Annotated in this window: 60 protein-coding genes (2 of these 60 running past the window's edge); 30 read left to right on the top strand and 30 right to left on the bottom strand. The window is 69.6% G+C overall.

The window, feature by feature from the left end; all coding sequences use genetic code 11:
- Positions 1-503, top strand: the 3' portion of a protein-coding gene (locus tag AB8M46_RS27410) for a PadR family transcriptional regulator (protein WP_394362110.1). 55 nt of this gene lie to the left of the window's left edge; 503 of the gene's 558 nt are visible here — the last part of the coding sequence; the start codon falls outside the window, past its left edge; it ends in the stop codon at positions 501-503.
- 48 nt (positions 504-551) lie between these two features.
- Here the strand turns inward: AB8M46_RS27410 and AB8M46_RS27405 are convergent, their stop codons facing one another.
- From AB8M46_RS27405 to AB8M46_RS27395, 3 genes are all read right to left on the bottom strand, one after another.
- Entirely contained in the window at positions 552-1,700 is a 1,149-nt protein-coding gene (locus AB8M46_RS27405) for a family 43 glycosylhydrolase (RefSeq protein WP_394362109.1), read from the bottom strand.
- On the bottom strand, positions 1,697-2,500 hold the full coding sequence (locus AB8M46_RS27400; protein WP_394362108.1) for an endonuclease/exonuclease/phosphatase family protein: 804 nt from the start codon (positions 2,498-2,500) through the stop codon (positions 1,697-1,699). The genes AB8M46_RS27405 and AB8M46_RS27400 overlap by 4 nt, the downstream gene beginning before the upstream one ends.
- A 104-nt stretch (positions 2,501-2,604) precedes the next feature.
- Complete coding sequence (locus tag AB8M46_RS27395) at positions 2,605-2,958, bottom strand: VOC family protein (RefSeq protein ID WP_125736944.1); 354 nt, start codon at positions 2,956-2,958, stop codon at positions 2,605-2,607.
- Positions 2,959-3,052: 94 nt separating this feature from the next.
- Between AB8M46_RS27395 and AB8M46_RS27390 the strand changes: the two genes are divergently transcribed.
- From AB8M46_RS27390 to AB8M46_RS27380, 3 genes are read left to right on the top strand one after another with little or no spacing between them, the layout of a single operon-like run.
- Positions 3,053-3,448, top strand: coding sequence for a hypothetical protein (locus AB8M46_RS27390; protein ID WP_394362107.1), 396 nt, complete (start codon positions 3,053-3,055; stop codon positions 3,446-3,448).
- Positions 3,449-3,505: 57 nt separating this feature from the next.
- A complete protein-coding gene (locus tag AB8M46_RS27385; RefSeq protein ID WP_394362106.1) occupies positions 3,506-4,174 on the top strand; it encodes a DsbA family protein in 669 nt (222 codons plus the stop codon).
- Positions 4,171-4,737 carry a vitamin K epoxide reductase family protein gene (locus AB8M46_RS27380; protein ID WP_360084582.1) on the top strand — a complete coding sequence of 189 codons (567 nt, stop codon included), beginning with the start codon at positions 4,171-4,173 and terminating at the stop codon, positions 4,735-4,737. The genes AB8M46_RS27385 and AB8M46_RS27380 overlap by 4 nt, the downstream gene beginning before the upstream one ends.
- Here AB8M46_RS27380 and AB8M46_RS27375 read toward each other — a convergent pair.
- The 3 genes from AB8M46_RS27375 to AB8M46_RS27365 are packed head-to-tail and all read right to left on the bottom strand — an operon-like array spanning position 4,716 to position 7,345.
- Positions 4,716-5,948, bottom strand: a complete 1,233-nt coding sequence (locus AB8M46_RS27375; RefSeq protein WP_394362154.1) for an MDR family MFS transporter — start codon at positions 5,946-5,948, stop codon at positions 4,716-4,718. The two genes, AB8M46_RS27380 and AB8M46_RS27375, sit on opposite strands and share 22 nt — an antisense overlap.
- Positions 5,945-6,994, bottom strand: coding sequence for a PLP-dependent cysteine synthase family protein (locus AB8M46_RS27370; protein WP_394362105.1), 1,050 nt, complete (start codon positions 6,992-6,994; stop codon positions 5,945-5,947). Before AB8M46_RS27370 ends, AB8M46_RS27375 begins: the two co-directional genes overlap by 4 nt.
- Positions 6,995-7,048: 54 nt before the next feature.
- On the bottom strand, positions 7,049-7,345 hold the full coding sequence (locus AB8M46_RS27365) for a hypothetical protein (RefSeq protein WP_394362104.1): 297 nt from the start codon (positions 7,343-7,345) through the stop codon (positions 7,049-7,051).
- A 165-nt stretch (positions 7,346-7,510) separates the two neighbouring features.
- Here AB8M46_RS27365 and AB8M46_RS27360 point away from each other — a divergent pair, with 165 nt between their 5' ends.
- The 4 genes from AB8M46_RS27360 (at position 7,511) to AB8M46_RS27345 (ending at position 11,263) form a co-directional block, all read left to right on the top strand.
- Positions 7,511-8,557 carry an NlpC/P60 family protein gene (locus tag AB8M46_RS27360; RefSeq protein WP_394362103.1) on the top strand — a complete coding sequence of 349 codons (1,047 nt, stop codon included), beginning with the start codon at positions 7,511-7,513 and terminating at the stop codon, positions 8,555-8,557.
- Positions 8,558-8,594: 37 nt separating this feature from the next.
- Complete coding sequence (locus tag AB8M46_RS27355; protein WP_034306262.1) at positions 8,595-8,957, top strand: BlaI/MecI/CopY family transcriptional regulator; 363 nt, start codon at positions 8,595-8,597, stop codon at positions 8,955-8,957.
- Complete coding sequence (locus tag AB8M46_RS27350; protein ID WP_394362102.1) at positions 8,954-9,859, top strand: M56 family metallopeptidase; 906 nt, start codon at positions 8,954-8,956, stop codon at positions 9,857-9,859. Before AB8M46_RS27355 ends, AB8M46_RS27350 begins: the two co-directional genes overlap by 4 nt.
- A 309-nt stretch (positions 9,860-10,168) precedes the next feature.
- Positions 10,169-11,263, top strand: a complete 1,095-nt coding sequence (locus AB8M46_RS27345) for a S1 family peptidase (protein ID WP_394362101.1) — start codon at positions 10,169-10,171, stop codon at positions 11,261-11,263.
- On the opposite strand, the gene AB8M46_RS27340 is transcribed toward AB8M46_RS27345, so the two are convergent.
- The 5 genes from AB8M46_RS27340 to AB8M46_RS27320 all read right to left on the bottom strand — a co-directional run bounded on the left by AB8M46_RS27340 (position 11,236) and on the right by AB8M46_RS27320 (position 14,767).
- Positions 11,236-11,664: a hypothetical protein gene (locus AB8M46_RS27340; protein WP_394362100.1), complete on the bottom strand. Its 429-nt coding sequence runs from the start codon at positions 11,662-11,664 to the stop codon at positions 11,236-11,238. The genes AB8M46_RS27345 and AB8M46_RS27340 overlap by 28 nt on opposite strands.
- 426 nt (positions 11,665-12,090) lie before the next feature.
- Positions 12,091-13,203 carry a VanZ family protein gene (locus tag AB8M46_RS27335; protein ID WP_378427588.1) on the bottom strand — a complete coding sequence of 371 codons (1,113 nt, stop codon included), beginning with the start codon at positions 13,201-13,203 and terminating at the stop codon, positions 12,091-12,093.
- Positions 13,196-13,558, bottom strand: a complete 363-nt coding sequence (locus AB8M46_RS27330; protein ID WP_394362099.1) for a hypothetical protein — start codon at positions 13,556-13,558, stop codon at positions 13,196-13,198. Before AB8M46_RS27330 ends, AB8M46_RS27335 begins: the two co-directional genes overlap by 8 nt.
- 38 nt (positions 13,559-13,596) lie before the next feature.
- Positions 13,597-13,761, bottom strand: coding sequence for a hypothetical protein (locus AB8M46_RS27325; RefSeq protein ID WP_394362098.1), 165 nt, complete (start codon positions 13,759-13,761; stop codon positions 13,597-13,599).
- 79 nt (positions 13,762-13,840) lie between these two features.
- Complete coding sequence (locus tag AB8M46_RS27320; protein WP_037337104.1) at positions 13,841-14,767, bottom strand: MurR/RpiR family transcriptional regulator; 927 nt, start codon at positions 14,765-14,767, stop codon at positions 13,841-13,843.
- A 144-nt stretch (positions 14,768-14,911) separates the two neighbouring features.
- On the opposite strand from AB8M46_RS27320, the gene AB8M46_RS27315 reads away from it, so the two are divergent.
- From AB8M46_RS27315 to AB8M46_RS27305, 3 genes are read left to right on the top strand one after another with little or no spacing between them, the layout of a single operon-like run.
- Entirely contained in the window at positions 14,912-16,303 is a 1,392-nt protein-coding gene (locus AB8M46_RS27315) for an MFS transporter (RefSeq protein ID WP_378427582.1), read from the top strand.
- Entirely contained in the window at positions 16,300-16,740 is a 441-nt protein-coding gene (locus AB8M46_RS27310; protein WP_394362097.1) for a GAF domain-containing protein, read from the top strand. Before AB8M46_RS27315 ends, AB8M46_RS27310 begins: the two co-directional genes overlap by 4 nt.
- Positions 16,737-17,951 (top strand): amidohydrolase family protein, encoded by a 1,215-nt coding sequence (locus AB8M46_RS27305; RefSeq protein ID WP_394362096.1) that lies wholly within the window; start codon positions 16,737-16,739, stop codon positions 17,949-17,951. Before AB8M46_RS27310 ends, AB8M46_RS27305 begins: the two co-directional genes overlap by 4 nt.
- 81 nt (positions 17,952-18,032) lie before the next feature.
- Here the strand turns inward: AB8M46_RS27305 and AB8M46_RS27300 are convergent, their stop codons facing one another.
- From AB8M46_RS27300 to AB8M46_RS27265, 8 genes are all read right to left on the bottom strand, one after another.
- Positions 18,033-19,397 (bottom strand): aldehyde dehydrogenase (NADP(+)), encoded by a 1,365-nt coding sequence (locus AB8M46_RS27300; RefSeq protein WP_394362095.1) that lies wholly within the window; start codon positions 19,395-19,397, stop codon positions 18,033-18,035.
- A complete protein-coding gene (locus AB8M46_RS27295) occupies positions 19,394-20,836 on the bottom strand; it encodes an amino acid permease (RefSeq protein WP_037337087.1) in 1,443 nt (480 codons plus the stop codon). The genes AB8M46_RS27300 and AB8M46_RS27295 overlap by 4 nt, the downstream gene beginning before the upstream one ends.
- A 55-nt stretch (positions 20,837-20,891) precedes the next feature.
- The gene (locus AB8M46_RS27290; protein ID WP_037337085.1) at positions 20,892-21,893 is read right to left on the bottom strand and encodes a proline racemase family protein; all 1,002 of its coding nucleotides are present in this window, start codon (positions 21,891-21,893) and stop codon (positions 20,892-20,894) included.
- Entirely contained in the window at positions 21,894-22,805 is a 912-nt protein-coding gene (locus tag AB8M46_RS27285; RefSeq protein ID WP_394362094.1) for a dihydrodipicolinate synthase family protein, read from the bottom strand.
- On the bottom strand, positions 22,802-24,163 hold the full coding sequence (locus AB8M46_RS27280) for an NAD(P)/FAD-dependent oxidoreductase (RefSeq protein WP_394362093.1): 1,362 nt from the start codon (positions 24,161-24,163) through the stop codon (positions 22,802-22,804). The genes AB8M46_RS27285 and AB8M46_RS27280 overlap by 4 nt, the downstream gene beginning before the upstream one ends.
- Positions 24,160-24,468 carry a (2Fe-2S)-binding protein gene (locus AB8M46_RS27275; RefSeq protein ID WP_051972534.1) on the bottom strand — a complete coding sequence of 103 codons (309 nt, stop codon included), beginning with the start codon at positions 24,466-24,468 and terminating at the stop codon, positions 24,160-24,162. Before AB8M46_RS27275 ends, AB8M46_RS27280 begins: the two co-directional genes overlap by 4 nt.
- The gene (locus AB8M46_RS27270) at positions 24,465-25,637 is read right to left on the bottom strand and encodes an NAD(P)/FAD-dependent oxidoreductase (protein WP_394362092.1); all 1,173 of its coding nucleotides are present in this window, start codon (positions 25,635-25,637) and stop codon (positions 24,465-24,467) included. The genes AB8M46_RS27275 and AB8M46_RS27270 overlap by 4 nt, the downstream gene beginning before the upstream one ends.
- 78 nt (positions 25,638-25,715) lie before the next feature.
- Positions 25,716-26,315 carry a helix-turn-helix transcriptional regulator gene (locus AB8M46_RS27265; protein ID WP_037337072.1) on the bottom strand — a complete coding sequence of 200 codons (600 nt, stop codon included), beginning with the start codon at positions 26,313-26,315 and terminating at the stop codon, positions 25,716-25,718.
- 225 nt (positions 26,316-26,540) lie between these two features.
- Between AB8M46_RS27265 and AB8M46_RS27260 the strand changes: the two genes are divergently transcribed.
- Positions 26,541-27,674: a metalloprotease gene (locus tag AB8M46_RS27260; RefSeq protein WP_394362091.1), complete on the top strand. Its 1,134-nt coding sequence runs from the start codon at positions 26,541-26,543 to the stop codon at positions 27,672-27,674.
- 43 nt (positions 27,675-27,717) lie between these two features.
- On the opposite strand, the gene AB8M46_RS27255 is transcribed toward AB8M46_RS27260, so the two are convergent.
- A complete protein-coding gene (locus AB8M46_RS27255; RefSeq protein ID WP_394362090.1) occupies positions 27,718-29,133 on the bottom strand; it encodes an aminopeptidase P family protein in 1,416 nt (471 codons plus the stop codon).
- A gap of 90 nt (positions 29,134-29,223) precedes the next feature.
- On the opposite strand from AB8M46_RS27255, the gene AB8M46_RS27250 reads away from it, so the two are divergent.
- Both AB8M46_RS27250 and AB8M46_RS27245 read left to right on the top strand, forming a co-directional pair.
- The gene (locus tag AB8M46_RS27250; protein WP_037337065.1) at positions 29,224-30,210 is read left to right on the top strand and encodes a LysR family transcriptional regulator; all 987 of its coding nucleotides are present in this window, start codon (positions 29,224-29,226) and stop codon (positions 30,208-30,210) included.
- A gap of 95 nt (positions 30,211-30,305) precedes the next feature.
- A complete protein-coding gene (locus tag AB8M46_RS27245) occupies positions 30,306-30,518 on the top strand; it encodes a hypothetical protein (RefSeq protein ID WP_037337062.1) in 213 nt (70 codons plus the stop codon).
- Here the strand turns inward: AB8M46_RS27245 and AB8M46_RS27240 are convergent.
- Positions 30,515-31,063, bottom strand: coding sequence for a carboxymuconolactone decarboxylase family protein (locus AB8M46_RS27240; RefSeq protein ID WP_394362089.1), 549 nt, complete (start codon positions 31,061-31,063; stop codon positions 30,515-30,517). The genes AB8M46_RS27245 and AB8M46_RS27240 overlap by 4 nt on opposite strands.
- Before the next feature lie 77 nt (positions 31,064-31,140).
- Here AB8M46_RS27240 and AB8M46_RS27235 point away from each other — a divergent pair, with 77 nt between their 5' ends.
- Entirely contained in the window at positions 31,141-31,479 is a 339-nt protein-coding gene (locus AB8M46_RS27235) for a helix-turn-helix domain-containing protein (RefSeq protein WP_125736968.1), read from the top strand.
- Between the two features lie 219 nt (positions 31,480-31,698).
- On the top strand, positions 31,699-32,127 hold the full coding sequence (locus AB8M46_RS27230; RefSeq protein WP_394362088.1) for an STAS domain-containing protein: 429 nt from the start codon (positions 31,699-31,701) through the stop codon (positions 32,125-32,127).
- A gap of 3 nt (positions 32,128-32,130) precedes the next feature.
- Here the strand turns inward: AB8M46_RS27230 and AB8M46_RS27225 are convergent, their stop codons facing one another.
- Positions 32,131-32,475, bottom strand: a complete 345-nt coding sequence (locus AB8M46_RS27225) for an STAS domain-containing protein (RefSeq protein WP_360084508.1) — start codon at positions 32,473-32,475, stop codon at positions 32,131-32,133.
- 153 nt (positions 32,476-32,628) lie between these two features.
- Between AB8M46_RS27225 and AB8M46_RS27220 the strand changes: the two genes are divergently transcribed.
- Complete coding sequence (locus tag AB8M46_RS27220) at positions 32,629-33,042, top strand: ATP-binding protein (RefSeq protein ID WP_037337051.1); 414 nt, start codon at positions 32,629-32,631, stop codon at positions 33,040-33,042.
- 155 nt (positions 33,043-33,197) lie between these two features.
- Here AB8M46_RS27220 and AB8M46_RS27215 read toward each other — a convergent pair whose 3' ends face one another.
- The 3 genes from AB8M46_RS27215 to AB8M46_RS27205 form a co-directional block, all read right to left on the bottom strand.
- Positions 33,198-33,773: a dihydrofolate reductase family protein gene (locus AB8M46_RS27215; protein ID WP_038514304.1), complete on the bottom strand. Its 576-nt coding sequence runs from the start codon at positions 33,771-33,773 to the stop codon at positions 33,198-33,200.
- Between the two features lie 87 nt (positions 33,774-33,860).
- Positions 33,861-34,532: a response regulator gene (locus AB8M46_RS27210; protein WP_394362087.1), complete on the bottom strand. Its 672-nt coding sequence runs from the start codon at positions 34,530-34,532 to the stop codon at positions 33,861-33,863.
- Positions 34,533-35,717, bottom strand: coding sequence for a sensor histidine kinase (locus tag AB8M46_RS27205; protein ID WP_394362086.1), 1,185 nt, complete (start codon positions 35,715-35,717; stop codon positions 34,533-34,535).
- A 181-nt stretch (positions 35,718-35,898) separates the two neighbouring features.
- On the opposite strand from AB8M46_RS27205, the gene AB8M46_RS27200 reads away from it, so the two are divergent.
- Together AB8M46_RS27200 and AB8M46_RS27195 are read left to right on the top strand one after the other, a co-directional pair.
- Entirely contained in the window at positions 35,899-36,132 is a 234-nt protein-coding gene (locus AB8M46_RS27200) for a hypothetical protein (protein ID WP_037337039.1), read from the top strand.
- An 87-nt stretch (positions 36,133-36,219) separates the two neighbouring features.
- Positions 36,220-38,532, top strand: coding sequence for a LuxR C-terminal-related transcriptional regulator (locus AB8M46_RS27195; RefSeq protein ID WP_394362085.1), 2,313 nt, complete (start codon positions 36,220-36,222; stop codon positions 38,530-38,532).
- Between the two features lie 3 nt (positions 38,533-38,535).
- Here AB8M46_RS27195 and AB8M46_RS27190 read toward each other — a convergent pair whose 3' ends face one another.
- Complete coding sequence (locus AB8M46_RS27190; RefSeq protein ID WP_394362084.1) at positions 38,536-39,648, bottom strand: helix-turn-helix domain-containing protein; 1,113 nt, start codon at positions 39,646-39,648, stop codon at positions 38,536-38,538.
- A gap of 263 nt (positions 39,649-39,911) precedes the next feature.
- Here AB8M46_RS27190 and AB8M46_RS27185 point away from each other — a divergent pair, with 263 nt between their 5' ends.
- Positions 39,912-41,720 carry a DUF262 domain-containing protein gene (locus AB8M46_RS27185; protein ID WP_394362083.1) on the top strand — a complete coding sequence of 603 codons (1,809 nt, stop codon included), beginning with the start codon at positions 39,912-39,914 and terminating at the stop codon, positions 41,718-41,720.
- 83 nt (positions 41,721-41,803) lie between these two features.
- Here the strand turns inward: AB8M46_RS27185 and ilvD are convergent, their stop codons facing one another.
- Complete coding sequence (gene ilvD / locus AB8M46_RS27180) at positions 41,804-43,483, bottom strand: dihydroxy-acid dehydratase (protein ID WP_394362082.1); 1,680 nt, start codon at positions 43,481-43,483, stop codon at positions 41,804-41,806.
- 63 nt (positions 43,484-43,546) lie between these two features.
- Positions 43,547-44,827: a hemolysin family protein gene (locus tag AB8M46_RS27175; RefSeq protein WP_125736978.1), complete on the bottom strand. Its 1,281-nt coding sequence runs from the start codon at positions 44,825-44,827 to the stop codon at positions 43,547-43,549.
- A gap of 130 nt (positions 44,828-44,957) precedes the next feature.
- Here AB8M46_RS27175 and AB8M46_RS27170 point away from each other — a divergent pair, with 130 nt between their 5' ends.
- The gene (locus tag AB8M46_RS27170) at positions 44,958-46,292 is read left to right on the top strand and encodes a cytochrome P450 (RefSeq protein ID WP_394362081.1); all 1,335 of its coding nucleotides are present in this window, start codon (positions 44,958-44,960) and stop codon (positions 46,290-46,292) included.
- A gap of 54 nt (positions 46,293-46,346) precedes the next feature.
- On the opposite strand, the gene AB8M46_RS27165 is transcribed toward AB8M46_RS27170, so the two are convergent.
- Positions 46,347-46,616 (bottom strand): lactococcin 972 family bacteriocin, encoded by a 270-nt coding sequence (locus tag AB8M46_RS27165; protein ID WP_200882696.1) that lies wholly within the window; start codon positions 46,614-46,616, stop codon positions 46,347-46,349.
- A 412-nt stretch (positions 46,617-47,028) separates the two neighbouring features.
- Between AB8M46_RS27165 and AB8M46_RS27160 the strand changes: the two genes are divergently transcribed.
- From AB8M46_RS27160 to AB8M46_RS27120, 9 genes are all read left to right on the top strand, one after another.
- On the top strand, positions 47,029-47,940 hold the full coding sequence (locus tag AB8M46_RS27160; RefSeq protein WP_394362080.1) for a DUF5937 family protein: 912 nt from the start codon (positions 47,029-47,031) through the stop codon (positions 47,938-47,940).
- Positions 47,941-48,030: 90 nt separating this feature from the next.
- Positions 48,031-48,513, top strand: a complete 483-nt coding sequence (locus tag AB8M46_RS27155) for a hypothetical protein (protein WP_378428906.1) — start codon at positions 48,031-48,033, stop codon at positions 48,511-48,513.
- An 81-nt stretch (positions 48,514-48,594) separates the two neighbouring features.
- Positions 48,595-49,575, top strand: coding sequence for a helix-turn-helix domain-containing protein (locus AB8M46_RS27150; protein ID WP_037337016.1), 981 nt, complete (start codon positions 48,595-48,597; stop codon positions 49,573-49,575).
- A gap of 40 nt (positions 49,576-49,615) precedes the next feature.
- On the top strand, positions 49,616-50,383 hold the full coding sequence (locus tag AB8M46_RS27145; RefSeq protein ID WP_394362079.1) for a MoaF C-terminal domain-containing protein: 768 nt from the start codon (positions 49,616-49,618) through the stop codon (positions 50,381-50,383).
- Between the two features lie 9 nt (positions 50,384-50,392).
- Positions 50,393-50,785 (top strand): nuclear transport factor 2 family protein, encoded by a 393-nt coding sequence (locus AB8M46_RS27140; protein ID WP_037337010.1) that lies wholly within the window; start codon positions 50,393-50,395, stop codon positions 50,783-50,785.
- Positions 50,782-51,960, top strand: a complete 1,179-nt coding sequence (locus tag AB8M46_RS27135) for an ABC transporter substrate-binding protein (protein WP_125736982.1) — start codon at positions 50,782-50,784, stop codon at positions 51,958-51,960. The genes AB8M46_RS27140 and AB8M46_RS27135 overlap by 4 nt, the downstream gene beginning before the upstream one ends.
- 12 nt (positions 51,961-51,972) lie before the next feature.
- Positions 51,973-52,833 (top strand): branched-chain amino acid ABC transporter permease, encoded by an 861-nt coding sequence (locus tag AB8M46_RS27130; RefSeq protein WP_350597681.1) that lies wholly within the window; start codon positions 51,973-51,975, stop codon positions 52,831-52,833.
- The gene (locus AB8M46_RS27125) at positions 52,820-54,523 is read left to right on the top strand and encodes an ATP-binding cassette domain-containing protein (RefSeq protein ID WP_394362078.1); all 1,704 of its coding nucleotides are present in this window, start codon (positions 52,820-52,822) and stop codon (positions 54,521-54,523) included. Before AB8M46_RS27130 ends, AB8M46_RS27125 begins: the two co-directional genes overlap by 14 nt.
- Positions 54,520-55,215 (top strand): ATP-binding cassette domain-containing protein, encoded by a 696-nt coding sequence (locus tag AB8M46_RS27120; protein ID WP_350597677.1) that lies wholly within the window; start codon positions 54,520-54,522, stop codon positions 55,213-55,215. Before AB8M46_RS27125 ends, AB8M46_RS27120 begins: the two co-directional genes overlap by 4 nt.
- A gap of 166 nt (positions 55,216-55,381) precedes the next feature.
- Here AB8M46_RS27120 and AB8M46_RS27115 read toward each other — a convergent pair whose 3' ends face one another.
- Positions 55,382-55,545, bottom strand: the 3' portion of a protein-coding gene (locus tag AB8M46_RS27115; protein ID WP_037337000.1) for an SDR family NAD(P)-dependent oxidoreductase. The gene runs 634 nt beyond the window's last position; the window shows 164 of its 798 coding nt (coding positions 635-798); its start codon lies off the right edge, out of view; the stop codon is at positions 55,382-55,384.

Below are 55,545 nucleotides of genomic sequence, written 5' to 3'. Positions count from 1 at the left end.
ACCTGGCCACCGCGATCCGCTCCAGCATCCACTTCGTCTGGCCCGCCCAGCTCAGCCAGATCTACCGCACGCTGGGCCAGCTCGAGGACAACGGCCTGGTCGTGTCCGAAGTGGAGCCACAGCAGAGCAGGCCGGACCGCCGCGTGTACACGATCACCGACGCCGGGCGGGCGGCGTTCGATTCCTGGCAGAACGAGCTGGTCACCGAACTCGACCCGGTCCGCGTGCCCTTCATGGTCCGCTTCTTCTTCGCCGGCTCCCGTTCGCCGGAAGACACCGTGACCCAGCTCCGGGTCATGCGCGACCTCCACGTGAAGGACCACGAGCGGCTCGCCGTCGAAATGCCGGAACAGATCGCCGCGGCCACCGCCCTCCCCGGCGGCAACGAACTCGACCCGCTCGTCTGGGACTCGGTCCGCCGGGCCGGCGAGATGATGGCTCAGACCTGGGTCGCCTGGATCGACGAAACCATCGAGCGGCTGCAGGCGGCCGCCCGCGACTGAGCGACGAAGCGGGTCTCCACGGCCACGGAGACCCGCTTCCTCAGGGACTCACCAGCTCACGCTGAACTCGGCCGTGGCACCGCTGCCGGTTTTCGTCAATCGGCCGATCCGGCTCCGTCGTTCCGGAGAAGGATCCTCCTGCGGCAACGGGCTCGCGTCGGTGATGTAGTTCCACGAGGCCCACCACGATCCGTCGGGCGCCTGGAAGGCGTTGAACGCGCCTGGACCTCGTTTGTTGCCCGGCAGGTTCTTCTTGCGGAACTTGTCCGGCAGTCCCGGCCGGAACCGCGGCTCTCCCTCCGGGTCGGGCTCGTAGGAGAAGTACGCGCGCTGCTCGGCCATCGGGGTGCACCGGTTGTCCGTCAGCGCGGTTCCGCAGTGGGCGACGCCGGTGGAGTACCGGTTCGCGTACCAGTTGTTCCCCGAGTAGAAGAGGTACCAGTCCCCGTCGATGCGGACGGCGTTGGGATTCTCGATCGTGAGGACGTCGTCGGACGGGCTGTTGTGGTGCGTCCACTCGAGGTTCGCGTTGTCGATGAGCTTCTTCGCGTCGGCTTCCGCTATCCGCCGCACGTGGCGGGACCGGTCGAAGTCCAGTTTGGCGGCACCGAGGGCGGTGACCCGGTCTTGCGTCCAGGCGCCGTTGCGCAGGGTCAGCCAGACCTCGCCCTGTCCCCTGCTCACGTCGGCGTCGATCGCCCAGCCACGATCCGGGCAGAACAGCGGATCCGCGTTGGCGACGAACCCGCCCGTGGCCCGCAACGAGGTCGCGTAGCCGATACAGTGTTTGGCCTGCCCGGCGGGCTCGGAACCGGGCAGCGCCGCGCTGTAGAAGACGTAGTAGACGACGCGGCCGTCCTCCTGATGCGCGAACAACGCCGGTGTCCACAGTGGAGAGTCCGGTCTCGCCCAATAGCCCGCGGGGAACGTGACGCCGTCCCAGGCGTCGCCGTCGACGGCGCCTCGGCGCTGGAAGGTTCCGCCGCTGAACTCGACCTTCGTATAAGGAAGCTTCTTGCCGGGGACGCTCGCGCCGACCGCGACGTAGGTGTTCGTCTCCGGGATCCGCATCAGATCCGCCGCCGGGAAGCGGAAGTCCAGCGACTCGTCGCGGGGCCCGGTTTCGGCGGCGGCGCTCGGCCCGGCCGTCAGGAGGCTGACGCCGCACAGGACGGCGATCAGAGCGCGCCGCATCATCGGGTCACCGTCACGCGGGCGCGCACCGGCCGGTGGTCGCTCCCGTAGCCGCCGAGGGCGTCCACAGCGGACCCGGTCGAGTCCTTCTTGGCCCACACGTGGTCGATGGCCCTGCCGTCGTGGCTCGGCGCGCTGTAGGAGTCGGCCACGCGCCGCAGCCCGGTCATCAGCTCCGAACCCGGCTCGGCGTTGAAGTCCCCCATGACGATCGGCTCGGCCGCCCGCGAAGAGAACCAGTCCGCGGTGTTGCGGACCTGCAGGTTGTGCAGTTCGCGGTTGAGCTCGAACCGTTGCGCGGACGGGGTCAGGTGCACGACGCCGACGACCCACTCGAAGCCCGCGCCTCCCACCCGCACCCAGTTGACGTACTTGGGCGGCACCCAGCAGCCGCAGTCTCCCGGCTCGGCGGGGCCCGTACCGGGCGTGGAGGGGTCCACTTTGGACGCGGGTGAGATCTCGCCCGCGCCATGGCCGGTGATGGTCATGTTGCCGCGCACCAGGATGGCGTTGTGCTTGATCGCGCGACGATCCGTCTCGTAGATGGCGACGTAGCCCGTCGCCGCCGCGGCCTCCCGCACGACGTCCTCGCGGTCGGCGACCTCCTGCAGTCCCAGGACGGCGGGACGTTCGGTCTCGATGAGACGGACGAGGTCGGCCTTGAGCCCGCCCGCGTCGCCCACGTTGTAGGTGACGACCTTGATCGTGCGTTCGGTCGCCGCCTCCGCGCTGGGCACCGCGACGAGCGTGGCGACCGGAACGAGCAGTGCCAGCGCGAAAGCCTTGCGCCTCGAATGCTTCATGGAATTCCCTCCAGTGTCGATGACGGAGGGAATCGGACCATCGGCCGCCCGCCACGGGCAACGGCGAGCGCGATGCCGTCATCTTCCGGAAAGAATTGACCCGATCACCGAGGCGACGGGTTCTCCCAGACGAAGGTGACCTTGTTGCCCGCCGGATCCACGATCTCCGTCAATTTGACGAAGCCGAAGTCCTGGACCGGGCCGCATTCCACGCCGCGCTCCGCGAGGTCGCCGACGGTCTCGTCGATGTCTTCGACGCCGATGACCACGGTGCTCTTGCCCGCGGGTTCCGGGTCGTGGGCGACCTGGATGCCCGCGCTCCCGGCGATCAGCCATTCCGCGACGCCTTCCATGGGTTCGGTGTCGGGTCGCCGCCCGATCCACCGCTCGTACCAGGCGACCGCGGCGGCATGGTCCGAAACCGGCAGAACAGCGTAGACATCCTTGAACCTCGGCACGGCACGTCGTCCTTCCACTCGGGATCGCCGACCACTGTAGGCCGTTTTGTCCGAGTTCGCGTCGGCTTTACAAGGTCGCCCTTACCCTGCTCCCGTGACCGGCGGAACGACGACAGTGAGGATGACCGCGCGGCTTTTCGCCGTGCTGGCCGTACTCACCGCCGTCGCCCTCCTGCAGAGCGCGTTGTGCAGTGATGGCGCCGCGGCGGCCGGCTCACCCTGCGCTCCCCTCTTCGCCGCCGAAGCGACCCACGTCACCGGCCCGGACGGCGAATGCGATCCGGCGACGTCCCTGCTCAGCCCGGTGGAGCAACCCGTTCCGGACGGCCACCTCGACGACCTGACGGGTATCGGCGTGGCGCTGCTCGCCGTGCTCTTCCTCCTCGTCCGGCAGCATCGACGCCGTGAGGCGGGAGTGCCGCCGACCTCACCGGCGAGGTCTTCTTCGAGCACTCCGCCCCTTGTCCTGCTCTGCGTTTCCCGTACCTGATCCGGCGTCGCCCCCTGCCGTTTTCAGTTGCCGGAACCCAGCCAAGGACACAATAGAATGACCAAGAACACCAAGGTTTCCCTGACGGTCGTGGCCGTCGTGATCGCGGTCGTGGCCGCGTTGCTCGTCTTCACCAATCTCGGTGACGACACCCCGGCCGCGCAGGCGGACGCGCCTCCGGTGATACCCGCGTCGATCCTCGTCCGGCCCGACAGCCACCGGCTCTCCGACCCGCCGGGCAGCAAGGTGACCGTCGTGGAGTTCTTCGACCTCGAATGCGAGGCGTGCGGCGCCGCCTTCCCGGGCGTCGAGCGGCTCCGAGCCGAGTACGGCGACCGGGTCACGTTCGTCATGCGTTATTTCCCCATCCCCAGTCACCGGAACGCCGAGCTCGCCGCCCGGGCCGTGGAAGCGGCGGGCCAACAGGGCAAGCTCGAACCGATGTACCGCCTGATGTTCGAGAAGCAGCCGGAGTGGGGCGACCAGCAAGTCTCCCATCGCGAAACCTTCCTCGGCTTCGCGCGGCAGCTGGGCCTCGACCTCAAGGCCTTCGAGACCGCGCTGGACGACCAGGTCACCCTCGGCCGGGTGCTGGCCGACCGGACCGACGGCGCGAACATCGGCGTCGAGGGCACACCGACGTTCTTCGTCAACGGCGTGAAGTTCTCGGGGTCACCGTCCTATCAGGGCCTCAAGGCGGCCATCGACCGGGAACTGGCCAAGTGAAGCCGTTCGCCGTCCGGGCGACGCCGTGGGTCCTGCTCGCCGGCGGCGCGATCGGGCTGCTGGCGTCGTTCGTCCTCACCATCGAGAAGTTCCGGCTGCTCAAGGATTTCTCCTACATCCCGACCTGCAGTATCAACCCGGTCCTCAGCTGCGGCTCGATCATGAAGACACCGCAGGCGGAACTGTTCGGCTTCCCGAACCCGCTGCTGGGGATCGCCGGATTCGGCGTGGTCGTCACGACCGGGGTCGTCCTGCTCGGCGGGGCGCGGCTCCCTCGGTGGTACTGGCTGGGCCTCCAGATCGGTTCGGCGCTCGGGGTCGTGTTCGTGCACTGGCTGATGATCCAGAGCCTGTACGTCATCGGCGCACTGTGTCCCTACTGCATGGTCGTGTGGGCGGTCACCATCGCCGTCTTCTGGTACACGACCCTGCACAACCTCCACAAAGGACCGGAGGTGAAGGCGGCGCTCCGGTACCACAGCGTGGTGCTCGTGGTCTGGTACGCCGCCGTCACCGTCGCGGTCCTTCAGGCCTTCTGGAGTTACTGGACGACGCTCGTCTGAAGACGGCTCCGGTCGAGACCACGCAAACCGCAGGCGCAGACGGCCCCGATCACCGTCAGGGCGAGCCAGGGGAACTCCGGGAAGCCCGCCTTGCGTGCGAGGTCGAAGACGGTGCCGGTGAACAGGTTGCCGAGGAGGATGCCCACGCCGACGATCGTGTTGTAGAAGCCGTAATGCGTGGCGACGAGCCGATCGCCGGAAAGCCGCACGACGGTGTCCATTTCGAACGGGAAGACGACGACCGTCCCCACCGCCAGCAGGGCCGCGGAGACGAGCAATCCGGCTCCCGCGACGACCGGGCCCGCCCTGGCGACGGTCAGCGGCGCGACGAAGGCCGCGGCCATGAACGTCATGCCCACGGCCAGGCAGGTGCCGGGCGGCCACCGGTCCTTGGCCCAGGCCGTGATCTTGAGCTGCCCGGCGATCGCGAGCCCGCCGGAGATCACGAACAGGCCGGCGATGAGCACGGTCGCCGACGTCTCCGATCCGGTGATCCGCCGGGCCTCCATCGGAAGCGCCAGATAGGTCTGGAAGGACAGCACGTACGAGCCGATCATGACCAGCGCGAACAGCAGGAAGGAGCGATTCGCCATGACGACGCGCCAGTCCGACCAGACCGACGAGCGGTCGCGTTCGTTCTCGTGCGCGGGCAGCGCCCGTATCTGCACCACGGTCAGGACGCCGAAGACGGCGGCGGCGACCAGGCAGGTCAACCGGAAGTCGACGGCGGTCAGCGCGAGCCCGACCACCGGCCCGGCCAGGATCCCGCCCTGGTAGAACACGTTGAACACCGAGAAGGCCTCGAGCCGCCGCTCCCCCGCGTCCGCGGCCAGATAGGCGCGGACCGCCGGATTGAACAGCGCCCCGGCGAATCCGGTGGCCGCGGACGCGACGATCAGCGACGGCAACGACGATGTCACGCTCAACAACGCGAACCCCGCCGTCCTCAGCACGCATCCCGCGACGATCAGCGGTTTGTAGCCGAACCGGTCGGCCAGTGTGCCCCCGACCAGGAACATGCCCTGCTGCGAGAAGTTGCGGATGCCCAGCACCAGGCCGACGGCCCAGCCCGCCAACCCCAGCGGGCCCGAAAGGTAGCCCGCCAGGTACGGCATCAGCATGTAGAACCCGACGTTGATGGTGAACTGGTTGACCATCAGCACCTTGCTGGGCCGGTCGAACGACCGGAACCGCTCCGCGAACCCGGTCACCGTGCGGGATCCACGATCGTGCGGCACCGGGTCCAGCGTTCCACGACGCGTTCGCCGGGGTGGCCGATGACGTCCGGTTCCCTCACCGGGACCACGTCGAGCAGCCCGTGTCCCGCGCAGTACTCGTCGTTGTAGACGGTGTCGAAGTAACGCTGGGGGCCGTCCGGGAAGATCGCGGCGATCCGCACGTCCGGATCGTGTGTGCGGGCCAGCCAGGCGGCCACGAGGGCGACCGCGCCGACGCTCCAGCCGCCGGTCGCGTACTGGGCGGCGGCGAGACGGCGGCAGGTCCACACCGCCTCGGCCGGGGCGACCCAGTGGACCTCCTCGAACGCGTCGTAGTCGACGTTGCGCGGATGGATGCTCGACCCGAGCCCGCGCATCAGCCGTGAGGTGGCTGGCTGCCCGAAGATCGTCGAGCCGACGGTGTCCACGCCGATCAGGCGCAGCTGCGGGGAATACCGCCGCAGCGCGCGGAAGGTCCCGGCCGAATGCCCGCCGGTGCCGACCGAGCACACCAGCACGTCGATCCGGCCCAGCTGTGCGGCCAGTTCCTCGGCAAGGCCCGCGTACGCGTCGACGTTGTCCGGGTTGTGGTACTGGTCGGGACACCAGGAGCCAGGCTGCTCCGCCAGCACCCGCTGGACCCGGTCGCGGCGCGCCTGCTGCCAGCCGCCCACCGGATGGGGTTCGGTGACGAGGTCGACGCGGGTGCCGTGCGCGGTGAGCATCCGCCGCACGATCGGTTCCATCCCGGGATCGGTGACGAGGGTGACCGGATGCCCGTGGACGATCCCGGCCAGCGCGAGCCCGAGCCCGAGGGTCCCGCTGGTCGACTCGACGATCGTCGCGCCGTCGGCCAGCTCGCCGCGGGCCTTGGCCGCCGCCACCATGTGCAACGCGGGGCGGTCCTTCATGCCGCCGGGGTTGAAACCCTCCAGTTTGGCCCAGAAACCCTTACCGGAGCCGGTGAGTCGTTCGTCGATCCAGAGCACGGGCGTGTTGCCGACGGCAAGCGCCGCGCGCTGGGGCAGGACAGCGTTCATCGAGGATTCGTCTTTCTGTGCGGTACGGACGGAAGCAGGACGGCGCGACGTCCATCAGGTCCGCGAAACACACAACTCGACGAGTGTCCGGTATCCCTTCCGCCCGGCGGAAAGCAGACGTGTCTTCCCTTGCTCCACAGGCGAAACCACGCCCACCGTCGAGGACGAAAGATCCGGCGCCGAGGGAGACTCCTCGCTGCGCACGGCGAGGGTGGTGAGCGAGCGGGCGTGCGCGTGTCCCTCACGAGGCGGGCAGTCATGCGAAGCCGACGTGGCGGCTGCCTCGACGTGCCCGTCGAGGCAGCCGACGGTTCCCGAACCCGCCACGACCAGCAGCAGCAAGGCCACCACGAGTCGACGAAGAGTAGCCGGAGAGACACTCACGGTTCCCACCGTAGCAAATCTCCCACGCGTCTTAGTACTAGGTGTCTTAGTAGGACTTCACCGCGCGCTCACAACCGTCCCCGTACTACTAAGCGCGATAGTTGAACCTGCGCGACAGGAGATTCGGCACTCGTGACCCCTTCTAGGCGCTCGCCGCGGCATCCCTTCGCCGCCACCGCCGCCCTCATGCTCCTCGGCTTCGGTGCGCTCCCCGCGAGCGCGCAACCGGCGCCGGACGGCCAGGATCCGATGCGGCGCTATCAGGAACTCGGCGCCCAGGCGGCCAAGGCCGACGAGGACCTGCAGGAATCCCAGGACCGGCTGAAGACCCGCGAGACCGAGCGCGACCAGGCGACGGCCGCTCTCGGCCGGGCCGACGGAGACCTCACGCAGGCCCAGTCGGCGATCGATCGGTTCCGGCCCCAGGTCGAGGCGATCGCGCGGTCCGCGATGAGCGGCGAGCGGCTCGGCAACGCCGTCCTGCTGCTCGACAGCGGCAGCAGGCAGGAGTTCCTTGACCGTTCCTCGGCGCTGTCGGTCCTGGCCGACGAGAAGGCCAAGGCGTTGAACGGCCTGCGTGACGCGCTCGGGAAGGCCCAGGCGGCACGCGCCACGGCGGCGGACGCGCGGGAAACGGCCCAGCTCGCGGCGAACGACGCGACGGTGGCGCTGGAGCAGGTCCGCACCCGCAAGAAGGACCTCGACGACCAGATCGCCAAGGTGCGGCAGGCACTCGGCGAACTGCCGGCCGCGGACAAGGCGAAACTCGGCAAGGTCCAGGACAAGGGCTCCTATCTCGGCCCGCCCGGCGCCGCGAACGACGCACTGCAGGCGGCGCTGTCCAAACGGGGCTCACGATACGAATGGGGCGCCACCGGGCCGAGCGAATTCGACTGCTCCGGCCTGACGTCGTGGGCGTACAAGCAGGCCGGCATCTCGCTCCCGCGCACCAGCCGCCAGCAGTACACCGTGGGGAAGCCCGTCCCGCTGGACGCGCTCGTGCCCGGCGACCTCGTCTTCTACGACGACGGAACCGGCAACCCCGGGGCCATCCACCACGTCGGCATGTACGTCGGCAGCGGCAAGATGGTCGACGCGCCGACCGAGGGCCAGCTCGTCGACGTCCGTTCGGTCAAGGGCGACGGGCACCTGATGGGCGCACGGCGCGTCGTCGGCTGAGCGGGGGCGGCACAGTATCCTTCCCGGCGGAGGTGTCATGCAACGGCTGGGCGAGCTCGAAGCGTCGGTGATGGACGTGCTCTGGGACGCGGCGGAACCCTTGCGGGTGCGCCAGGTCCTCGAGGCGATCAACCGGGATCGCGACCTCGCCTACACCACGGTGATGACCGTGCTCGACAACCTGCACCGCAAGGAATGGGTCGAACGCGAAATGGAGAATCGCGCGTATCGCTACCGCGCCGTGGCGACCCGGGAGGAGGCCACCGCGCAAAGCCTCCGCGAACTCCTCGACGCTTCGGAAGACCGGGAATCCGTGCTGCTGCATTTCGCGCGCTCGGTCACCGAAGAGGAGTCGGACATCCTGCGGCGGGCCTTGCGACGGAAGCCCGGCAAGCGATGATCCTGGCGGCGGTGCTCCTGTTCGGCGTGGTGGTGACCGGCTGGTTCTCACCCCGGCTGCTGGGCAGGCTGACCGCCGGCGGGATCAGCCCCGGCACCGCGCTCGCGTGGTGGCTGCTGACCGCGGCGGGCGTCCTCGCCGGCACGCTCGGCGCTGTCCTGCTCCTCGTCCTGCCGGACCACGGCCCCGCCGGGGCCATCACCCGGATCCTCCACGAATGCTGGGCGGCCGTCGGCCACAGCGGCCTTCCGGGCCTCGATCCGGTCGCCGGGACCTTCGCCGCCATCGCGCTCGCGATCGCGGCGGCCCGGCTCGCGCTGTCCACCGCGCGGCGGCGGAAGCGCAGCACGCTCCTGCACCGGCGCCATCTCGACGTGCTCCGGCTGTCCGGCGCGCGACCGGGGCCGACCCTGTGGCTGCCCGACGATCGTCCGATCGCCTACAGCCTCGGCGGTCGCGACGGCCTGATCGTCGCCAGCCAGGGTCTGGCCGGAAGGTTGTCGTCCCGTGAACTGGCCGCGGTGCTGGCCCACGAACGCGCCCATCTGCGCGGCAGACACCATTTCCTGGCTGGCTGCGCCGAAACGCTCGGCCGCACGTTGCGTTTCGTGCCGCTCATGCGAGAACTCCCCGGCGCGGTCCGGCTGCTGGTCGAGCTCGCGGCCGACCGGGCGGCCGCGGCCGGGCACGGACCGGACACCGTGCGCTCGGCGCTGTTGTCCATCCAGGCCGCCGACGGCGACACCGCGCTCCGGCTGCGCTGGCTGGCGCGGCACCCGAGCGGGCCGTCGCGATTTCCGGAACGGGTGCGGGCCGTCGCGGGCGGAACACTGGCCTTGTTCGCCCCGCCCGTGCTCACCGTCGGCGTGATGTTCACGGCGGGTCTTGTTTCCTGCTGGTGAAAGAAACGCGTTCGTCACCGATGCGGACGAACGGGTTCAGCGCGGACACCATCAGGTGATCCCCGTTTTCCGGCCTTGACCGTCGCTTTCCCGAATGGACGTACGCACGTCGCTGTCAGTCGTTCGCCGGTCAGGGAATCGGGGACGGCAAATCGTGCAGTTTCCACTCACACGAGTGAGGGATGACCATTCCACTGAGCCGGAAAGGCGAATTCACAGCGCTACTCAAATGGCGGCATTCGCGCGACGTCCCGCTGTCGTAACGTCGAATGAGGAGGGTTTCCCGCACTGAATTTCCTGGAGGTTTTCGTGATCCGACGCCCCCTGCGCACCTTGACCGTCCTGATCGGCGCCGCCGCGGCAGTCACCGCCTTCGCGGCCCCGGCTTCGGCGGCGACAGCGGTGCTGAACGAAGCGGCCGGACCGGCCACTTTGGCCGCCGCGCAGCAGAAACTCGGCACCTCGCTCGGCGCCGCGTTCGCCGGCACCTGGCTGGACACCACGACCGGCGAACTCGTCGTCGGCACCACCGACGCGCGCCAGTCGGCCAGGATCCGCGCCGCGGGCGCGAATCCGAAGGTGCTCAGGCACAGCGCCGCCGAATTGAAGCGAATCCAGTCCACATTGGACAACAGAACCGGGGATCTGCCCGATTCGGTCGCCGGCTGGTACGTCGACGTACCGGCGAACGAGGTCGTGGTGAGCGTGGTGGGCGGTGATCCTGCGGGCCGGGCATGGGCCGCCTCCGCCGGCGTACCGGTGCGGGTGGACCACGTGAAGAGCGCGCCGCGGCCGTTGTGGAGCGTGGTCGGCGGCCAGGGTCTGTACTTCAGCGGTGGCGCCTGCTCGGTCGGGTTCAACGCCTACGACGATGACGACCATTACGTGATCACCGCGGGCCACTGCACCGAACTCGGCGGCACGGTGCGCGGCGTCGGCGGCACGATCGGCAAGGTCGCGAAATCGTCCTTCCCCGGGAACGACTACGGGACGGTCAAGGTGACGCATTCCGACGTCTCGACCCCGCCCCGCGTCGACCGCTACGAGGACGGTACCGACGTACGGATCGAGGGGGCCGACGTGGTCGGTGTCGGCGGCCGGATCTGCCGGTCCGGGATCACCACCCACTGGCACTGCGGGCGGGTCGAAGCCCTGGACCAGACGGTGAACTACGGCAACGGGAACATCGTGCGAGGCCTCACCCAGACCGACGCCTGCGCCGAGCCCGGTGACTCCGGCGGCTCGTTCGTCAGCCGTCCTTCGTCGGGCTCCGGCACGAAACTGGTGCAGGCGCAGGGCATGACCTCGGGCGGCTCCGGTGACTGCAGCGAAGGCGGCACCACGTTCTTCCAGCCCGTCAAGGAGGTGCTCGACCGCTACGACCTGACGCTGGAAAAGGACTGATCTCCCGCGGCGAGGGGCGGCCGGTCCTCCGGTCGCCCCTCGATCAGCGCGGCGAGCTCCCCCACTTCGAGGACGAGCGTCTCGATCTCGGCCCAGCGGCGGCGGATGCGCTCGGGATCGGCGACCAGCGTGCCGGAAACCATGCCCAGGAACAGGTTCGCGTCGGTCCCGATCTCCGCGAGACGCAGGAAGGGACGGCGTTCTTCTTCGGTTCCCGCTCCGTGCGACGCGGCCCGTTCGCGGGCGCGCATCCCGGCGTCGTGGCAGGCGTCGACGAGCAGGGTCCGGATCTCCTCCGTCCGGTTCCCCGGGCTCGCGGGAGGTTTCCCCATCAACGGGAAGATGTTCCAGGCCACCGACAGCAGGCAGTCGGCCACGTCGTCCATCGACTCCACGTCCACCGGGCGAGTGTTCCGGCCCGTGCCTCCTGCCAGGCGGAATGACTCGCGGGAACGGCAGGGTCGACCCGATCGGGTGGCGAGCCTCGTGCGTGGGAAGGACGGTCCTGGTTCGGAGGCGTGTCGCGAAAGCCACTTTCGGGACGTCAGACGTCGCGAAGGTGGCTTTCGCGTCGTTCTACGCCGGCACCCGGCAACAAGAAACGCCGATACAGGGGTGGGTCGCGCGTGGACGACACTCGGCGAGGGCGGAGTCCTGTCGAGTGTCGTCCGTCCAGACACGTGTGTCGTCCGTCCAGACACGTGTGTCGTCTCGCGGGCGGGTCGATGGTGGGGTGAAGGCTCCCTTCACCGCGCCTAATGCGGTGAAGGGAGCCTTCACCCCACTTCGCGACACGATCGCCAGAACGGCACATCAGGCAACGGGCCCTAACCGTCCTTGCCGCGCACGAGACTCGGCACCTCCTGGTCGTCGAGCGCCCGCACGTCGGCCATGCGCAGGCCGGCGATCAGCCCGGAAAGTCCTTGGTGGCCTTCGGGCCGGATCGCGAGGATGCCGCTGGCGAAGAACAGCAGGTTCGCGAGCGGCTCGAAGCCTCCATTGACCACCGAAGCCAGGGTGAGCAGCGTGAAATAGCCGCCGGACCCGGTCAGGAATCGCACGATCATCCGCCACAGGGCGGGTTTCCCGCCGTCCGGACCGGCGGGGCGCAGCAACACGACGCGCTGCCCGAAGCTGGCGCCGTTACCCACCACCGGGATGACGAACAGCAGGAGCAGCGCGGGCAGGAAGGTGCCGATCAGCGCGGTGACCACGGTGTTCGGTTCACCCACGAGCAGGGTCGTCACGATCCCGACCGTCGTGCCGAGCAGGATGACGGACACGACGTCGACGGCCATCCCGAGCAAGCGGCGGCGCGCGGTGACCGGCCGCGGTGTCCCGGGCGGCGCGGACGGTTCGTTCCCCGGCAGCAGCCGCAGCAACGGGGCGAGCCCGAACCCGACGGCGGCGCCGAGGGTGTTGGTCAGCAGGTCGTCGACGTCGGCCAGCCGGTACGGGCACTCGAACAGGAACCAGACGCCGGTCAGCTGGGTGCCTTCGATGAACAGCGAGACCGCGAAACCGATGGCGACGGTGGTGAGGAAACCCCGCCGGAAGAGGTGCCGCACGAACATCCCCAGCGGCACGAACAAGGCGACGTTGAACACCGCCTGCTGGACGGCCGGGTTGCGCAGGAACGCCCGCAGCCCCGCGCCGGTCTGTTCACGGCGGATGTCGGCGACGAACTGGAAGGGGCGCAGTTGCAGATGGCTGGACGCGTGTTCGGCGCACCACGCCGTCGTCGTCTCCGGGATGGGGAGCAACGTGTACGTCCACAGTGACATGGCGTAGACCAGGAACCCGAACACCAGCAGCACCCGCCAGAGCCCGAGTTCGCCGCGGCGCCGGTAGCTCGCGGCGATGTACGGGACGGCCAGGAGGCCCGCGAGTACGAAACCCGCGAACACCGCGATGACCGCGGAGATGGTCGGATCAGTCACTCGCGGAAGCTAACAACGCGCGCTCCGGCGCACCCGTCACGCCACCTGGCCGGGTGACGGTGTCGGCCGGCGCCAGCGTTCGCTGATGCGCGAGCGCCGCGATGGCGAAGGTCAGGTGGACGACGACCCAGTTGCGGTCTTCGCGATGGACCCGCTGCAGCAGGTCGAGGGAAGCATCGCCCGGCGTACGGCCCTGACGACAGGCGTCGATGAAGGCCTGGGTCAGTTCGTCGACGTTCCTCCGGAACTCCGCGAAGGTGTCGGACGGCTGGGCATTGGTGCAGAAATCCACGGTCACGTCACAGAGCGTTTCATAGCGCGACACAAAGTTACGAATTGGCAGAGTGCGAATCACTCACGTGAGGTAGTCCGGGAGCGAATCTGTGCTCTGCGTCACGCCGAGGCGAGCCCGGCGGGCATGCGGCGTTCCCGTTCGGCCGCCTTCGCCCGGCGGGTGACCGGGAACCGCTGGTCGAGTTCGACCAGCAGCGGCGTCGCCGCCATCAACGTCAGAAGCGCGAGCCCGGCGTAGGCACCCAAAGTCGCGATGATGGTCATTTCGGCCTCCTCGATCCCGTGCCGCCCGTTCCGGCGGCCTGGAACCAGGATCGCCTCCCGGCAGGGGGCGGCGGATCGGTCATCCGGCGGAGACGCCTCCACCGGTCGGCCTTTTCGGCACTGTCCGATCGGCCGATCCCGGGCGGCGGTGCAGCAGGTCGAACCGCGACCACATGGCCTCGGCCGCCTCGATCGACTCCCCGGTGCGGACCGGGTCGACGGCGGCGAGTTGCGCGACGATCGCCTGCACCAGGCTCATCCCCGCGGTCAGCGACGGGAAGAAGGTCACGCCCTCCGCGGGCACCATCAACACCTGCTCGACGGCGCCCGCCAGCGCGGGACTCGCCGCGTCGGTGATGGCGAAGGCGCGCGCTCCCCTGGCCTTCGCTTCGTTCGCGGCGAGCACGGTGCTTTCGTACAGGCGCCAGAAACTGATCGCGATGAGCACGTCTTCGGAGGAGAGCTTCGCCGTGGCGTTGGCGAGTTCGGCGTCGCCCGCGGTGATCGCGTGGACGTCGTACCCGGCGAGCCGGGCGTTGTGCGCGAACGCGATCCCGACCGCGGCGTAACTGCCGTCGGCGATGACGACCGTGCGGCGCGCCCCCGCGACGGCTTCGGCGACCTGGCGGATCTCGTCCTCGGCGAACCGCCGGTTGAGCAGGGCGAGGCTGTCGAGGTCCCGGCGCAATGAAGCCGAACCCGGCGAGTCGACGTCCCGGTGTTCCTCGGCCACCTGCGGCGCGCTCAGCGACGACATGTACCGCGCCCGCAACTCCTGTTGCAGCGCCGGCCAGCCGGCGAACCCGAGCGCCTGCGCCGTCCGGGTGACGGTGGCGACGTTGACCCCGGCGAGCTGGGCGAGCTCCGCCGTCGAGCCGAACGACGCCCGGCGCGGTTGCGAGACCAGCACCTCGAGCACCGCGGCCGACTTCGGCCGCAGGCCTCGTTCCGGTGTCCGATCCCGAAGCCACGCCTCGAAACCGTCGTCGGTTCCCGTCTCTGTCACGCACGCCCTCCCTCGACCGCGCCACGGTAACGCATCGTGCCCGTCGAACCACTTGCAACAACCATTGCAGTTTTGTCGAAACGCAGTATACGTTGTCCGCACTCTCGTCTCTCCTAGTCGCCCGAACCACGGAAGGCGTTCCCCATGACGCTTCTGGCACGACTGGACCGGCTCCCGCTGAGCCGTCCCCACTACAAACTCCTGCTCATCGGCGGACTCGGTTACACCTTCGACGGCATGGACTCCGCCGTCGTCGCCTTCCTCCTGCCGAGCGCGAAAGCCGCCTGGGGCCTGGACAACGGCCAGCTCGGGCTGATCGGTTCGGCGACGCCGTTCGGCTTCCTCTTCGGCGCGATCGCCGCCGGCCTGCTGGGCGACCGCATCGGCCGCAAGAAGGTCATGATGTACGCGCTCGCCTTCTACGCGGTGTTCTCGGTGGTCGCGGCCTTCTCCCCCAACTACGAGGTCTTCCTGGGCGCGCGGGTGCTGGCCGGAGCGGGCGCGGGCGCCGAAAGCGCGATCATCGCGCCGTTCCTGTCGGAATTCGTCCCCGCCAAACGACGCGGCTGGTTCGTCGGCGCGCTGGCCGGGTTCTTCTCGTTCGGATTCGTCATGGCCGCGCTGATCGGGCGGTTCATCGTCCCGACCGTGCCGGAGGGCTGGCGGGTCGCGCAGCTGATCACCGCGCTGCCGATCGTCATGCTGCTATGGTGGCGCCGCTCGCTGCCGGAATCACCGAGGTTCCTGGTCGCGAACGGACGTCACGCCGAGGCCGAAAAGATCGTCTCGAAACTCGAACGGGACGTCGAAAAGGCGACAGGGCAAGCACTTCCGGCCGTCGCCGAGGCAGATGCCCAGCCCGCGACGGAGACCCCCAAGGTCAATCTCCTCAGCGCGTTGAAGTTCCTGTGGAGCCCGGCGATGGCCCGCCGCACCGCGGTGATCTGGACCGTCTGGTTCGTGATCACGTTCTCCTACTACGGCTTCTTCTCCTGGATCCCGACGCTGCTCGTCGAGCGCGGCATCACGGTGACCAAGAGCTTCGAGTTCTCGATCATCATCTACCTGGCGCAGATCCCCGGGTACTTCTCCGCCGCGTGGCTGTCGGAACGGCTCGACCGCAAGCACACCATCGCGTTGTACCTCGCGGGTTCGGCGGTGAGCGCGTTCTGGCTGAGCCAGATGGACGCGCCGTGGTCGATCACCCTCGCCGGGGCGGTGCTGTCGTTCTTCCTCAACGGCACGTACGCCGGCGTGTACTCCTACACCCCCGAGGTGTTCCCGACCTGGATCCGCGCCAGCGGGACCGGGCTGTCCAGTGCGTTCGGCCGGGTCGGCAGCATCCTGGCCCCGACGATCATCGGCCTGTCCGCCGCCAGCCTCGGCTTCGCGGGCGTCTTCGGCCTCACCACCGCCGTCCTGGCGGCCGGGGTGGTGTGTGTGGTCGTGTTCGGCCTGTCCACCGCCGGCCGTTCCCTGGAAGAACTGACCGAACACGGCGCGCCCGTGAAGACCGCCAAGGAGATGACCAAGTGACCGTGTCACTGTCCACTGTGGAGGACAAGACCCGAGCCACGATCGGCGTACGGCTGTTCACCGTGCTGGCCTGGGTGCCCGAACGGCGGGCGCTGCGGCGCGTGCACAGCAGCCACCCCGTGGAATACCCGGTCGGCGGTGAGAAGACCGTCGAGGTGGCCGCCGGCTGGCTGGAGCGGTGCATCACGGGGCAGGAGCCGTACTTCGGGCCGGACAGCGCGGCGGTGCGGGAGATCTTCGCCGACCACGAACTCATCGACAGCCTCGGCTGCGGGGCGGTGATCAACGTGCCGGTGGTCGACGACGGCCGCACCCTCGGCGTCCTCAACCTCCTCGACGCGGAAGGCCATTACGACGAGGATTCCGTCGCGGTGGCGCGATCTCTGGCACCGTTGGCGGTCCCGGCCCTGCGCGAACTCCTGGAGGAGACCCGATGAACGGATCGCTGCTGCTGCGCGACGCCCGCCTGCTCGACCCGGTCACCGGCGAGTACACCGAAGGCGACCTCCGGTGCGCCGACGGCCGGATCGTCGAGATCGGCACCGGTCTCACCGCGGGCGACGCGCGGACCGAGGACCTGCACGGAGCGTTCGTGCTGCCGGGGCTCGTCGACGCCCATGTGCACGTCACCGCGTCCACCGCGGATCTCGGGTCGCTGCCCGCGTCGTCACCGGCGTACGTGACCGCGCACAGCGCCCGCACCATGAGCCGGATGCTGGACCGGGGCTTCACGACGGTCCGTGACGCTTCCGGCGCCGACTACGGCCTCTCGGACGCACAGGCCGAAGGGTTGTTCCGCGGCCCGCGGCTGCTGTTCTGCGGCCGCGCGCTGAGCCAGACCGGCGGGCACGGCGACAGCCGGACGCGCGGCGCCAACACCAGCGAAGACCACCCGTGCTGCGCCGGTCTCGGCCGGGTCGCCGACGGGGTCGACGCGGTCCGCGCGGCGGCGCGCGACGAACTGCGCAAGGGAGCGCACCACATCAAGGTGATGGCCTCCGGCGGCGTCGCCTCCCCCACCGACCGGATCGACTCGACGCAGTACTCCGGCGAGGAACTGCGCGCCATCGTCGAGGAGGCGGAAGCGGCCAACCGCTACGTCGCCGCGCACGCGTACACCGCCCGCGCGGTGAATCGCGCGCTGGAACTGGGTGTCCGGTCGATCGAGCACGGCAACCTGATCGACGACCTGAGTGTCGAACTGTTCCTCCGGCACGACGCATACCTCGTACCGACCCTGGTGACGTACTGGGCGCTGAAGGAAGAAGGGCGCGAGCACGGGCTGCCGGAATCCAGCTGGCGCAAGGTCGACGAGGTGCTCGGCGCGGGGATGGCCGCTTTGGAGCGGGCCGCGCGCGGCGGGGTGAAACTGGTGTACGGCAGTGATCTTCTCGGCGGGATGCACCGGCACCAGAACCACGAGTTCCGGTTGCGCGGCGAGGTCCAGTCCGCGCTGGAGGTGATCCGCTCCGCGACGTCGACGGCGGCGGATCTGCTGAACCTGACCGGCGAGATCGGCACGCTCGCGCCGGGCGCGCACGCGGATCTGGTGGTCGTCGACCGGGATCCGCTGGAGGACGTCGGCGTGCTGGCGGAGCCGGAGAAGTTCCGGTACGTCGTGCAGGGCGGGACGGTCGTGTCCGCCTGACTCGCGCGGTCACCCCGAAGTACGTGAAGGCCCCCTTCATTGCGTCTAGCGCAGTGAAGGGGGCCTTCACGTACTTCAAGCTCACGAGAAGTGTTGCGGAACGCCCCAAGGGTTGTCGTCCCGCAGCGGTTCCGGCAGCAGATGCGAAGGCCAGTCCTGATAGGACACCGGACGCAGGAAGCGGTCCACCGCCGCCGTCCCGACCGAGGTCGACGCCGGTGACGTCGTCGCCGGGAACGGTCCGCCGTGCTGCATCGCGGCGGTCACCGCGACCCCGGTCGGCCAGCCGCCCCACAGGATCCGCCCGCTGCGGTCGGCCAGCACCGGCCGCAGCGCTTCGACATCGGAGGACTCCTCGGGCAGCGCGTGCACCGTCGTCGTCAGCTGACCGGGCAACGCCGACAGCACCGGCAGGACGTCGGAAAGCCGCGAATACCGCACGACGACGCCCACCGGACCGAAGCACTCTTCGGCCGCTTCGGAGACAAAGTCGGCCAGGTCGATTTCGAGCAGCCGAGCTCCAGGACCGGCGACGACCTCGCGCATCCCCGGTATCCCGGTCAGGCGCTCCACACCCGCGTCGAAGCCGGACGCGATCCGGTCGTTCAGGAACGGCGCGGCCGGGATCCCGCGCAACCGTTCGGCGACGCGATCCACGAACGGGCTCTCCGACGGCGCGAACACCAGACCCGGATTCGTGCAGAACTGCCCGTTGCCCAGTGTCAGCGAGCCTGCGTAGCCCGCCGCCAGGTCTTCAGAGCGCGCGGCGCCAGGCAGGACGATCACCGGATTGACGCTGCCGAGCTCGCCGTGGAACGGGATCGGGACCGGCCGCTCGGCCGCGATCCGCGCCAGGGCGAGGCCGCCGGCCACCGATCCGGTGAACGCGGCGGCCGCGATCGCCGGGTGACGCAGCGCCTCCACGCCGGCGGATTCTCCTTCGACGAGGCCGAAGATGTCACCCCAGGGGCCGAGAGCCTCTTCGATGATCGCCGCGGTGCGACGGGACAGTTCCGGATGTCCGGGATGCGCCTTGACCACCACCGGGCACCCGGCCACCCACGCCGACGCCGTGTCCCCGCCCGCCACGCTGAACGCGAACGGGAAGTTGCTCGCGGCGAACACCAGCACCGGCCCCACCGCGGTCCGATAGCGACGCAGCTCCGGACGCGGCCCGGGCGGCCACGACGGGTCGGCGCGGTCGATCCGGACGTCGTAGTACGCGCCGCTCCCGGCCGCGAGCAGCCGCAGCTGGAACGTCGTCCTGGCCAGTTCGCCGGTCAGCCGTGCGGTTCCCAGCCTGGTTTCCGCGTCGGCGATCTCGATCAGGGACGGCCCCGCCGCGTCCAGCGCGTCGGCGACACCGGTGATCACCTCCGCCCGCGTCGTCGGCGGCACCGCGGCCCATGCGGCGGCGATCTCCGCCGCCCGCTCGATTTCCTTCATGCTTCCTTCCTTTCCGGGTTCTCCGCCGAGTTCCGGAATCCGAACAGCGCGTACACCACCAGCCCGAGCACCATCCAGGCCGCGAACCGCAGCCAGGTCAGCGCGTCCAGGTTCGCGATCAGCCAGACCGCGAACGCCACCCCGACCAGCGGCACGAACGGGACCCACGGCGTGCGGAACGACCGCGGCAGATCCGGCCGGGTGCGCCGCAGCACCACCACCGCGATCGACACGACGATGAACGCGGCCAGGATCCCGATGTTCGTCAGATCCGCGGCCTCCTTGATCGGCAGGAAGCCCGCGATGACCGCCGAGCCGATCCCGACCGGCCAGATCACCCGCGTCGGCACCCTGCGCCGGGGGTGGGTGCGGGCGAAGTACCGCGGCAGCAGGCCGTCCCGGCTCATCGCGAACCAGATCCGCGACACCGCCAGCATGTTCGCGAACGCCGACGTGGTGATCCCGAGAATGCCGCCGACCGCGACGACCGTGCCGAGCCCGGCCAGCCCGACCGCGGCCAGCGCGCTCGAAAACGGGCTGTGCACGTCGATCTGGTCGTAGCGCTGCATGCCGACCAGCACGATCGACACCAGCAGGTAGATCACCGCCGCGATGGCGAGCGACACGATGATCGCCTTGGGCAGCAACCGTTTCGCCTCGACGCTCTCCTCCGCGGCGGCCGTCATCGCGTCGTAGCCGTACACCGCGAAGAACGTCGTCGCCGCGCCCGCGACCGCGCCGCCGATGCCGTAGGGCAGGAACGGGCTGAAGTTCCCCGCCGAGATGTGGAACGCGCCGGCGACCACGACCAGCGCCACGATCGCCAGCTTGATCACCACCAGCGCCGTCTCGAACCGGGCGGATTGCTTGCTGCCACGGGAAAGGACGAACGCCAGCAGCAGGCACAGCAGCGCGGCGAACAGGTCGACGCGGTGCCCCGGCCCGGTCCCTGGTGCCCCGAGCATCCACGACGGCAGGTCAAGGCCGACCTGCTCCACGACGTAGGACAGGTAGCCGGACACCGCGATCGCCACCACCGCGACGATCGCGGTGTACTCCAGCAGCAGGTCCCAGCCGATCAGCCAGCCCGCTATCTCCCCCAGCGCCGCGTACGAGTAGGTGTACGCGGATCCGGCACGCGGGATGAGCCCGGCGAACTCCGCGTAACACAGAGCGGCCGCCGAGCTGGCGATGATCGCGATCAGGAACGAGATCATCACGCCGGGTCCGGCCTGCTGGTTCGCGACCACACCCGCCAGCGAGAAGACCCCGGCGCCGACCAGGCCGCCGAGGCTGAGCGAGACCAGCTGCCAGAGGCCCATCGTGCGGGGAAGCCCGCCGGGACCGGCCTCGTCGGGACCTTCGAAGGACTTGCGCCGGAAGAGCCCGGAGCGCGAGAAAAGCTTGGGCTGAGGCCGGATCGTCGTTGATTCGGGCATGACAAATCCCTTCCGGACCGCGCGAGGCGGCCCGGGTCTGCGGTGGGTATGGGGACTAGAGGACGAACCCCGCGGGGAACGGGTCGTCCGGGTCCAGCAGATAGGTGGCGTTGCCGGTGATCCAGGCCCGGCCGGAGAACTCCGGTACCACCGCGGGGACGCCGCCGACCGTGGTCTCGGCGACCAGCTCGCCGGTGAACGTGGTGCCGATGAACGAACTGTTCTCGAACGGCGTGTGCAACGGGAGTTCGCCTCGGGCGTGGAGCTGCGCCATCCTGGCCGACGTACCGGTGCCGCAAGGTGATCGGTCGAACCAGCCGGGATGGATCGCCATCGCGTTCCGTGACGCCTTAGCGTCGGAGCCCGGGGCGAGGAACTGGACGTGTTTGCAGCCGCCGATCAGCGGATCGGCCGGATGTTCCGGCGGCCGCTGGTCGTTGATGGCCGCCATGATGTCCAGCCCCGCGGCGAGGATCCGGTCCTTCTCCGCTCTGTCGAACGGAATGTCCACTTGGGACAGTTCGAGGATGGCGTAGAAGTTGCCGCCGTAGGCCAGGTCGTAACGCACCTCGCCCAGCCCCGGCACGTCGACGACGGCGTCCCGCTCGGCGAGGAACGAGGCGACGTTGCGCAGTTTGACGCGGACCGCGCGGCCGTCCCGGACCTCGACCTCGGCGTGCACGAGCCCGGCCGGGGTGTCCAGCCGGACCACGGTCTTCGGTTCGGTCACCTCGACCATGCCGGTCTCCACCAGCACGGTGGCGACGCCGATGGTGCCGTGCCCGCACATCGGCAGGCAGCCGGACACCTCGATGTACACCACACCCCAGTCGGCGTCCGGCCTGGTCGGCGGCTGCAGGATCGCGCCGCTCATCGCCGAATGACCGCGCGGCTCGTTCATCAGGAACTGCCGCAGATGGTCCAGGTGTGCCATGAAGTACCGGCGGCGTTCGGCCATCGTGTCGCCGGGGATGACGCCGACCCCGCCGGTCACCACCCGGGTCGGCATGCCCTCGGTATGCGAGTCGACGGCGGTGATCGACCGGATCGACCGCACCTACGCCACCCCCAGCGAGGCGAGCGCGCGGCGCATGTCGGCGGTGACCTGCTCGCGGTGCTCCTCGGTCAGCGCGCCCCGCGGCGGCCGGCACGGCCCGCCGTACCGGCCGACGAGGTCCATCCCGAGTTTGATCGCCTGGACGAACTCGGTACGCGAGTCCCAGCGGAACGCGGCCACCAGCGGCTCGTAGAGCGCCCTGGCCTCGTCGAGCTTGCCGGACCGCGCCAGGTCGAACAGGCGCACCGACTCGGCGGGGAACACGTTGGGGAACCCGGCGAACCAGCCCGTCGCGCCCATCAGCAGGCTCTCCAGGACGACGTCGTCGGCACCGCTGATCACATCCAGGCCCGGTGCCTGCTCGCGGATCTCCAGCACCCGGCGGACGTCGCCGGAGAACTCCTTGACCGCGACCACGTTGTCGATCTGCGCGATCTCCGCGAGCAGCGCGGGCGTGAGGTCGACCTTCGTGTCGATCGGGTTGTTGTAGACCATCACCGGCAGGCCGACCGACGCCACCGCCTCGAAATGCGCGAGCACCTCGCCGCGGTTCGCCCGGTACATCGTGGGCGGCAGGCACAGCAGGCCGTCGGCGCCGTCCTCGGCGGCCACTTCGGCCCAGTACTTGGCCTGGTGCGATCCGGGGCCGTGCACGCCGACGACGACGATCCCGTCGTTCCCCACGGTTTCGATCGCGGTGCGGGCGACGCGGCGGCGTTCCTCGTCGGTCAGCGACGAGTACTCGCCGAGGGAGCCGTTCGGGCCGACGCCCCGGCAGCCGTTGTCGACCAGCCACCGGCAGTGCGCGGCGTAGGCGTCGTAGTCCGCGGCCAGCCCGGCGGGCGCTGACGCGTCGTCCCGGTACGGGAGGGCGGTCGCGACGACGACGCCACCGAGGTCGGGGGTGCTCATTCAGATTCTCCTTCGGTTCGGGCGGCGAGTTCGCCCAGCCGGATCGGCTGGACGATCGGGCGGTGGTGCCGTTCGGCGCCACCGCAGAGTTCGGCCACGGTCGGGCCGCAGATCCGGCCTTGGCACGGGCCGAGACCGGCACGGGTGCCGAGTTTCAGCGCGTGCGGTCCGGGACAGGACGCGTCCTCGGTCGCACGCGTCAGTTCGCCGTACGTGGTTTCCTCGCAACGGCAGACGATCGTGTCTTCGTGCAGCCAGCTTCGCCAGGCCGGGCCGATCGGGTGGGCGGCGGCGAGACGTTCGGCGAAGGCGCGGGCCCGATCGCGGGCGCGGAGCAGTGCCGCGTCCAGCGTTCCTCCGGCGGCGGCGCGGCCGGCGACCGCGCCTTCCGCCGCGGCGGTGATCGCACCGCCGATTCCGGTGATCTCACCAGCGGCGAACACACCGTCCACTGTGGTCTGTTGGGCGGCGTCGACCCGGACGAACCCGTCGTCCAGGACGCAGCCCGCGGCGACGGCCAGTTCCGGCTGCGGGCTGAAACCGTGACCCACGCAGACCGCGTCGACCTCGTAGACGCGTTCGGTACCGGGCACGACGGACCAGTCCGCGCGCACTTTCGCGGTCACGACCTCGCGGACGCAGTCGGCGCCGCGGGCCTCGATCACCGTCCGGCCCATCAGGTACGGGACCCGGTGCCTGGCCAGTGTCGCGGCGTAACGCGCCAGTTCACCCGCCTTCCCGGCGTGCGCGGCCAGGCGCCACGGCCGGGACGACCATCCTTTTCGGACGGTCGAGGCCGGATTCGCCTCCAGCACCGCGAGCACCTCGGCCCCGACTCCCAGCAAGGATTCCGCGACCGGCAACAGGAACGGCCCGGCACCGGCGACGAGGACCCGTCCGCCGATCGCGACCCGCTCCCCTTTCGCCAGCGCCTGGGCCGCGCCCGCGGTGTACACGCCGGGCAGTTCCCAGCCGGGGAACGGCAAGGTGCGGTCGTGCGCGCCGGTCGCCAGGATCAGCGAGTCCGGGACGAGGGTCAGCCGCTCCCGTCCGGAGCCGTCGGACGGTCCCCGCAGGACGTGCACCCGCCTCTCCGCCCGGTCGAACGCCCAGACGGTGGAGCCGGGCCACCACCGGCATCGCGGATGCGTGAGGATCCGGCGGCGCCGGTCGAAGTCCGCCCGGCCGTGCTGGATCCGGTCCGGACGCTTCGCCGCATAGACCTCGGGAAGCATCCGGTGGTATTGGCCGCCGGGGGTCTCCGCCTGATCCAGCACCGTGACCCGGGCACCGGCCCGCAGCGCGTGCTCGGCCGCCGCGAGCCCGGCGGGCCCGGCGCCGACGATCACCACGTTCACGCCGTCTCCTCCCGTGACTGGGTGCGGACTTCGTCGCCGTCGGCGGCCGGACGGCGGCACGCGCGGACGTCGGGCACGTCGTTCACCGTGAGCAGGCAGTCGAAACACGCGCCGATCCCGCAGAACACCCCGCGCGGAGCCCCGGAACGCGTGGTGCGCCAGGAGGTCCGTCCCGCGGCGAGCAGCATCCCCGCCACGCTCTGGCCCTCGATCCCGGTCACGGGTTCGCCGTCGACGGTGATCCGGATCGGCCGGTCGGTGCGGCCCACCGGATCGCGATCGCGCGGCAGCAGCCATCCGCTCATGCCGCCACCTCCGCCAGTACCGCGGAACGGTCCACGGTGAACTCACCGACCGGCATCGCGGGCTCGGTCCCGGTGAGCAGTTCGCGCAGCAACCGCGCGGTGCCGACACTCAGCCCGATCCCGGCGCCCTCGTGCCCGGTGGCGTGCCAGAGGTTCCCGAGCCGCGGATCCTCGCCGAGTACGGGGAGGTGATCGTCGACGTACGGCCGGAATCCGCCGTACGCGCGCATGATCGCGACGTCGGCGAGCGACGGGAACAGCCGCAGCGCCTTGACCGCGATGGCACTCAGCACCTCCGGGCGGATCGTGTCGTCGAACTCCACCCGGCGGCGTGAAGAACCGATCAGCACGGTGCCGCCCCAGGTCGACTCGACGACGGCGGACGTCTGCAACTCACCAGAGTCGGCGCCGACCGCCCCGACGTAATCGGCGTCGTAGACCTTGTGCCGCACCACACCCGGCATCGGCGTGGTCACCAGTACCTCGCCACGGCGAGGGCGGACGGCGATCGGGGCACCGAGGCGCGCCGACACCTGGCCGGCCCACGGACCCGCGGCGTTCACGACGACGTCGGCCTCGATCACCTCGCCGGGCACACGGACACCGGTGATCCGTCCGTTGTGGACGGTCGCACCGACGACCTCGGTGTCGAAGCGCGACTGGGCGCCATGGCGTAGAGCCGAGCCCAGCAGGGCCAATGCCGCACCCGCAGGCTGGACCTGCGCGTCCTCCGGGTAGTGGAACGCGGCGGTCACGTCGCGGGTCAGCGCGGGTTCGGCCTCGGCAAGTTCCTTGTGGGACAACGGTTCCGCGCGGACCCCGTTTTGCGAGGCGGCGAACGCGGCGAGCGCGACGGCTCCGTCGTCCGTGGTGGCGACGACGATGCCACCCTTGGGGTCGTACTCGATCGACGTAGCGGCGCGCGCGTCCTCATCGGCAATCTCGGCGACCACCCGGGGCCACAACGCGGTCGAAAGCTTCGCGAGTTCGAGTTCCGCGCCAGGTCCCTTGTCGGAGACCAGGATGTTGCCCTCGCCGTGCGACGTGGTCCCTCCGGCGGGACGGCCGCGATCCACGACCACGACGTCGAACCCGGCCAGGGTCAGCTCACGGGCACACGCCGCGCCGACGATCCCCGCGCCGAGGACGACCACACGCGTTCGGTTCATCGACCCTCCAGCGTTCGGTAAAGCGAACGATCGGAGAGTAGGTTCCACCCAGGACGGGTGTCAATACCTCGGGCGCGGTCAGCCCTTCAGCACCGGATGCGGCCTGCCGTCGAGCCGTTCGTCGGCGCGGTACTGCAGCAGCAGGACCGAGTGCACCGGCCCCGCCGAAGCGGTGTAGCAATGCGGCTCGCGGGCGTCGAAGGCGACGTAATCCCCCGGGCCGACCTCGACGCTGCGGCCCGCGACCTCGACCAGCAGCGATCCGGTCTGCACGATGGTGTGCTCGACCCCGACGTGCCCCTGCGAACGTTGCGGCGCGTCCCCGCGCACCACCTGGTCGTACACCTCGAAGACGCCGTCACCGGTCTCGATCCGCCGCAGCGGCCGGAGATCCACTCCCTCGCCGCTGAGCACCTCGACGTCGGCGCCGCGCACCACGGTGAGCGCACCGCCCGCCCGATGGTCGAGCAGGTCGGAGATCGCCACCTCCAGCACCCTGGACAGGCTGAACACGGTCTCGATGGTCGGATTGCCGCCACCGGACTCCAGCTGGGACAGCGTCGCCTTGCCGATTCCCGACCGCCGGGCGAGCTCCGACAGCGAAATCCCCCTCGCCGCCCTGGCCGCGCGCAGGTTGACCGCCAGCATGTCCCGGATCGAGGGCGTCTCGTCCTCCACCGCTTCTCCCCTGTCGTTCGTCAAACCGTACGAGCTCGTTCGCTTTGCCGATCGAGTTCGCGGACATCATGACACGCCCCGCGACGGGGAGGGCATAGCCGCGGCCGATGGGGCGGCGCGATGGTGGGCGGCGCGGGCCGCGATGAAACTCCTTCACCAACCGGTGTGTCACCGTCGACACAGGGTCACGGGCGCACCGTCGTTCCTGCCAGCGAGGAGATTCCCGTGCAGCTGATCCGCAGATCCGCAGGCCGACGACTTCGGGCGTTCGGCGCGGTGCTCATCACCACCCTCGGGCTGACCGCGGCCGCCGTCGCGCCGCCGGCGACCGCCGCCGCGAACGCCTGTCTCACCGGCACGCTCGTCTTCGACCATCTCGACGCGGAGGCCGGGACCAGCAAGCCGCTGCGCACCCAGGTCGCCCGGAACGCGAACTGGGAACTGTGGGGCCGCACCGGTTCCGGCACGGCGACCCGGCTCGCCGCCGGGATCACCGGCGCCTCCGACGGCCGCTTCACCGCCTGCCACACGGCGTCCCTGACTGAGGCGTACGTGCGCTTCCGGTCGAGCAGCACGGCGATGTGGCGCGTCGTCAAGGCCGCGAACAACACCACCGACTACACGTTCGACTCGGCGCGCCGCACGAACGTCTCCGGCACCCAGGACCTCGGCACCGTGAAGGTGCCCTCGACGCTCCAGCGCGCGTGGAAGGTCGTGGACACGCTCAACGTCTTGTACTGGAAGCGCGCCAACCCGTCGTCCTCGTGCTGGACGGCCCGGCAGTCCGACGGCCGCTGCGACCAGATCACCTTCGTCTGGGATCCGAAGGTCGCCGACGGCGGCTACTGGGACTACCCGAACACGAACTACGTCTTCCTCGGCAACACCATGCCCGACTCGAAGCACCTCATCCTCCACGAGGCCGGGCACTGGCTGCAGTGGCAGCTCTACGGCCGCGACTTCCCCGTCGTCACCGGCTGCAACCCGCACTACATCGAGAAGCACAGCTCGGAATCGTGCGCGTGGACCGAAGGCTTCGCCGACGCCGTCGCCGCCTACGCCCTCGGCGACTACCGCTACGTCTACGACAACGGCAGCTCGTACAGCTTCGAGAACGACGCCTCGACCCCCGGCTGGGACGACGGCGACACCGTGCAGGGGCGCGTCGGCTCGTCGCTGCTCGACCTGTGGGCGGCGGACGGACCGGACGGCGGGAACTGGAACCGCACGATCGCGCTGATGACCCGCGACTTCAGCCAGGACTTCCGCGAGTACTTCACCGAGGACCGGCCGGCCGCGGGCCTGTCCACGACCGGTGCCGCCGAGCGGATCCTCGCCGGCCACACCATCTCGTACTGACGCGGACGCCGGAGGGCCGGACCGCGATCCGGCCCTCCGGGTCTCACCTCCTGGCTGCCTGGACCCAGGCGGTGATCTCGTCGGCGGTCGAAGGGAAACCGCCGGAGAGCAGGTCGTATCCCGCTCCGGTGACCACGACGTCGTCCTCGATGCGGACGCCGAGGCCGCGCAGCTCGGGTGGCACGGTGCGGTCACCGGCGTGGAAGTACAGACCCGGCTCGACCGCCAGCGCCATCCCCTCGGCGAGCGTGCCCTCGCGGTAGGTGGAGGGATGCGCGGCGGCGCAGTCGTGGACGTCCAGCCCGAGGAAATGACCGGTACCGCAGACGATGTACCGCCGGTGCTGCTGCCCGTCCGGCGACAGCGCTTCGTCCACCGACACCGGGAGGAGTCCCCAATCGTGCAAACCCTCCGCGAGCACGCGCAGCGCCGTCGCCTGGAACGCGCCGTAGTCCTGGCCGGGACGGACCTCGCCCAGCGCCGCGACGTGCGCCTTGTGCACCAGGTCGTAGACGTCGCGCTGGGCCTTCGTGAACTCCCCGCCGACCGGGAAGGTCCGGGTGATGTCGGCCGTGTACAGGGAATCCACCTCGACGCCGGCGTCGAGCAGCAGCAGGCTGTCCTCGGTCACCCGCCCGTCGCAGCGCGTCCAGTGCAGGATCGGGGCGTGCGGTCCGGCCGCCACGATGGAGGTGTAGCCGGGGCCGGTGCCTTCGGTGCGCGCACGGCGGTCGAAGGTGCCCTGCAGCCAGCGTTCCCCGCCGCCGCGAACCGCCTCCGGGAGCGCGGCCAGCACGTCCGCGAAGCCGAGGGCGGTCGCGTCGACGGCGTCACGAAGCTGGCCGATCTCCCAGTCGTCCTTGATCCGGCGCAATTCGGCGAGGACCGTCCGGAGCCGCTCGCTGTGGCCGAAGCGGTACGCGTCGAGCGCGGGATCGACCCCGGCACCGACCAGGAAGCTCGGGTTCCGCCCGCGCAAACCGTGCGGGAGATCCTCCAGCGGGCGGCATTCGATGCCGAGCGCGTCCCCGTACGCGGCCGGTCCGGCGGCGGAGCCGACCCACAGCGGACTGGTGTCGGCGTCACCGACGAAGTCCGGCTCGTGCGCCTCGGCGGGACGCGGGACGTACAAGGTGGCGTGGTGGCTGTCCCCCGCCGGGGTCATCACCAGGATCGCGCCCTCGCGCTGGCAACCGGTGAGCCACACGAAATCGCTGTCGGCGCGGAAGCCGTGGAAGGTGTCGTTGGACCGCACCACGGCCCGGCCCGCCGCGAGCGCGATGCGCTGACCGGGCAGTTCCGCCGACAGCCTGCCACGATGGGCGGCGGCCGCCTCGGCGGTGCCCGGCGGCACCTCCACCACGTCGTCCGCGGGCTCCCAGCCGTCGCTGATCCAGTTCCGGAACCCTTTGGCGGCCAGCAGCGCGCGCAGATCCGGCCGGGTTCGGTCGCCGGTCATCGGCACCCCTTTCAGGTAGTCATGGTCCTGGCCGCACCCTCGCACCGCGACGGACCCGGCCGTAATGACCGGCGGCGATAGACTCCGCCTATGGCCCTGGAGATCCGGCACCTGCGGGCGATCTGCGCCATCGCCGAAGCGGGCAGCCTCTCGCAGGCGGCCGCCGCGCTGGGCATGTCCCAGCCCTCGCTGACCTCGCTGCTCCAGCGGCTCGAACGGCAGATCGGCGCGCCGTTGTTCGTCCGCAGCCACACCGGCGTGACGCCGACCCCGGTCGGCGAGCAGACGTTGCGCCGCGCGCTGACCCTGCTCGTGGAGTTCGACCGGTTCGAGAGCGATCTCCTCGGCGCGCTCGGCGACGGCCCGGTGCGGCTCGGATCGTCCCAAATGGACTGTCTGCCCACCTTCGTCGAGCGGCTGGACGATGCGCTGCCGGGGCTGGACGTCACCGTCCACGTGGAACCCTCCAGCGCGGTGCTGGCGCAGGCGCTCGCCCGGGCGACACTGGACATCGCCGTCATCGCCATGTCCGACGACCAGGAAGTGCCGCTGGCGAAGCATCTCGGGCACCGGGTGCTGTTCTCGTGGCTGCCCGTCTTCGTCGGCATACCGGCACGGCACCGGCTCGCCGGCGGTTTCGAGGTCGACCTGGCCGACCTCGCGGACGAGGCGTGGATCGGGCCGCCCGGTCCCGAGGACGGCTCGCTGACGTCGTTGCGCGCCGCGACACATCGCGCGGGGTTCACGCCGCGGATCCGCTTCGAATGCCCGAACGGTGGCGGACGCCATCTGATCGCCGCCGGGCAGGCGGTGCAGCTCGTGGAACCCACCGCGCCCGAACTTCCCGGCATGGTCGTCCGGCCGTTGAAGGGCGACCCGATGCGGATGCGGCTCGTGCTGGCGTGGCGCAAGGAACGGCTGACGTGGGATCAGGCGGAGAACGTCTACCGTGCGGTGATGACGTCGTACACGCGGCACGCGATGGCGTCGACGCCGTTCCGGACGTGGTGGGAGCGACGGCGGGATTCCCAGTCGTGGGACGGGCTGGTGGACTTCTTCCGGGCGGCCGGTTCTTGACGGGACCGGTGTGAAACCACCGGTTTCGAACAGCCTGTAACCCGATCCCGCCTCGCCGCGATTGACCTCCCGTACCGGGCGAACGGAGACGGGAGATGATGACGCAACGGCTGTGGCTGGGATTGGCGGTCGTCTACACGTGTACCGCCGTGGTCCAGCTCTACCTTCTCGCCAGCACCGGCGCCGTCTGGGCCGGGACACTCACCGCGGTCGGCTTCGTGGCGGCGCTCCTGTGCGTCCTCGCCGCCTGGAAGGCACCGAAACGAGAACGGGACGACACAAGGGAAATCGACTCTCACCGGCCCTAGCCACCGGGATATGGCGCGGCCCACGGCTCCTCGTCGAGGCCGACCCCGCCTGCGACGTACGCGATGGTCCGGTACCAGCCCGCCAGCACGAGGAACTCCAGGAGCTGCGAGGCCGGATAGTGCTCGGCGAGCGCGGCCCAGGTGGCGTCGGAAACCGTTGCGGTGTCGTGGAGTTCGTCGACGGCGGCGATCAGGGCGCGGTGCCGCTCCGACCAAGCGGGATGCCCGGAGTCGCCGGTTACGGTGGCTTCGAGCTGTTCCGGCGTCAAGCCGACCATCGGCGCGAAAACCGCGGCGTGGACACCCCATTCGTAGCGGCATCCGCAGCGGGCGGTTACCCGCGCGATGACGATTTCCCGGTCCAGCGCGGGTAATTTGCCGTGCGCGAGCAGACCGGCCCCCAGGACGCGCATCCGCGACGCCAGCTCCGGATGACGCTGCAGCAACCGGAACAGCGCCAGCGGCTCCTCCGTCACGCCGGGCGGCATCCATTTGCGCAGGGCTTGTTCGACGTCCGCCTCGTAGGGCGGGGCGAGTGGCGCCATCCGGGCCATGACCACCTCCGGTGCTTCGATTTCAGAACCACTATGCTGCTTCGAAAGTCGAAGCACAAGGGGGTGCCATGCCCGACCATCCGATCCCGCGGCCCGGGCGGCCGGTCCGCGGCTCCGAAACCGGCAGGCCGCTCATGGCCGCGCTCGACCTGCTGGGGCGCAGATGGACCCTGCGGGTGATCTGGGAACTGCGCGAGGGCGACGTCGGCTTCCGGGAACTCCGGCGGCGCTGCGAGCACATGTCGTCGAGCGTGCTCGCCACCAGGCTGGGCGAGCTCACCGAAGCCCGCATCGTCGAAACCGGTGGCGAGGGTTACCGCCTGACACCATTGGGGGAACAGCTTCTCGACGCGTTGCACCCGCTGGAGAAATGGGGCCTCGCCTGGGAAAAGGCGCTGCGTGAGTGACGAGGTCACCCACCGTTCACCGCACGCGGCCTTGCCAGGACAGGTGAGCGGCGTACGGTGAGCAGTACGTGAGGTTGAGTCCAGCAGCCCGCGCGAACGACCCGCATGTCCGCGGCCCAGCTCCTTCACAGGGCGACGCGGAGGCGAGTTCACTTGCGCAGCAGCTGTGCAGGCTTACCCGTTGTCCGTCTCGTCCCCGGCTATCCGGGAGACACCATCATGACCGAACGCATTCCTTTCACGCGGAGCAACCGCGACGGCCCCGCGCTCCACCCCGCCGTTCCGCTGCCCCGTCCGTCGGCCGAGAATCTCTTGCGAATCCAGCGGATCCGGTGGAACGACGACCTGCTGGTCATCGCCGCGGCCGGGGAGATCGACCTCGCCACCGCGGGACGGCTGGAACAGGCCCTGCGTGGCCGCTTGCCCGCCGCCACCGTGCTCGATCTGAGCGAGGTCGGCTTCCTCGGCGTCGCCGGGTTGCGGGTCATCGAATCGGCCGCGGTCCGCGCCCGCGCCGAACGCCGCACGACCGGCGTCGTCGCCGACGCCCGGCCGGTACTGCGCCTGCTGCACCTGTTCGGCTCCGAGACCCAGATCCCCGTGTACCGGCGCCTCGACCACGCGATCCTCGAGGTGTCGAACCAGTGAGGATCAGGCGAGCGGCAGGAGTGTGGACAGCCCCGTCTTCGAAGCCAGCCGCCGGATCGTGGGCGACGGAAGGAAACTCAGCACCACACCTTGGGTGCTGCACCGCTCGTTGATCCCGACCAGGGTCGCCAAGCCGGTGGAATCGCAGAATTCCACACCTTCGAGGTCGACGACCAGCTTGCCCGGCACGGGCTCCAGCGCTTCCTCGAAGGTCTCCTTGAGGTCTTCGGAGGTCGTCAGATCGATCTCGCCCGCCACCGCGATGACGACCTCGGCGCCATCGGGCCTGGCGACGGACACCGAAAACGGAACCTCCCGGTGTTCGCCGTCTCCGCTCGTCACCGTCATCCACCCCTCACGATCGGTACCCGACTGCCCCGAACATATCGGATGACGGCCCCCGCTCGCGCGGCTCACGTGTCCCGATCCGGGCGGTGCCTTAGCCTTGTCGATGGATCCGGCGGTCGTGGACCGCGGCGGACGACGAGGAGAAGCTTCGTGATGCCGATCGACGAGCCGGTGCGCAAGCACACCGACGAGCTGGTCCTCGAGGTCGCCGCCGTCCCCGCCCAGGCCGCCGCGTTGCGGGACGTCCTGGCGAAATGGGCCCTCGACCGGGGGCTTCCCCGGGAACTGGCCGAGGATCTCAAACTCACCGCCTACGAAGCGATGACGAACGTCGTCAAGCACGCCTACCCGGACGGCACCGAGGGCAACGTCATGACGGTGACCGCCGCCCACGACGACGGCATGCTCAAGATCAGCGTCGCCGACGAAGGCCGCTGGCGCGACGGCCGCCGCCCGGACGGCGGACGCGGGTTGCCGATCATCCGCGCCTTCGCGCCCGAGGCGTCGGTGACGAGCACGCCCACCGGGACCATCGTCCGGCTCGCCTGGCCCTGCCCCGCCCTCTGACCGGCTTCGGCCTCCTCCGGGCGTGCTCGGACACGGGACTCGCGTGACTGGAGACGGATCACGCGTGATCGGAGGCGGTACGTGTCCAATCACGCGAGTCACGTGCCCAATCACGCGAATGACGTGATCGTGGCCGGCGCCCGGTCAGGGTCCGATCATCGGATGACGTCGTAGACCAGCTTCTGGATCCCGTTGCCGTAGGACTCGCTCTCGACGAGCTTGAGGTTCTGCTTGTCCTTGTCGGTGTCGCTGAACAGCTTCTTGCCCGCGCCGAGCAGGACCGGGAACAGCAGCAGGTGGTAGCGGTCGATCAGGCCGGCGTCGGCGAGGTTCCGGTCGAGTTCCGCGCTGCCGTGGACGATGATCGGCCCACCCTCGGTCTCCTTGAGCTTCGCGACGTCGTCGAGCGAGCGCAGGATCGTGGTCTCGCCCCAGTTGTCGACAAGGTCCTCGTCCCGCAGCGTGGTCGACACGACGTACTTCGGCATCGCGTTGTACTCGGCGAATTCCTCGGTCATACCGGGCCACACCGGCGAAAACGCCTGGTAGCTGACCCGGCCCATCATCATCGCCGTGGCCTCGCCCTGCTCACGCCCCTTGAGCTCGTAGGCCGCTTCGTCGAACTCGATGCCGTTGAAGGTCCAGCCGGAGTTGCGGTAGCCGGGCTCTCCGCCGGGGCCTTCGACGACGCCGTCGAGCGAGACGAACGCGGTGGCGATCAGGGTGCGCATCTGGTTTCTCCTTGGTGGTTCGGAAGTGCTTTCGACACTGCGTCGACCGGGGAACGACGGATTCGACATCGTGGCGAAAAGAATTTCTCACCCTTCGGCGTCGCGGACCAGCAGGGCGATCTGGACCCGGTTTTCGACGCCGAGCTTGGCGAGCATGCTGCTCGTGTGCGCCTTCACCGTCGCGACGGTGATGTCCAGCTTTCGCGCGACGTCGGTGTTGGACAGCCCCTCGGCGATGGCGTCCGCCGTCTCGCGTTCGCGATCGGTCAGCGTGGCCAGCAGCCCGCGGGCGGTTTCCCGCGACGCCCGGCGCGCGTCGGACGAATGCGGTCCGGTGGCCGCGGTGATCAGCCGGGCCGTGGCGGCGGGTGAGAGCGCGGGTTCGCCGGTCGCGACCGTGCGGATGGCCGCGAGGATCCGCGGCGGCGGGGTGTCCTTGAGCAGGAATCCGAGCGCGCCGACGCGCAGCGCGCCCAGCACCATCTCGTCCGAGTCGAACGTGGTGAGCACCAGCACCCGCGGCGGCTCCGGGAGGCCGAGGATCTCCTCGGTCGCGCTCAGCCCGTCGCGGCCGGGCATCCGGACGTCCATCAGGACGACGTCGGGCCGCTGCTCCCCCACCACGCCGACCGCGGCGTCGCCGTCGGCCGCCTCACCGACCACGATGAGGTCCGGTTCGCCGTCGACGATGAGCCGCAGCGCCATCCGCACCAGATGCTCGTCGTCGACCAGTACGACCCGCACCCGCTCGTCGTCCATTCATTCGCTCCCTTCGCGGACCGGCCACGGCAACCGCGCGGCGAGCACGAATCCACCGCCGGGTTCCGCGTGGTGGTCCAGTTCGCCGCCTGCCAGCCCGACCCGTTCGGCGAGACCCAGCAGGCCGAATCCCGACGCGGGCGGGCCCGCGATCGCCCGCGCCGCACCGGAATCCCGGATCGTCGCGCGCAGCCCGTCGCCCGCCCTTCCTTCGACGGTGACGACCACGTCGGCGCCGGGCGCGTGTTTACCCGCGTTGGTCAGCCCTTCCTGCACGATCCGGTAGACGGTCCTCGCGATCGCGTCGGGCGGTTCGCCCTCGGTCGCGAGCCGCATCGTGACGGCCAGCCCCAGCGCCCGCGCGTCCGCGACGAGCGAGGGAAGGTCGGCGAGCGAGGGTTGCGGCGGTTCCAGTTCGTCCGGGTCCGCCCGCAGCACGCCGAGGACGTCCCGCAGTTCCTCCAGTGCCTGATGGGAGCCGTCGGCGATGCCGCGCGCCAGTTCCGCGACCTGCTCGGCGGGCAGATCCGGGCGGTGCCCCAGCACCCCGGCCTGCATCGCGACCAGCGAGACGCGGTGCGCGAGGACGTCGTGCATCTCGCGGGCGATCCGGTGGCGTTCCACGATCCGGGCCTCGGCCGCCCGCGCGGCCTGCTCCCGTTCCGCGCTCTCGACCCGTTCCCGCAGGGAGCGCACCTCCTCCCGGCGCGCCCCGATCGCGGCACCCACGGCCACCACGATGCCCACCAGCAAGGTCGGGAGGCTGATCAGCAGCCACAGCGGCCCCGGCGTCTCGCGCGCCGGGTACAGGTCGACGACCAGGATCGCCGTGACCACGGACAACACCGCCGCGACCGCCGTTTCGGCCGGTCGCCGCCGGGTGGCCAGCGAACAGAGCGCCAGCAGCGACGCGCCACTGGCCAGCACCGACGCAGTCGAAGCGAGGATGACCGCGATGGCGATCACCACCGGGAAACGGCGGCGCCACAGCAGCGCGATCAGGCAGACGAGCGCGATCAGCGGATCGCCGGTGATCATCCACTCGACCCTCGGCCCCGACGCGCCCACCGGCAGTTGCGCCGCCGTGATGACCCAGAGCAGCACACCCAGCGCCGCCGCGGCGAGCAGACGCCAGGCCTCTCCCCACGGCCGGAGGGGCGGCTGGGCGCCGGCGTCGGTGATCACCGGCCCATCATGGTCGACCGGCCCGCGGCGGCGCAGCCGGACACGGGACGATTCCGGCCCCGACCTCGGTCGCGACGGGGATCGACTTTGGTCTGACACGACGTGCGACGCGCCGCCGATGCGCGCCGGGTTCCGCGCGGGCGATGCTGGGTTCCGACCGTGGAACCAGGAGGTGGGAAGCATGACCAAGGGCGGCTATCTGGGGCTGCAGATCTTCGGGATGGTGGCCGTCGCCGTCTTCGCGCAGGCCGCCATCCGCAGCCTTTTCGATCATTCCGCGACCCAGTTGTGGGGCGCGTTCGACTGGGTACCCGGTGAGTGGGGCGGCAGGTTGATCGTGTTCCTGCTGCTCGCGGCCACCGGAACGGTGCTGGCGGGCTGGGCGCATGATCGCGCCAAGCGAGCGGACCGCTAGGCCGGCGCCGTTCCGCTAGTATCCCCAGCCGGGCGTTTTCCGTCTACATCGGACGGAACGCGGGGCTGGTCGATCGCGGGAGAGTGCATGGCGGACGGAGTTGGCTCGCTTGCGGGGTGGTCGGCCGATCCCACCGAAGTGACCAGCTACGTGGGCCGGGACGCCGAGACCGGCGAGGCGAGGCGCCTGCTGGAGGCATCGTCGCTGGTCACGCTGACGGGGCCGGGCGGGGTGGGAAAGACCAGGCTCGCCTGGCGCATCGCGGCGGCCCACCGGGAGGCCACCGCCGACGAGGTCGCGTTCGTCTCGCTGGCCGAACTGCGGGAACCCGCGCTGCTGGTGCCGACGGTCGCGAACGTGCTCGGGTTCGGCGACCGCTCGGCGAAACCGGCCATCGACGTCGTCGTCGAAGCCCTGCAGGCGAGCCGTCTGCTGCTCGTGCTCGACAACTGCGAGCATCTGGTCGACAGCTGCGCCTGGTTCGCCGACACCGTGGTCAGGGCCTGTCCCCAGGTGACCGTTCTGGCCACGAGCAGGCAGTCGCTCGGCGTGGCGGGCGAGCGCGTCCTGCCGGTGCCGCCGCTGGCGATCCCGGAACAGGGCGACTCCTTCGAACGCGTGATGAACGACGATTCCGTGCGCCTGTTCGTCGATCGCGCGACCGCCGTCGCGCCGTCGTTCCAGCTCACCGAGGAGGACGTCGAACCGCTGATCCGGCTGTGCCGCAGGCTCGACGGGCTGCCGCTGGCCATCGAACTGGCGGCCGTGCGCGCGCGGGCGTTGTCCGTCCGCCAGCTGGCCGACCGCCTCGACCGGCAGTTCTCGGTGCTGACGAAGGACCGGCGGGGGCGGCCGGAGCGGCACGAGACCATGCGGGCCCTGATCGACTGGAGCCACGACCTGTGCACCGGGCCCGAACGGCTGCTGTGGGCCCGCGCGTCGGTGTTCTCCGGCAGTTTCGACCTCGACGCCGCCGAGCAGGTCTGCAGCGGTGGCGAACTGCCGCGCGACCACGTCCTCGAAGTGGTCGACGGGCTGCTCGACAAGTCCATCCTGCTGCGCGAGGAATACCCCGGCGGGGTGCGGTACCGCATGCTGGAATCGGTGCGCGAGTACGGCGTCGACCGGCTCAGCGAGACGGGCGGGACGGCGGAGTTCCGGAAACGGCACCGGGACTGGTTCGCCGAACTCGCCGGCCGCTACGCCACCGAATGGCTCGAGACCGATCAGCTCGGCTGGATCGGACGGCTGCGGCGCGAACACGCGAACCTGCGCGTCGCCCTCGACTACTGCACGGGCACCCCCGAGGACGCGGTCGTCGGGCTGCGGATGCTGCGCGACGTCAAGGAGTTCTGGATCGTCCGCGGGCTCAACACCGAAGGCCGGATGTGGGTCCGGCGCCTCGACGAGGCCGCGGCACCGGGCGTCCCGGAGCGGGCGCACGGGCTGTGGCTCTCCGGTTTCCTGGCGGTGGTCCAGGGCGACATGTCCGCCCACCGGTGCATGCTGGAGCGAGCAGCCACCGAAGCCGAGGCGAGCGGCGACGAACTCGCCGCCGCGTACGTGCTTCACGTCCGCGCCTACGCCGCGCTGATCGGCAACGACATGGCCGAGGCGTCACGCCTGTTCGGCACGGCCATCGACCTGTTCCGCGCGCACGGCGATGAGGGCGGGGACCTCTGGGCGAGTTACAACCACGGACTCGCCGTCTGGCTGAACGGCGACATCGACCGCGGCCGGGCGGTGCTCGCGGAAGCCGTCGAACGCTGCGAGCGGCGCGGTGAGGTCTTCTGGCGTGGCTGGGCACTGTGGTCGCGTGCCGCAGCCGAATACCTGCAAGGGGACATCGCCGTCGCCGAACGCTGCTGCGAGCAGATCCTGCGCCTGCACGAGCGGGTGGACGACCGTGTCGTCGTCGGGTTCACGCTCACCGTCATGGCGGGCTGCGCGGCCCGGACCAAACGCCCCAACCGGGCGGCGATCCTGCAGGGCGCCTCGATGAACGTCTGGCGCACGGTCGGCGCCTGGCCGACGCGGTACGAGGCGTTCACCGAACCGCTGCTCGCCGACACCGACACCGTGACGACCGCGCTTGGATGGGAGGTCGCGGTCAAGGAATTCGCCGACGGCGCCGCGATGCCCACCCGCGACGCCATCGCGTACGCCCTCGAAGAACGCACCCCCGGCCCGCGGAAACAGACCGCGCAGGTGCTCACCAAACGGGAGACCGAGATCGCGCACGTGATCGCCGAGGGCCTGACGAACCAGGAGATCGCCGACCGGCTCGGCATCGCCCGGCGCACGGTGGACACCCATATCGACCACATCCTCACCAAACTCGGCTACTCGAACCGCGTCCAGGTCGCCACCTGGGTGACCCGGTCCGCGGACCCCGCCTGACGCTCACGCCACCTTCATCGGGGCGGGCTGCCGGGCCGGTTCGGTCGTGAGCAGGTCCGCGCGCAGGGCGATCCGCAGGTCCAGGCGGGACTGCGGGTCGTCGAGCCGGGCACCGAACAGGACCCGCAGGCGGCGCATGCGGTTCCGGACCGTCTGCGGGTGCACGCCGAGGTTGTTCGCGATCTCGGGCGCCCCGCCGCGGGCGGAGAGCATGGCGTCGAGGGTTTCGGCGAGTTTGGTGCGCTCGTTGACCGGCAGGTCGGCGATCGGCGCCAGGCTGCGGGTCACCAGCGCGGTGGTGAGCACCTCGTCCGCGAACAGCCAGTGTGTGGTGAGGTGATCCGACCAGCGCACGAGCGGGCCGTCCTCGATCACCTCACGGCGGACCAGTTCCAGCGTCCGGCGCGCCCATCGCAGGGACACGGCGGCGTCGGCGGGTGCCACGGCGGGCCCGACCGCCGCCCGCGTCCCCGCCAGGACGCCGCCGATCTCGACGTCGTCGGGCACGAGCAGGAGCGGGTACTCGCCGGCGAGGTCGGCCAGCACCTCCGGCCCGAACGAGGCGCGGACGGCGCCGGGTTCGGCGGCGACGGCCACCACTCGCGCGGGCGGCACCCAGCCCGCCTCGGCCGCGAGTCCCGCCCATTTCGCGGGCGGACGGCCGCTCAGAATCTCTTTAAGCAGGTCACGGCGCAGCTCAGCGACCGAGGGCGTGTGCGCGGCGCGGTAGGCCGCGGTGGACAGCCGGATCAGGACGTCGGAGCAGCGGAGCAGCGCCTCCACCCCGGTGTCCATCAGACCGGACCCGGCCCCGGGCTGCCGCGACAACGACGCCAGCACGGGAAGCGCGCCGCGGCCCGCCGAGTGGTAGGCCCGGGAGAGCCGGTCCAGCTCCTTGCCCGCCGCGTACTCGGCGACGCCGACCTGGCGGAAGGCGTCCGCGCCCGCCGCGATGCCGAGATTCATCCCGTCGCGCTCGAGTACCGAGGCGACGAACTCCGTGGCACGCGCGTCGAACAGCGGCGCGTGTTCGGGCAGCGAATGCCGGATCCCGTCCACGACCACGCGGGCGATCACGAGGGCGGCGGAGCGGGCTGGGGCGTAGGACGCGGTCATCGTCGACCTCCGGAGCAGCGGGAATCGTCGGGCCGCCGAGTCTGCTACTCCGGAGTAGCGGGGCACATCGGGTGAATTACGTACTCGGGCCTGGCGGGCCTACGCATCACCCGTTCGTGAAGGCTTCCTGCGCCGGAGCGCACTTCACCGTTGAACACAGAACGTGATCCATCTGAAGCAGCCAGCTATCCATCTGAACGTAACACCCCGTGGCGATCGAGCGACTGGCAACTAGCTCGAGTCGATGCTTCAGGGGAGATCCAGTGCAGGCCAACACACTGACGCCGCAGAAACTGTTCGAACCGCAGGTTCGCTACGTGATCCCGGTGTTCCAGCGGCCCTATGTGTGGGAAATCGAAAAGCAGTGGGAGCCGCTGTGGGCAGACGTCCGGGCGGTCGCTGAAGAACTTCTTGAGGGCGAGGACCTCGCTCGCCACCCCGAGGTGCCCGCGCATTTCTTGGGAGCGGTCGTCCTCGACCAGCAGCCAAATCCCGCTGGATACATCCAGGTGCGGCACGTTATCGATGGCCAGCAGCGCTTGATCACCCTGCAACTGCTGCTCAACGCAGTACGTCAGGTCGCCGAGAAGTATGGCCGTTCACGCGACGCGGCCTTGCTCAAAGCCCTCGTCCGCAATCCTGAGCACATCATCGAGGAGGACGACGAGCTACTGAAGGTATGGCCGATCTTGGCCGACCGAGCACCGTTCCAGGACGCCATGGATGACGATCCGGCGAACGACTCCGGCGAACATCGGGTGAGCCAAGCGATCGTCTTCTTGCGCGAGCGTATTCGGAACTGGGCCCTCGAACGCGGCGAGGACGAAGCCAGTGATCGACTGAGGTCGCTCACCACCACGCTGGCGCGGCATCTCAAGCTCGTCGTGATCGATCTCGAACCTGGAGACAATGCCCAAGCGATCTTCGAGGCACTCAATGACCGTGGCAGTCCGCTCCTAGCGGCAGACTTGGTGAAGAATGCCGTTTTCCAGGCGGCCGAACGACAGCATTTGGACACGGAGCAACTCGACCGGGACTACTGGGAGGCCGTATCCGGAGACTTTTGGCGTAAGGAGCTCCGTCAAGGCCGCCTGAACAGGCCACGGATCGATGTCTTCCTCAACTACTGGCTCACGATGCGGCGAGCACACCTGGTTCCCTCGGATCGGATCTTCGCGGACTTCCGAGATCACGTCCTCGCACCGGCGGAGGATGTGCGGACAGTTCTCGCGGAACTGAAGAGCGATGCTCAGTGTTACCGGCAACTCGACAACCTTGCACCGTACTCGACACCCGGCACTTTTCATTACCGGGTAATCGAAGTGATGGACATCGCCGCCACGATGCCCTTGCTTCTCTGGCTCCTGCGACCGGCCTCGTCAGTGCCTCCGCCAGCGCGCGACCAGGCACTGAAGGCCGTCGAAAGTTGGCTGGTCAGGCGCATGCTGTGCCGCACGACCCTGGCCGACACCAACAGTGTCGTCGTCGAGCTCATCAAACATCTGGAGCTCCAAGAACCGCACGACATCGGAAACGCGACCGAGAGGTTCCTAGCCGAGCAGACCGGCGACTCGCGGCGATGGCCGCTCGATGTCGAGGTGATCGACAGCCTGCGGAGGATTCGGTTTTACTCCGTGATGATCCCCCGGCGACGTGGGCGCATGATCCTGGAGGCTCTGGAAGACAGCTACCGGTCTCCCAAGAGCGAGGACGCGCACTGTCCACGAGCCAGCCTCACTATCGAACACATCATGCCTGTCAGCTGGGAGAAGCACTGGAGCGCCGGACTGGCCAACGACGCGGACAGCCGACTGCGCCGCGACCATCGCGTACAAAAGCTCGGAAATCTCACTCTGCTCACAAGTCGGTTGAACCCTGCCCTTTCGAACAGCGGTTGGTCGGGCAACGAGCAGCACCAAGGCAAGCGGGAGGGCATCGCCGAGCACAGCGTGCTGATGCTCAACAAGCAACTCCTCGCCGATCAGGTTCATTGGACCGAGGAAGACATCGAGGAACGCTCTCACGCCCTCGCTTCCCGGATCGCGAAACAAGTCTGGACACGCCCCGTGTAGCGCGACTCTGTCCGTCCCATGAAGGAATTGGGACGTTCAGTGTCCCAATTCCTTCATGGACACGTACGAACCCGCTGGTCACCTCACTCGCACACGGCTCCGTGCGCGGCGCTCCGCACGACCTTGGCGTACTTGCCGAGCACGCCGCGCGTGTACGCGGGCGCCTTGGGAGCCCAGCCCTCCTTGCGCGCCTCGATGTCGTCGATCTCGACCTCCAGCGTCCGGTTCGCGACGTCGAGCGTGATCGGGTCCCCGTCGCGCACGAAGGCGATCGGCCCGGCGTCGACGGCTTCCGGGGCGATGTGGCCGACGCAGAGCCCCGTCGTGCCGCCGCTGAACCGGCCGTCGGTGATGAGCAGGACGTCCTTGCCGAGTCCGGCGCCCTTGATCGCGCCGGTGATGGCGAGCATCTCCCGCATCCCCGGGCCGCCCTTGGGGCCTTCGTAGCGGATGACGACGACGTCCCCGGCGACGATCCGGCCCTCGGCGAGCGCGTCGAGAGCGGCCCGCTCGCCGTCGAAGACTCGCGCGGTACCGGTGAACGTCGATTCGTCGAAGCCTGCCGACTTCACGACCGCGCCTTCGGGTGCCAGCGAGCCCTTGAGGATGGTCAGCCCGCCGGTCTTGTGGATCGGGCGGTCGAGTGGCCGGATGATCTCGCCGTCGACCCCGGCGGGCGCGATGCCTTCGAGGTTCTCGGCCATCGTCTTCCCGGTCACGGTGAGCACGTCGCCGTGCATGAGCCCGGCGTCGAGCAGCGCCTTCATCACCACGGGGATGCCGCCGACCTTGTCGACGTCGTTCATCACGTACTTCCCGAACGGTTTGAGGTCGCCGAGGTGCGGGACCTTGTCGCCGATCCGGTTGAAGTCGTCGATGCGCAGATCGACCTCCGCCTCGCGCGCGATCGCCAGCAGGTGCAGGACGGCGTTGGTCGAACCGCCCAGCGCCATCACGACGGCGATGGCGTTCTCGAACGCTTCCATGGTCATGATCTGCCGCGCGGTGATGCCCTGACGGAGCATTCCGACGACGGCTTCCCCAGAACGGTGCGCGAAACCGTCACGACGCCGGTCGACCGCGGGCGGGGCGGCCGATCCGGGCAGCGACATGCCGAGCGCTTCGGCGACCGACGCCATCGTGTTGGCGGTGTACATGCCACCGCAGGCTCCTTCGCCGGGACAGATCGCACGCTCGATCTTGTCCACTTCGGCGCGGCTGATCTTTCCCGCCAGGCACGCGCCGACGGCTTCGAACGCGTCGATGATCGTGACGTCCTGGCCGTCGACCTGACCGGGCATGATCGAGCCCGCGTAAAGGAAGACGGAAGCGAGGTCGAGCCGGGCCGCGGCCATGAGCATGCCCGGCAAGGACTTGTCACAGCCGGCCAGCAGCACGGAGCCGTCCAGCCGTTCGGCCATCATCACCGTCTCGACGGAGTCGGCGATCACCTCGCGGGACACCAGCGAGAAGTGCATTCCCTCGTGTCCCATGGAAATACCGTCGGACACCGAGATCGTGCCGAACTCCAGCGGGTAGCCGCCGCCCGCGTGCACTCCGTTCTTGACCGCCTTGGCCAGCCGGTCGAGCGACAGGTTGCACGGGGTGATCTCGTTCCACGAGGACGCCACCCCGATCTGCGGTTTGGCGAAGTCGTCGTCGCCCATCCCGACCGCGCGGAGCATCCCGCGGGCCGCCGCGCGCTCCAAGCCGTCGGTCACGTCGCGCGAACGAGGTTTCAAATCCGGCTGGTCTTGCGGCATCGGGGCACCTTCCTTCGTGGCGGGACACCGGGCACGCTGCCAACCCCGCGCGCCCGGCGCAACTCATCGCTCCGTGGCCGGCCCGCGGTGCAGCGCCACCCGCGTGATCGCGTGATGCTCCACGCCGAGAACCTCGGCCGTCCAGCCGGAGACCACCACCCGGTCGCCCGGCTTCTCCGGGATCCGGCCGAGGATCACGAGGATCAGCCCGGCGATGGTCGCGTACTCCCCCGGCGGCGCGTCGCGCAGTTCGACCCCGACGTCGACGAGGTCGTGCACCGGGAAAGTGCCTGGCAGGACCAGGGAACCGTCCTTGCCGTCGCGCACGGCCAGCACGTCGCGGTCGGTCTCGTCGTAGATCTCGCCGACGATCTCCTCCAGCAGATCCTCCAGCGTGACCATGCCCGCGACGGCGCCGTGCTCGTCGACCACCAGCGCCATCTGCTCCCGTTCGGCCTTGAAACTCCGGATGGCGTCCGACACCCGCAACGAATCGGGGAACACCACCGCCGGCCGGACGACTTCGGCGAGGTCTTCGTGGTCGCCGAGCAGGTCGCGCAACCGCACGACACCGACGACGTCGTCCAGATGGCCGCCGCGGGCGACCGGCGCCCGGGAGTGGCCGGATTCGGCCAGCTGCCTGCGTGCCGAGAGCAGGTCCTGCTCGGCGGCCAGGGTCAGCACCGCCCGGCGGGGCACGAGCACTTCCCGCAGCCGTCGTTCGTGGATCTCCAAGGCGCCGTTGATGATCATGCGCTGTTCGGCGTTCAGGCCGCGTTGCGCGGACACCAGCTCCCGGAGCTCTTCGGGCGACATCTGGTCCGGATCGGCTTCCGCGCGGCCGCCCAGTGCCCGCACGACGAAGTTCGTCGACACGCTCAGCGCCCACACCACGGGCCGCGAGATCGCCGACAGCAGGTTCAGCGGCCGCGCCACCAGCAACGCCCACCGCAGCGCGTTCTGCATGGCCAGCCGTTTCGGGGCCAGTTCGCCGAGCACCAGGGTCAGGAACGTGAGGACCATCGTCACCAGCGCGACGGCCACCGCGCCGGCGGCGTTGCCGAGGAAACCCAGCAGTGGCACCAGTGGTTGCGCGAGGGACACCGCCGCCGTCGCCGAGGCGAGGAACCCGGCGAGCGTGATGCCGATCTGGATCGTCGCCAGGAAGCGATTCGGGTCGCGCGCCAGCCGCACCAGCGTGCGGGCGGCCGCGCGGCCGTCGCGTTCCAACGCCCGCAGCTGCCCTTCGCGCAACGAGATCAGCGCCATCTCGCTGCCCGCGAACACCGCGTTGAGCACCACCAGCACCGCGACCAGCGCGATGTCGAACCCGTAGCCGCCCACAAGCACTCCCCGGCCCGCCCGAAGTGCAGAACATTACCGAGAGGGAGGCGGGTCCGCAGATATCGCGGCCGCTCGCTACTGACACGTCGTTCCGCTACCTTCGCAGGGAACCCGCACGGACGGAGTCCTGATGTTCGCACTCAAGACCGCCCCCGCCCGGACCTTCCGGCACAAGGCGGAGGCGATCGCCAAACCAGTCACCCGCTGGAGCATCGGCCACGCCATGCCCCGGGTCGCCCTGCGGGCCGCGGCGCGCCGGGGCGATCTCCAGGGCAGGCTGTCCGTCGAGGCGAGCGGCGGAGCGGATCTGACCGGCCTGTTCGACGAGATCCGCTCGCACGGCGCCATCGCCACCACCCGGGTCGGGCATGTCACCACCCGGCATTCGGCGTGCAAGGAGATCCTGGGCAGCGACGCGTTCAAGACCGTGCGGTTCGTCCCGGACAACCCGCTGCTCAACCGGCTCGTCGCCTGGTCGTCGTCCGGTCTGATCCATCCGATCGAGCCACCGTCGCTGCTCGCCAGCGAACCGCCCGACCACACGCGCTACCGGAAACTGGTCACCCGCGTCTTCACCGCCCGCGCGGTGGAGCAACTGCGCGAGCGCACGCAGGCGATCACCGACGAACTGCTCGACGGCCTCGACCCGACGAGCCCGGTCGATCTCATCGAGCAGTACTGCGGGCTCCTGCCGGTGACCGTGATCAGTCAGATCCTCGGCGTGCCGCCGGAAGAGCGCGACAAGGTGCTCGCGCTGGGCGGAGCCGCGGCGCCGAGCCTCGACCTCGGCCTGCCCTGGCGGACGTTCCGGACGGTGGAAGCGACGCTGGCGGAATTCGACTCGTGGCTCACCGTGCATCTGGAGAAGCTGCGGGCGAACCCCGGCGACAACCTGCTCAGCAAGCTGATCGCCGCACGCGAGGACGGCGTCGGCCTGACCGAGCGGGAACTCAAGGCCACCGCGGGGCTCGTGCTGGCGGCCGGCTTCGAAACGACCGTCAACCTCCTCGGCAACGGCATCGCGCTGCTCACCCGGCATCCGGACGAACTCGAGAAACTGCGGGCGGATCCGGACCTGTGGAGCAACGCCGTCGACGAGGTCCTCCGCTACGACCCGCCGGTCCTGCTCACCGGCAGGCTGGCCGCGAAGGACACCGAGATCGGCGGGACCCCCATCGCCCGCGGGGCGATCGTCAGCACCGTGCTCGCGGGCGCCAACCGGGACCCGGAGATCTTCGACGACCCGGCCGTCTTCGACGTCGCTCGGGCGAACGCGCGTGACCACGTGTCGTTCGGCGCCGGGCGGCACTACTGCCTCGGCGCCTCGCTGGCGCGCATGGAAGGCGAGATCGGGCTGCGGTCGATCTTCGAGCGCTTCCCCGACCTGCGGCTGTTGAGTGGCGGCCGGCGGCGGGAGACCCGGATCCTGCGCGGCTTCGAAACGCTTCCCGCCGCGCTCATCTGAACCCGTCTTCGCGGGGTGACGAACCCGGTGGTCCGGCACCCCGCGAAGGTCGGATCACGCGTCGGAGTTGTAGTACGCGTTGCAGGTGTCCCTACTGGAACCGATCACTTCGGCCTTGGCCCACTGCCCGCGATTCGCGGTTTTCTTGCTTTGCCTGGAGCCCAGAATGGCGGTCGCGCTGTGCCGCTTGGTGGGGTGCAGATAGTGCGAGTAACACTTCTTCTGGCCACTGCCCGCCGATTCGGTCCCGTAACACCACGTGCCGCCGCTGATGTTCTGGCAGGCGAACGGCACCGAGTCGCTCAGCGCCACGGAAACGCTCACGCTCTCCGTCGGAGCCGCCGAGGCCATCGGCGCCGCCCCGAACAGACCCGCCACCATCAAACTCGATCCCAGTAATGCTCCCGTCACAATTCTCATGATCATCCCTCGCCATCGAATCGAATACATGGGAAGAAGACAGCCAGTAAGGCGATTTACCCCCACTCGCGAATTCGACGCCAATACTATGACGGCTCACCGAGAAGGGGAAAGCGTCTTCATCCTGCCGCAAACACGCTGATCAGCGGCCAATTCCCCGCGCGTCACGGCGCGACGACGGTGGCAACGATCATGTTTTCCGCAGTAGCGTCGTAGGCGGGGGGAGGAAGAGGGAATGCTGCGAATCCATTTCACACTCGCGGACCTGGCCCGTATCCGGATAGCGCGACGCCCGGATCCGTTGTGGGAGGTCCTCATGAGTGTGTATTTACTGCGTAAACCCCGGACCGAGGTCGTGCTGGGTGGCTGGAGAAGCCAGACCAAGCGGCGGCTGACACCGTCCACCCGGCCGTTGCTGGATCTGGTTCCCGCGTCAGGCTCCTCGCCCGACTTCCTGACCCCGCCTGGCGGGGGCACCTTGTGCGAGGGCATCGACACCCTGCTGAGCACGCTACGTTCCCGGCTGGCGGCCGACTTCGCGCACCTGGCGGAGGAACGGCCGCTCCCTTCCTGGACCGTCGACCTCGCCGAAGGGCGGCCACCCGCGTTGCGCATGGTCGCCAACGCCCTGCGGGAGTACTTCCACACCTGCCTCGCCCCGCACTGGGACGCGGTCGCCACCACCGTGCACCACGATCACACCCGCCGCGCCGAACTCATGGCCGATCAAGGCATCGACGCCGTCCTGAGCACCCTGAGCCCAGCGGCGACATGGCGTTTTCCCGTGCTGAGCATCGATTATCTCTTCGACCACGACGTTCGTCTCGACGGAAGAGGCCTGCTGCTGCAGCCGGTGGTCTTCGGCCGCGGCCCCAACCCCACCACGCTCATCGACCCGGCACTTCCGCCCGTGCTGGTCTATTCGGTGCCGCTCGCCCCCGACGTCATCACCCCGGTGGAACCGGATCGCCGACGCGCCGGCGATCCGATCGTCGCCCTGCTCGGCACCACCCGCACCCGTATCCTGCGCGCTCTCGACAGCACCGGCGCCACCACCACCGAACTCGCCCGCCGGGCCGCCACACCGCTGCCCACCGCCAGCCGCCACGCCACCGCGCTCCGCGACGCCAACCTGATCACCAGTCGCCGCCACAAGAACATGGTGATCCACGCGATCACCCCGCTCGGCACCGCGTTACTCCACGGACGGCAACCGCATCTGAACTGACGAGCGCCGGTTCCACCCTTTCACTTGATCACGAGGTCGCGGGCATTTTTACCGAACCGGCACGGAAAACCGGCCAGTAACCTCACGCCGGTGAAGACGGACCGCGAAGGCAAGGAAGCCCCGGAGCTCCCCACCTTCACGGTCATCGGCTGCCTCCTGGGCTTCTTCATGACGGTGCTGGTCCTGATCGGCCCGGCCCTGCTCTGGATCAGCACCCGCTTCGATCCCGGCGACGACGACGGCCTGGTCGTCGTCGCCATGGGCGCCGTGTTCACCCTCGGCGGGGCGGGCACCGTCGGCTCGCACCTCTGGCAGAACGCCAAGGCCAGGGAGGCCCATCGCGGACTGGACCGGAAAGGTGTCCGCGCGACCGCCGAAGTCGTTTCCAGCAAGCGGATCTGGGTCGGCGAGGTGAGCACGCCCGCGGACGACGTCGACCTCGTCGTGACCGGTCCGGGCGTGGCTCCGTTCAGTGCGCGTGTGCTCACCGAGGACGTCGGCCGCTACGAAACGGGCACGGTGGTACCCGTCGACGTGGACCCGGGAACCCTCCTGTTCCGCCTCGCCGACTGACCTCGCCGCGATCATTGCCCGGCAGCATCGTATCGCTTATCGTATATGAAATTCACCCCCCGATGCTGCGAGGTGACCCCCGTGACCACCGCCACCGCCGACCCGACCACCACCACGGTCGCGCGAGATTTCACCGATTTCCGCACGGTGGTGTCACAATCCTTCGTGCCGCTGCACGTGACGAGCGAGCACCGCGACCACTTCCGCGGCCGCATCCGTTCGTGCGGAGCCGACGACGTGCAGCTGACCGAGGTGACCGCGTCGGCGCACGTGGTCGAGCGGACCCCCGAGCTCATCGCGAGGGCGGACAGGCACTACTACAAGCTGAGCCTGATCCTGTCCGGCACCGGCCTGCTCGTGCAGGACAACCGCGAGGCGATGCTGCGTCCCGGCGACGTGGCGTTGTACGACACGCACCGGCCGTACACCCTCGCGTTCGAAGAGGATTTCCGCACGCTCGTGGTGATGTTCCCGCAGCGGCTCATCGATCTCCCCCGCGACCTGGTCGGCCAGCTGACGGCGGTGCCGATGTCGGGCAAGCGGGGCATGGGCAACGTGGTGGTGCCCTTCCTCGCGCAGCTCGGCAGCAACCTCGACCAGCTCGGCGGGCCGGCGGGCGTCCGGCTCGCACATACCGCGGTCGATCTGCTCGCCACCCTGTTCGCCAGCGAGCTCGACCTCGCCCGCACGAGCGCCGGGCCGCATCACGAACTGATGCGCCGCGTCCTCGCCTACATCGACGCGAACCTCTCCTCCACCGACCTGGGTCCGGCGCAGATCGCCGCCGAGCACTACATCTCCACCCGGCATCTGCACGGCCTCTTCCACGAGCAGGGCACCACCGTCTCGGGCTGGATCCGCACCCGCCGCCTCGAACACTGCCGCCGCGAATTGCTCGACCCCGTGCACACTTCGCGGCCCGTCGCGGCCATCGCGGCGAAGTGGGGTTTCGTCGACGCGCCGCATTTCAGCCGGGTGTTCAAGACGGAATTCGGCTGCTCGCCGAGTGAACTGCGACGCGGCTTGACCGTGAGCGATCGGTTGTTGCCGCCCAGCGCGTGACAGCTGGCCCTTCCCGGGCGGTCGCCTCGACGATGACCGCATGCCCGAAGCACCCGAGGAACAGTGGCGTACCTATGACGAGTTCGCCGCCGGAATAGCCACCTACCGCCTGCCGAACGCGGACCTGTCGGGACGCGAGCTCACCGTCACGCTCGACGACGGGAAGACGCTCGCGCTGCGGTTCGAAGACGCTGAAACCGTCACCTGCAACGGCATCAAGGATCCGTACGACGCGGTCGCCGTCCAGGAAGACGTCTTCTTCGTCAATCTCCCACACACCAGCGTCGAAGGGGAAGCGCTCACCGTCGTCTTCTCCACCACGACGCACCGCGCGCTCGCCGTGCGCTCGGTCATCGGTGCCGAGGATGTCGAAGGCGTTCCCCGTGTCTCCCAGACGTTCTGGTCCGGCACGACCGACGCGGGCACGCCGTCCGGCGAGGTCCCCGGCCCGTCGCGCGACCTGATCGGCAAGCGCAACGTCTACCGTTACAGCCCGGAACACCTCTACGAGCACGTGTACGTGTCCTCGCAACGCTATGCCTGGCAATGCCTCGAAGGCGTGCAGCGCGGCCACGGGGACATGGACCTGTCGACGGTGTGGAAGTTCCAGGACGGGCTCTACCTGTTCTGCTTCCGCGAATTCCGCATCGCCGTGGCCAGCGTGTGGTTGCACGACCTCGGCTACGCGCTGAAGACCACCGGCGTCTTCCTCGGCCTGACCGGCGACGGCCGGTCGGAACACTCCCGCGCGGGCGGGCACATCTACCCACTCGGCGCCGTCGCCTATCCCGACGCGCAACCGGTTTAAGGAGTCTCAGTGTCCAATCTAGACATCATCGCCGCGCACTACGCCGCGAGCGACCGGGGCGATCTGGCGGGCATGCTGGCCCCGCTCGGCCCGGAGACCACCTGGACGGAGGCGGCCGGTTTCCCTTACGCCGGCACGTACACCGGCCCGGAAGAGGTGCGGGACAACGTCTTCGGCGCCATCGCGAAGGACTGGGACGGCTACACCTTCACCCTCGGCGACCTTCTCGACGCCGGTGACACGGTGATCGGCCTCGGGACCTACCAGGCCAAGCACCGCGAGACCGGCCGCTCGTTCACCGCCCGTGTCGCGCACGTGTGGCGGTTCGACGGCGGCAAGGTCACCTCGTTCGAGCAGATCGTCGACTCGGTGCCCGTGGTCGAAGCCATGGAGAACCGGTGAAACCCGCGCGGCGCCTCGTCGCCCTCGCCTCGGCCGTCCTGCTCGCGACGGCCGGGTGCGCCGGATCCGACAGCGGTGCGAGCGGGCCGATCGTGGTCGGTTCGGTCAACGCGCTGAGCGGCGCGGCGACGTTCCCCGAGGCATCGCAAGCGGCCAAGGCGGTTTTCGACGCGGCCAACGCGAGCGGCGGCGTGAACGGCAGGCAGATCCAGTACAAGGCCCTCGACGACAAGGGCGACCCGGCGGCCGCGGCGGCCGCGGCCCGCGAGGTCGTCGGGCGCGACGAGGCGGTGGCGCTCGTCGGCTCGTCCAGCCTCATCGAGTGCGAGATCAACAACAAGTACTACGAACAGCAGAAGATCCTGTCCATGCAGGGCATCGGCGTGGACCCGGCGTGTTTCTCCAGCCCGAACATCGCCCCGGTCAACGTCGGCCCGTACCACGACATGACGCTGACCCTGCTCTACGGCTCGGAAACGCTGAAGCTGAACGACATCTGCGCGCTGCTGGAGATCGCGGGCAACACGCTGCCGTCGTACCAGGCGGCGATCGACGAATGGTCGGCCATCACCGGCAAGAAGCTCAAGTACCTCGACGCGACCGTGCCCTACGGCGGTTCCGACTACACCTCCTACATCGTCAAGGCGCGCAACGCGGGCTGCAAGGCGATCACGGTGAACCCGGTCGAACCGGACTCCATCGGGCAGCTGAAGGCCGCCGCGGCCCAGGGCTGGAACGACGTCACGTGGCTGCTGCTCACCAGCGTCTACAGCGAGAACTACGCCAAGGCCATCACCAACGCCGGTGCCGGGGTGTACGTGCCCGCCGAGTTCTACCCGTTCACCGACGCGACCAGCCCGCAGAACAAGGACTGGCGCGAGCTGATGACCAAGAACAACATCCCGCTGACCTCGTTCAGCCAGGGCGGTTATCTGGCGGCGAAGTACTTCCTCGACGTCGTCCGCGGCATCCAGGGCGACATCACCCGTGAATCGGTGACCAAGGCCCTGCGCGAGATGAAGCCGGTCACCGATCCGATGGTCGGCACGCCGTACGTCTTCGGCCCCGGCCAGACGCATCACGACAACACCGCGGGCTGGCCGATCAAACTCGCGTCCGGCACCAACAAATGGGAGCTCGTCGCGAACGACTGGCTGCGGATTCCGAAGAAGTAACGGGAGGATTCGATGCTGCAGGGAGCGCTGGCAGGCCTGGCCGCCGGCGGACTGTACGCGGTGTTGGCGGTGTGCCTGACGCTGATGTCGCGCCTGGTGCGGGTGGTGAACTTCGCCCAGTCGGCCACCGGGATGTTCGGTTGCTACGTGGCGGTGTTCCTGTCCGTCGATCTCGGCCTGCCGATGTGGCTCGCCACCGTCGCGGGGATCGTGCTCGGCGGGCTGCTCAGCGCGCTGCTGGGCTGGATCGTGTCCACCTGGCTCGCCGAGGCGGACACCGGCACCCGCTCGGCGGTCACCGTGGCGGTGCTGCTCCTGCTGATCTCGTTGTCGTTCATCCTGTTCGGCAACAAACCGCAACCGTTCCACCCGATCCTGGACGGTCCGGCGGTCACCGTCGGCGGCGTGGTGATCAGCCAGGTCACCGTGGTCACCGTCGCGCTGGCGGTGCTGGTGGCGGTGGCCAGCCGGATCGTGCTGAGCCGGACGCCCGCCGGTGTCCAGCTCCGGGCGCTGTCGGAACGCCCGACGACGGCGGAACTGCTGGGCATCCCGGCGAAACGGCTCAGCGTCGCGGTCTGGGCGGTCACCGGGGTGGTCAGCACGCTGGTCATCTCGATCGTGGCGCCGTCGCAGTCCAACGACGCGACGTCGCTGGCGATGCTGGTGGTCCCCGCGGCCGCGGCGGCTCTCCTCGGCGGATTCCGCCGTCTCGACCTCGCCGTCGCGGGCGGGCTCGGCCTCGGCCTGATCCAGGGCGCGGCCGCGCAGGTCGACGGCCTTTCGGTGGTGCGGTACTTCCTGCCGTTCGCAGTGATCGTCGCGCTGCTGCTGTGGTCGCAGCGCAAGGAGGTGTGGGATGCGGCTCGCTGAACGCGGGATCCCGTTCGTGGTCGCCATCGTGGCGATCGCGGTCGGGTACTGCCTGAGCGTCGGGCTCGACGGGTATTTCGTCTACCTCGGCATGAGCGCCGTCGTCGCCGGGATCTCGTTGCTCGGGCTGGGCGTGGTCACCGGCAGTGCGGGCATGATCTCCCTGTGCCAGCTGACCTTCGGCGCCGTCGGTGCCTGGACGGTGTCGGCGCTGAACGAGGCGCAGGCACCCGGCGGATTCCTCACCTGGCTGGTGCTGGGCGGTCTCGCCGCCGGGGCGGTCGGGGTGCTCGTCGGGCTCCCTGCGTTGCGGCTGCGCGGGATCAACCTCGCCGTCGTCACGCTGGGGCTCGCCGCGGCGGCGGACCTCGCGCTCGTCCAATTGCAGTTCCCGGGTGTGTCCGCCGGGATCTCGGTCGAACGACCGGAAGCCTTCTCCGACGACCGGTCGTACTTCCAGCTCGCCGTCGTGGTGCTGGTGCTGTGCTGCCTCGCCGTGTACTTCCTGCGCCGCGGCCGCTGGGGCAGCGCCTGGCAGGCGGTGGCGTTCTCCGAACGCGGCACGGCGGCCGCCGGGACGAGCGTGCGGACGTCGAAGCTGACCGCGTTCGCCGTGAGCGCCACCCTCGGCGGGATCAGCGGCGGCCTGCTCACCGGACAGGTCGGCATCGCCTTCCCGGCCAGTTTCACCGCGATCCAATCGCTGGCACTGTACGTGCTGGCGATCATGTCGGGCGCGCATCTGATCGACATGGCCGTGTTCGGCGCGATCCTGTGGGTCGGGGTGCCGGAACTGCTCAAACGCTGGGGAATCCCACAGGACTGGGGTTTCGTGGTGTTCGGCGTGCTCGGGGTCCAGGCGCTGGCCAGTGGCGGGAACCTGGGCACCACGGTGCGGCAGGTCTGGTACCGAAGGTCCAAAAAGGAACCGGCGAAACTCGATCTCGCCGCCGGCGCGGGCGACGTCGAACCGGTCTCCCCCGGCCCGCCGGTGCTGACCGTCCGCGGCCTGAGCGTGAACTTCGGGCACGTCGCCGCACTGTCCTCAGTGGACATCTCGGTGCCGGAGCACGGCGTGCTCGGCGTCATCGGGCCGAACGGCGCGGGCAAGTCGACGCTGGTCGACGCGATCAGCGGATTCCTGCCGAACGCCGAGGGCGCCGCCGAACTCGCCGGCCGTCCGCTGACCGGATCGCCGTCGAACCGGGCCCGCGCCGGGTTGCGCCGGACGTTCCAGCAGGACCGCGTGCCGCCCGGGCTGACGGTCGGGGCGTACCTGAAGTTCCTCGCCAGGCGGCGGCTCACCGCCGACGAGATCGGTGATGCCCTGGACTTCTTCGGCTGCCCCGCCGCCCGCACCCCACTGTCTCAAGTGGACGTCGGCGCGCGCAGGCTGGTCGAGGTCGTCGGGCATCTGCTGGCCCGGCCGCGTGTCCTGCTGCTCGACGAGCCCGCCGCGGGCCTTCCGCACGAGGAGCACGTCGCGTTCGGGGAACGGCTGCGGCAGGTTCCCGCGCGGTTCGGGGTTTCGGTCCTGCTCATCGAGCACGATCTGGACCTGGTGCGCTCGGTCTGCGACACGATCACCGTCCTCGATTTCGGCCGGGTGCTCGCCTCCGGCCCGCAGGCCGAAGTGCTCGCCGATCCCGCCGTGCTCAAGGCGTACATGGGTGAAACGGAGATGCTGTGAACGCTTTGCGGATAGCGGGGCTGACGGTCACCCGCGGTGCGGGGCCGGTGATCCGCGACGTCGACCTGACCCTGGAGCCGGGCCGGATCACCGCGCTCGTCGGCCCCAACGGTGCCGGGAAGACGAGCCTGCTGGAGGCCGTCTCCGGCGTGGTGCCCGCCGCGTCGGGGACCGTCCACATCGGAGCCGACGAGATCACGAAACAGTCGCGGGTGGCCCGCGCGCGGCGGGGTCTGGCGCATATCGAGCAGGGCCGTGCGGTGTTCGGTGGCCTGACCGTACTGGAGAACCTGATGCTGACCGCGCGCACCCGCGCGCGGGCGGACGAACTGATCGAGGCGTTCCCCGAACTGGAGAAACGCCGCGACTCGCCGGCCGCGCTGCTCAGCGGCGGCGAACAGCAGATGGTGGTGCTGGCCCGTGCGTTCGCCGCGCGGCCGTCGTTCCTGCTGATCGACGAGATGTCGCTGGGCCTCGCGCCCGTGGTGTTCACCCGGCTGCTGCCGATGGTGACCCGGTTCGCCGAGGAGGGCGCGGCGATCCTGCTGGTCGAGCAGTTCACGCATCTGGCCCTCGGCGTGGCGAGCGACGCTTTGGTGGTGTCTTCGGGGCGGGTCACTTATGCGGGTCCGGCTCAGGGACTGCTGGACTCGCCCGGCACCCTGCACGCGGCCTACCTCGGGGAATCCTGACCCTTCGCGGCTGCCCGGATGTCATGAAAGGGCCGTTCAGGACACATTTCGTCCTGAACGGCCCTTTCATGACATCCGGTACCGGGCGATCACCCTCCCCACGCGCGTGAAGGCCTCCTTCCCTCGGCTGAGCCGAGGGAAGGAGGCCTTCACGCGCAAAACCCCGCTAAGAACCCATCCCCGCCCGTTCGAAAGCCAGCGTAGGCAGATCCACCGCATGCGCACCGCCGTCCGCCACGATCACCGCACCGGTGATGTACGACGACTCCGAAGACCCCAGGAACCGCACGATCGACGCGATCTCCTCCGGTTCGGCGGGACGGCGCAGCG

This window comes from Amycolatopsis sp. SB7-3 (assembly GCF_041021335.1).
Classification (GTDB): domain Bacteria; phylum Actinomycetota; class Actinomycetes; order Mycobacteriales; family Pseudonocardiaceae; genus Amycolatopsis; species Amycolatopsis japonica.
Note: the sequence above shows the minus strand (reverse complement) of the source record. Positions and strands in the feature narration are given on the sequence as shown.

Coding starts and splice junctions, on each gene's coding strand:
- AB8M46_RS27405 (WP_394362109.1), bottom strand. CDS start 1,700: ATGATGCGGCGCGCTCTGATCGCCGTCCTGTGCGGCGTCAGCCTCCTG.
- AB8M46_RS27400 (WP_394362108.1), bottom strand. CDS start 2,500: ATGAAGCATTCGAGGCGCAAGGCTTTCGCGCTGGCACTGCTCGTTCCG.
- AB8M46_RS27385 (WP_394362106.1), top strand. CDS start 3,506: ATGACCAAGAACACCAAGGTTTCCCTGACGGTCGTGGCCGTCGTGATC.
- AB8M46_RS27370 (WP_394362105.1), bottom strand. CDS start 6,994: ATGAACGCTGTCCTGCCCCAGCGCGCGGCGCTTGCCGTCGGCAACACG.
- AB8M46_RS27355 (WP_034306262.1), top strand. CDS start 8,595: ATGCAACGGCTGGGCGAGCTCGAAGCGTCGGTGATGGACGTGCTCTGG.
- AB8M46_RS27350 (WP_394362102.1), top strand. CDS start 8,954: ATGATCCTGGCGGCGGTGCTCCTGTTCGGCGTGGTGGTGACCGGCTGG.
- AB8M46_RS27325 (WP_394362098.1), bottom strand. CDS start 13,761: ATGACCATCATCGCGACTTTGGGTGCCTACGCCGGGCTCGCGCTTCTG.
- AB8M46_RS27315 (WP_378427582.1), top strand. CDS start 14,912: ATGACGCTTCTGGCACGACTGGACCGGCTCCCGCTGAGCCGTCCCCAC.
- AB8M46_RS27305 (WP_394362096.1), top strand. CDS start 16,737: ATGAACGGATCGCTGCTGCTGCGCGACGCCCGCCTGCTCGACCCGGTC.
- AB8M46_RS27300 (WP_394362095.1), bottom strand. CDS start 19,397: ATGAAGGAAATCGAGCGGGCGGCGGAGATCGCCGCCGCATGGGCCGCG.
- AB8M46_RS27295 (WP_037337087.1), bottom strand. CDS start 20,836: ATGCCCGAATCAACGACGATCCGGCCTCAGCCCAAGCTTTTCTCGCGC.
- AB8M46_RS27285 (WP_394362094.1), bottom strand. CDS start 22,805: ATGAGCACCCCCGACCTCGGTGGCGTCGTCGTCGCGACCGCCCTCCCG.
- AB8M46_RS27275 (WP_051972534.1), bottom strand. CDS start 24,468: ATGAGCGGATGGCTGCTGCCGCGCGATCGCGATCCGGTGGGCCGCACC.
- AB8M46_RS27270 (WP_394362092.1), bottom strand. CDS start 25,637: ATGAACCGAACGCGTGTGGTCGTCCTCGGCGCGGGGATCGTCGGCGCG.
- AB8M46_RS27255 (WP_394362090.1), bottom strand. CDS start 29,133: ATGACCGGCGACCGAACCCGGCCGGATCTGCGCGCGCTGCTGGCCGCC.
- AB8M46_RS27250 (WP_037337065.1), top strand. CDS start 29,224: ATGGCCCTGGAGATCCGGCACCTGCGGGCGATCTGCGCCATCGCCGAA.
- AB8M46_RS27245 (WP_037337062.1), top strand. CDS start 30,306: ATGATGACGCAACGGCTGTGGCTGGGATTGGCGGTCGTCTACACGTGT.
- AB8M46_RS27240 (WP_394362089.1), bottom strand. CDS start 31,063: ATGGCGCCACTCGCCCCGCCCTACGAGGCGGACGTCGAACAAGCCCTG.
- AB8M46_RS27235 (WP_125736968.1), top strand. CDS start 31,141: ATGCCCGACCATCCGATCCCGCGGCCCGGGCGGCCGGTCCGCGGCTCC.
- AB8M46_RS27230 (WP_394362088.1), top strand. CDS start 31,699: ATGACCGAACGCATTCCTTTCACGCGGAGCAACCGCGACGGCCCCGCG.
- AB8M46_RS27225 (WP_360084508.1), bottom strand. CDS start 32,475: ATGACGGTGACGAGCGGAGACGGCGAACACCGGGAGGTTCCGTTTTCG.
- AB8M46_RS27220 (WP_037337051.1), top strand. CDS start 32,629: ATGCCGATCGACGAGCCGGTGCGCAAGCACACCGACGAGCTGGTCCTC.
- AB8M46_RS27215 (WP_038514304.1), bottom strand. CDS start 33,773: ATGCGCACCCTGATCGCCACCGCGTTCGTCTCGCTCGACGGCGTCGTC.
- AB8M46_RS27210 (WP_394362087.1), bottom strand. CDS start 34,532: ATGGACGACGAGCGGGTGCGGGTCGTACTGGTCGACGACGAGCATCTG.
- AB8M46_RS27200 (WP_037337039.1), top strand. CDS start 35,899: ATGACCAAGGGCGGCTATCTGGGGCTGCAGATCTTCGGGATGGTGGCC.
- AB8M46_RS27195 (WP_394362085.1), top strand. CDS start 36,220: ATGGCGGACGGAGTTGGCTCGCTTGCGGGGTGGTCGGCCGATCCCACC.
- AB8M46_RS27190 (WP_394362084.1), bottom strand. CDS start 39,648: ATGACCGCGTCCTACGCCCCAGCCCGCTCCGCCGCCCTCGTGATCGCC.
- ilvD (WP_394362082.1), bottom strand. CDS start 43,483: ATGCCGCAAGACCAGCCGGATTTGAAACCTCGTTCGCGCGACGTGACC.
- AB8M46_RS27170 (WP_394362081.1), top strand. CDS start 44,958: ATGTTCGCACTCAAGACCGCCCCCGCCCGGACCTTCCGGCACAAGGCG.
- AB8M46_RS27160 (WP_394362080.1), top strand. CDS start 47,029: ATGAGTGTGTATTTACTGCGTAAACCCCGGACCGAGGTCGTGCTGGGT.
- AB8M46_RS27145 (WP_394362079.1), top strand. CDS start 49,616: ATGCCCGAAGCACCCGAGGAACAGTGGCGTACCTATGACGAGTTCGCC.
- AB8M46_RS27130 (WP_350597681.1), top strand. CDS start 51,973: ATGCTGCAGGGAGCGCTGGCAGGCCTGGCCGCCGGCGGACTGTACGCG.
- AB8M46_RS27125 (WP_394362078.1), top strand. CDS start 52,820: ATGCGGCTCGCTGAACGCGGGATCCCGTTCGTGGTCGCCATCGTGGCG.